Genomic DNA, 55,831 nt, shown 5'->3' with positions numbered 1-55,831 from the left:
GAGGATCAAAGCGGCGGCTCTCGGCGAATGCCGCCCCCATCCGGAGCTCGCTCGGGGCCCCGCGCGCCCGCCAACCGCGAGGCGGGCACGGTACGAGGGATGTCGTCTGGGGCTGCACCTCAGGCCGAAGCTCCTCGACTGGCCGCTCGCGCAGCCTCAGGCGACACGAGACAGTTCAGAGAGCGGTGAGAAAATTCCGGTGCATTCCACACCGAAATCACCTCAGCCCTTCATCTCGTCGAACCGCGGCTTCGATCCGTGGGCGAACTTCGAAGTTTTGAAAAGCTTGATGCCGACACCGTCGGCGTCGGCGTTCCGGAATTCTATGCCGCCGGCCGAAAGCGTGGCAACCAAACGCTCGAGGGTTTCGGGCTTCGGTGTGCTGGTACCGAGTTCCAGTCCGGCGATACTTCTCTTGGCGACGCCGGAGCGGACGGCGAGCTCCTTCTGTGTCCAGCCGAGCATCGCCCTGGCGCCTCGGATCTGCGAAGCTTCCACTTTGGCCGCGGAAGATACTTGACGCGGACGCATCTCTGGTGCAGCCTGCGAATCGCTGGAAGACGGAGCCGGAACGCCAATTGCGGAAGGCGTCTGTCCAGAAGACCTGATCTTTGGCCGACCTGCAAGTCCGTCGAAATGGGTCCACGCCGTTGCTACGGCGATTCCTTCGATGCTTGTCGAAGACGACGCGCTTCCTTGGCGCCGCAGGCGAGAGGAAGCGACGGCACCCCGAAACTTGGCAGCCTTGTTCCTCCGCTCCTTCGGCGGATCGGGAGATTGTGCCATGTCGAAGTCGTACACCGGATCTGGTGACGCCATCGTCGGCGGCATCCATGACAGCCTGTGTCGCAGCATCCGCATCGCGGGCGAGCGCATCCGATTGGCCCGCGAACTCGAGATCGTCGCGAGATCGCGCGACGACGTCCTGTCCGTCCTTCCCAGGGGGTTGGAGGACATCCAATCCTACAGGAAGCTCGCCGACCACGGCTTGGCGCACGCAACAGTCCGGCGCGCCCAAGGAACTGTGATCGTCCTGGCGGCGGCCGGTCGCGTCTGGCGGCGGCCGGATCTGAGACGTCGGCTGATCGCGGTCAAGCGCGACGCCCGCCGTATCGGCCGACGCGTCGTGCTCGTCACGGGAAGGGGCTTGCTCCGCTTGGCCGGGTGCAGACGCGACCCGCGAAGCCTCTCGCCGTCCCGTTCCCTGGACTGACCCTTTCGTCGTCCTTCGAGCGGCTTGCTTCGATCCTGGCGCGCGAACGCTATCGAACCTTTCCGGACCCGACAGGTGCCTCATGCGGAACGAGAACGTCGTCGTGTTCCCGACCGGACGACCGATGCCACGACTCACGAACGACCGAGGAAGAGTCGCGACCATGGCACGGAAGCTGGCGTCCGCACTTCGGCGCCGGCAGTCCGTATCCGGGCGCCAGCCTCTCTCCATCGAACTTCGCGATCTGACCGGCGTGGCCGACGAGACGGTGGACATGTTGTCGGCTCTCGCCCGAAGCCGGGTCCTCACGCCTGCCACGGCGGCGAGACTAGCGATGCGTCATGCTTTCGAGATCGGGCGCCCCTGGTCGGAAGCCGCCGGTGCGCACGACGCGCGGCCTCACGGCCAGCGATTCATTTTCGCCGGTGACGTGTTCGGGCGCTTCGCGATCAGAATCGAGGACCGGGCGAGCTGTGCCTGGGTGGCTCGGAGCGGGTTCGCCGATCTCGACCTGCTGTGCGGTCTGTGCCCTCCAGAAAGCGGTACGCTTCAGCTGGTGCACAGCCTGGATCCGAACGGCCGTCCTACGATCGATGTGAGCATGGCACGACTTCGGCTCGACGATCAGAGGCGCGCAGACCACGGACAGGATCCATCCGAGAAGCGGCAGGTTGTTTGGGTGGGCGGGCTGCCTCTCTCGGCACAGCGCCGGGCCCTGGCCGTCGCCGGCATCGAGGACGCGCTGCGGCACGGCGGAACGCAGGTTCGAACCGCCGCGCCGTGGTCATGCAACTTTCCAGCCGGGGAGGTGGAGCGCGCACGCGAAGCCCGCCGTCACCTCTTTCTCATCGGAATCGCGTGTCCCGGACTCGTCGGAACGACCGGGGGAACGAGATGAGCGGCCAGGGTCCGATCCCGTCCCTCGGCCGTTCGAAGGGCACGCAGCGGCCCGCGGAAGGCGGGCCGACGACAAGCGTCGCCTTCGCGGAAGATCGCCCGTCAGGCATCCTCGCGATGCTTCGGCTTCTCGACTCTAGCCGTCGAGCGGTCGATGTCGACCCGGACGAGGCCGAGCCGGGTGCCTCTTCGTCCCACCTACCCGACGACCCGGCCGAAATCGCAGCGGCGATCCTGTTCGGTCGCGCCATCGAGCGGGACCCCGCGATACTGGATCGGATCCGGGAGCGCTCGCCGGTACTCATCGTGGATTGCCCCGACGACAGCTGGCTCGAACCGATGACGAACGTCCTCGTACGAGGTTTCGGGTCCGGATCCACGCTATGGAAGCGAACGCCCGGCATGCAGCGAAGTGCCGGCCAGGCGGTGGTCGTGAAGGGGCGGTCCGACGACGTTCGGATCAGAGCCGAGACGCCGGGCGTCGACGTCGGACGAGCGTTTCGGAACTTCCAAGCCTTGATCTGCGTCGCGGCCCCCGGCCGATCACGGCTGCCCTTCGAAGTGGAACGATCGTGGGAGGAGCGGATCCCGCTCGGCCCGCTCGAGCCCGACGATTTGACCATGATTGCAGCCCGGATCGTCGGGTCGGATCCGAAGACGACCGTTCCTGCTTCGATCGCGGCGCGGGTCGACGCGACGGATCTCCGGATCGCGCTGCATGCCTCCCGGGGAGCGGACGGGTCCATCGACCGGCTCAGGGCGATCGTGGAACGCAGAGTTTCGAAGCCGCCGGCCGCTCCTACGCCGCGTCTGTCGCATCTATCGGGTTACGGCGCTGCGGCCGAATGGGGGATCGCTGCAGCGGCAGATCTGGCGGCGTTCGGCAGAGGTGAGCTGCCCTGGGCGGATTGCGAGCCCGGTGCGCTACTGAGCGGCCCGCCGGGCGTCGGCAAGACCATTTTCGCATCGGCACTGGCGAGAGAAGCGGATGTACCTTTCATCGCAGGTTCGTTGGCACAGTGGCAGGCGGAAGGCGAAGCGCACCTTGGGACCACGCTAAAGGCGATGATCGGCTTCTTCCGCGAGGCGCGAAAAATGGCGCCTTGCGTCGCGCTCGTCGACGAGCTCGACTCTTTCGGAGATCGCCGCAAACTCGCGGATTACAACCGCAGCTACGGGGTCCAGGTCATCAACGGCTTCCTGGAATGTCTCGACGGCGATGGCGGCCGGGCCGGCGTGCTGATGATCGGCGCGACCAACGACGCCACTCAGATCGATCCCGCGATCCTGAGAGCGGGACGATTCGATCGGGTGATCGCGATCGCCCGGCCCGCCCTCGAGGAACTGCCCGCCATCCTGCGCCACCATCTCGGATCGGATCTCGTCGCCTCCGATCTTCGGCCCATTGCCCGAAAGGCGTTGGGCGGAACCGGCGCCGACTGCGCCGCCTGGGTGCGGCGCGCCAGAGGCCGGGCCCGCCGCGCCGGACGGCCTCTCGTCGAGAACGATATCCTCGTGGAGATCGCAGGCTCAGCCGGACGCGCACGAGTCGAGGACGAGAGACGGGTGGCGATCCACGAATGCGGGCATGCCGTAGCCGCGCGGTCGCTCGGCCTGTCGATCGGCGATCTGGTCCTGCGCTCGCCCGGACACGGGGGGGGCGGCTACATGGGCTTTGCGCCCCCCGGGGTCGTGACCCGACACGTGCTCCGGAACATGCTCATCGTTCTCATGGCGGGACGTGCGGCCGAGATACTCGCGTTCGGCGACCCTTCCGCCGGAGCCGAGGCGGATCTCCTCGCCGCAACGACGCTCGCGCGCGACATGCACGTCCGCTGGGGTTTGGACCGGCGGCTGTCGGCGGATGGCGGACGCATGGTCGACCCTGCGGTGGGGACTCTCGTCGAGAGGGCGCTGCGGTCGGCGGCGAAGTCCGCGCTGGCCCTCCTGGGGACCCGACGTGAACGACTCCTGGAACTGGCCGAGATGCTCGAATCGCGAAGGTCGCTCGCCTCGGTCGAAGTCGAGGAGTTTCTCCGCTGACGTTCCGATGATCGGCGACGCGACCCGCCGGTCCTCGATGCGGTCGACGACCGGAGGTGCGTCGCCGACCGGTCGGTCCTTCCGATCCAAGTAGCGCGATCGTCGCGACGAACCGATCGCGACTCCCAACATGATGTGCAGGAGGAATCGCGATGCTGGAGAAACGTCCGCGTCCGTTCCGAGGAATGATGGCCGGCACACGGGACGAAGGGTACGTCTCACTCGAGTTCGTCTCATCGGGCGTCGCGCTCCATGCATGTCCGATATGGTCGATGGATCGTCTGCTGGACCTTCCTGCAATGCTTGGTCCCGGCTTGTACATCCTGGTCGGGATGCCGGCACCGCAATCGACGAAGCTCAGAGCTGTAGTCGGCGAATCGGGCATGCTTCAAGAGCGTCTCGCCGCACACGCCGCTGACCCGACGCTCGATTTCGTTTGGGACGCGTGCGTCGCGACCGGGCCGCGCATCATGAACGAGACCGTTCGACTGATCCTCCAGCGCGCGTTCGTCGACGAGATCGCCAACCATGGTTTCGCGACGATTGCGAACAGGCAGGACGCGGAGAGGTTCACGGCCACGGAACACGACATCGCCACGGCGGCGCAGGTGACCGAAGATCTACGCCCGCTCCTCGACATGGCGATGCCGGGACTCGTCGCGGCGGTCGAACCGGTGAAGGCGCCGATCGGCGCGCGTGTGGTCATGGCCCCGCGCGGCCTCGATCCCCTCGGTCTCGTCCGAACCACACATACGATGCGTTGGCGGGGCGCGCTGGCGACCGCGACGATGCGCGGCGGTGAAACCGTGCTTCTGCCCGGCTCGCGGATCGTCGCGGACGTATGCGCGAACACGCAGTGGTTGCGGGAGAAGCGGATCGAACTGATCGGATCCGGCGTCCTCGTGCCCGGCGACGACGCGCGGTACCTCACCGTCGCCGCCTTCGTCACTTTCCGCAGCGCACGCGAAGCGACCGCCTTCGTCACCGGCGGGGCGTCCGCGTCCGCGCGTCTCACCTGGATGCCGATCGATGAACTCTGAAGCTCCCGGCCCGGATCCGGACGCGTTCGGAGGCGACCGGCCTCGGGCCGCAGACCGCGGCCAGCGGCATGAGCGTCCAAGCCGCGGCCGGATCGACGACCGTGCGGATCCTCTTCGACGCCTCGTCGGAAGGCCGGCGGTCGATCAATGGGCCGACGACGAGATCGTGACCCTCGAAGAGGCGCGCGCTCTGTTCTTCCCGAACGGCCCGCTGACGGTCAAATCGCTTCGTTCGGCGGTCCGTCTCGGTCAACTCGCATCCGCTTCGATCGCAGGCAGGCTCTACACGACGCCTTCGGCGGTCCGCTCGCTTCTCGAGCCGCAGCTTCGTCGGGATGCGAAGGACACGTGCGGATCGGCCGAAAGCATGGACGACCGAAGGAGCCCGCGATCGGATCGAGAGGCGGAGGTGCCGTCCGTCGCCCGCCGCCGGGGTCGCAAGCCGAAGCTGCTCCATCGATCCTGGTAAGTCGCGCTGAATCTCTACCGCCGGCTTTTAGAAGTGAGACTATGGTCTCATCAACCAGACTCCAAAGCGAGGTCCGGCGGAGGGAATAGAAGATCTTCCCGTTAACATCTCGAGAACGACTGCACCTTGATGTTCCGCTGACCGAAGCAAGGGATCGGGCCATGGCTGGAAGAAGGAAACAGGCGGGTGCGCGGCTCTGGTTGCGCAAGCGCGACGAACAGGATTCTTCAACGTGGATGTGGTATATCATCGACGGAAAAAATCAGCTCAGTCTGGGCCTGTTCTGGGATCCGCATGACCCCGACGGTACGAAGGCTGATCTTCTGCTTTCCGAGTACAAGGTGGACAAAGCGAAAGGGCCGCGAACGGCGGCGGCGCCATCCAATGCGGATGAGATTCCCCTCGACGACATCCTCGACCACATGGAGGCGTCCAACCCTGAAAAGGCGGGCGCGACGGATGCAGAGATCCGCAATCGCACGAACCTCCTGTTCTGCATTTCCGAACTTCGAAAATACTGGAGCGGAAAGTACCTGTCCGATGTCACGGCGCAATCCAGTGTTGAATACCGCAACATCAGAACGGGTGTGCGCTGGAAGAATCAGACGAAGGAGTCCGATTCTTCCAAGATCCGCGTAACCGGAACACAGTCGGCTCGCAGAGAGCTCGAGGTTTTGAACTCGGCGATCCAGCGCTATGCGCGCGAGAAGAACCTAACCGCGATCAGACAGGCCGAGCTTCCGCCGAAAGCTCAGCCTAGGGACGAGTGGTTGACCTACGACGAGGTCGCCCGCCTCCTCCTAGCGTGCCGTGGGCGTCGTTGGGATCCCGAGGCGGACGACTGGATTCGCGACGCTCGCGGCCGTCTCGTCATCAAGGATCCCTACACACGGCGCCGACGTGCCGGGATCGCCCGTTTCATATTGCTGGCAGCTTGGACCGGAACACGGCACGACTCGGTGCTCCGATTGCGCTGGAAGAAAAACGACTCGGCCGGATACGTTTCAGGCGATCTGAGGACATTGTTTCGCAGAGGTGATCGCGAGGCCGATACCTCGAAAAGCCGCAATCCTTGCAGAATCCCAACATCGCTTCAGGCACATATACGTCGTTGGCAGGAGAACGACGACAAGCGCGATCTTCTGAACATCGTCCATCAGCAAAATGGTACAGGTTACAATGCGTACATTCAAATAACCTTCAAGCAGATCGTCAAAGACGCCGGACTGGACCCCGAGCGCATCACCCCTCATACTCTCCGGCACACTTGCGCGCACTGGATGAAAAACGAGGGGGTGCCGATCTGGGTTGCGGCGGACTACCTCTCGATGACGGTGGAAACTCTCGAGAACGTCTACGGTTCGCATACGCTCGACTCCCACGAGTTGGTCGTGGACGCATTCGCTCATCGAAAGCGGCAGGTGTCGCCGGACCGCCGGAGCAATGCATCCGCAGCTCCCGTCACATTACGGGTGCCGAGCGACCCCGGCAGATCCAATGGTCGTGGTGACAGATGGACGCGCGATTGGCGCATGTCCAAGCGACCGAACCGGCGACGTACGCCATGATCCCGTCGTTCGCGGCTCTGCCGTTCGACAGGGCGACCGCTCTGGCGCTGATCGATCCTGTCGTCCATGCACGACCGGACGTTCCTCCCTCAGCGCAACGCTGTCTTGCGGCTGCTCTGGCCGTCTCCATAGGAACAGGGGCAGGACCGGACGAGCTATGCGCCGTCCACCCTCACGATCTCGGGACAGAAGCCGGCATCGCGACGATCGTGGTCGGTGCGCGCCGCTCGATCCACGGCCGGGACGCCGCCAGAACGGTTCCGCTGCTCAAGCCCGTCCGGAACGTTCTGGAAGCGTACATGCGCGACCGCCGGAAATATGCGACCGGCGGGAACGGCCTGTTCATGTTGTCGGCGAAGCAACCACTTGGCGCGGCCGATCTCAGGACTGCGATCGCGCGCTGCGCTCGGGACAGGTCGCTCGGAAAGGGTGCGCAGATCCGGTCGGCGCGGCTCACCTTCGCCGCGGCACTCATGCGGGCCCAGGCGACCGAGGATCTCGTCGCCTACCTGACTGCGCGCGGCGGACGGGCCCGACGCTCGAGAGAGGAGTTCTATCTGCGGCAGAGGTCGCCGCACTTCGTACTGCGCCTGCTCAATCGGCATCACGTCTTCGGCGCCCGTTACGACGAAGTCGCAGGTTCGGCGGCGGCTCGGTCGGTCGGCGAAGCTCCGGTATCTCGGTCCGGGGACGATCCGGATTCCGTTCCGGCTCCCGGGCTGTCGACCTGGAAGGTCGGGACTCAACGATGAAAGGCGATCTCCGGCGAGGCGGTCGGTTTCGAAGCCGCCCGGAAGTCCGTGTCGCCGAAGGCGATCGGCAGTCGCACGCCGGGATCCGGCGCTGGCTTCGGACGGGACCGCTCGGTGACGTCGTTCGAGCCGCGATCAAAGGAATCGCGCCCGTGCGAGTTTCGGGCGCGCGCGGGAGGATCGGGGCCCAGTTGCCGCACGACCCGTCCCGACGACGGCCGACGATGGCCGATGTCGCATCGCCGCGTTCGGAGGCGCGATCCTGCCGACCTCGATGCGCTCTGTCGCCCCCCATCCGACCACGGTGTCGGAACGAAGGACATCGATCATGTCGGTCCTGCACAAGGGTCCTGGCCCTTTTCCCGAACTCGCCCGCATCGCTGCCCGCCATCGTCGGTTGGCGGAGGATCTCGAACGCATCGCCGGCGGCCACCATCCCGGTGCCGACGATTTGAGGGATGCGCCACTCCTGATGGAATGGAGGCTTCGCTTGGCTCCCGCGCCACACCTCGTCGGCATCGTGCTCGGTCATCCTGTCATACCGGACGGAGAACTCTGCAGAACCAGCGAACTGTTCACGCTCGAACCGGACTTGGGTTACGCGCGCACGAGGTCGAGGTTCTACAGGCTGGGAGAAAGGGCCAACTGAACTCCGCTAGGCGGCGCGACGATCGTGGCTGCAGGTCGCTCCTGGCCGGTTCTCCTGCCGGCCTTGCCGGCGGCTTCCGGAAGCCGGCTGTTTGCATCTCGGGTCGGACGCCTGGGGATCCCGATTCCCTTCTCCGTGCGGGCCCACGTCGCCTGCGAACGCGTGGGCAGCCCAGCGTGGTCGGCTCGGCCGAGACCGTTGCCGATCGGAAGCCGGACGGCGCCGCGCCCGGCACCCGCCGCCGAATCGCGAATTGCGCGAACGAGGCTCCGGGCACGACGTCCGACGCGAAGTGGCGATTGCTGCCGCATAGAATGGCCGGCGCTTCATGAGGCTTCGATGGTTCCGTCGCGGATGAGATACGGGGAGGCGGCGCACGCTCAGGTTGGGCGCCCCGTCCGATCGGGCCGCATGGGGCTTAAGTGCCGTCGCCCGTCCGCCCGGCCGCGCCACTCCTTCGGATCGCGCGGCCGGACGTCGATCGGACGCGGGCCGAGGTTGCCGGCCCGCGTACGCACGAACGGGGCATCCAATTGCCAAAACCATTGCCAAAACCCATTTTTCGGCTCGGTTCCGCTCTGCGTGATCGCGATCTACCTCATGGGGCCAACCTCGCTCGACTCCGGCGCCGCACATCGCGGCCCCGCCTGGAGCGGCGGTCGAAGTGCGGCCTCCGCTCCTTCCGGTTCCTTCCGGTGCCCTCCCGTGCCACGGTATCGATTGCCTGGCAATGGATTGCCCTGTTCCTTTTGGCCGTCCAGACCTGATGGAACGGTGCACCAAACCCGCCGGCCTCGGCCCGATGCACGATCGCGCAATAGTCTCGGTCGATCGTTCCTTTGTGACGGCCGCGAAGTCTGCCTCCGAACGTACTACCTCAGATTGCGGAGCGCCCGAATGAGGGCGCGAGGTCGGAAGCGGATCGAGTGCCGGAAGTTCGGCATTTAGCTTCGCGTTCGGCGTACCGTCGTCCGATGAAGTTCTCGTGGAAGGGACATGGTGGCTTCCGAGTAAGGTCGCTCTCCGGCGCGGCTACCGGCCGGAAATCAATGCTTGGTATCCGTAGCGAGGGGCTGCTTCCGACCAGGCTTTCGGATGGTCTGATTGCCGGCAATCTGATTGGCGCCGGGACGACCGAGAATGGCCGAAAGCCGCTGATCCGCTTTGCCGTAAGTACGCCGGAGAAGCGGGCAGTCGGGCGCCTGCACCCGCTTGCACGATCGACAGCGGATCCCCGCGGTATGTGCAGCACAAAGACAACGCACCGACGCGCCTCGATGAGCCGCGCGTCCATGGTGGTCGTCATGTCCGGCTCCTCTCCGCCTGCGCATCGGCCTAACCCACCGGAGGATGATCCAGGCGAATGAAATGGCGGCCGAGCCTGCGTCCAGCCGCCTCAGGACTGGTCATCCGGAGCTCAAGCGTCGGCGAGAACCGGAGCGCGGTCCTCGGTCTCGGGCGCGTTCAGGACGAACGTCACCAGCAGCACCGCCGCGCCATTCGCCCAGTAGTAGATCGCGTCGAGGCCCTCGAAGCCAAGCACGAACGGCGCGACGATGAAGGTGGCGCCGACCAAGCGATCGACCGCCACATGCAGCCAGTAGGGCAGCACGCGGATGACGCCGGTCTTGTGGTCAGTGAGGAAGGTCAGCGCGAAAGCGGCGACGCCAGTCGCGACCGACAGCCACAGCGCCAGCGGGTTGGTCTTGCCCAGTCCCAGCAGGAACGGGGTGATTATCAGGCTCAGCGCCACCGGATAGTCGAGGTAAGCGTGGACGGTCTTGGTGACGAAACGGAAGTTCATGACACTCTCCTGTTGGCTTTGCGAACGCTCGTCATGGCGAGGCCGCAGTTGATGGACGTCGAGGGAGTCGGACGCGGCGGCTAGTAAGACGCCGCGTCCGCCGTGGGTCAGGCCGCCAGCGCGACGTCGACCTTGGGGAAGTCGATGTCGGTCAGCGCGACGTTGTTGGTGAAGTTGGTGAGGACATTGATCGCCACATTGGCGATCACCTCGACGAGCCGGCCATCGTCGAGGCCGGCCGAACGGGCGGCGGCGATGTCGGCGTCGCTCACGTGGCCCTTCGCCTCCGCCACGCGCTGGGCGAAGGCGGCGACCGCGTTGTCGAGCGCGTCCTGCGCCTTGCCGTGGCGGGCGGCATGGACGCCTTCGGGCGTCAGGCCCGCGCCCTTGCCCATCAGCGTGTGGGCGGACAGGCAGTAGTGGCAGCCGTTGGCCTGTGCGACGGCAAGCGCGATGATCTCGCGCTGCTTGGCCGTCAGCGCGCCCTTGGCGAGCGCGTCGGAGAAGCCGAGATAGCCGTTCAGCACGGCGGGCGACTGCGCGAAGGTGGTGAACAGGTTCGGCACCATGCCGATCTTGGCCTTCACGGCCGAGAGCGTCGCCTGGACTTCGGCGGCGGCATGGGCGGTGTCGATGGGAGCGATACGGGGCATCGGCGAGATCCTCGTCTTGGTTTGTGCGGCTTGCACGCCCGCTCTATGCCGAACGACGCGGTAGCGTAGGTCCCGAGAACGTTGCCGATCGTCCCGATGGATCACCTCGCCGCCCTCTTCGCCCACGCCACGCCCACCGCGCGGACCTTCTTCACGGGCAACCTATGCCAGGCGGTAGAATTCGCCGAAGGCGGCCATCTGCACTTCCTCAACGCCGGCACGCTGACGCTCGCGCAACGTGGCGAGCCCGACCTTATGCTCTCAGAGCCGACGCTGCTGTTCTTCCCGCGCAGCCGCACCCACCGCTTTCTCGTCGACCCCGAGCGTGGCGCCGACCTTGCCTGCGCTGCCGTCGACCTCGGCGGCGAAGCGGGTAGCCCGATCGGCGAGGGGCTGCCGGCGTTCGTGGTGCTGCCGCTCGCCAGCCATCCCGCGCTCGGGCCGACCTGCGACCTGATCGTCGACGAGGCCTTCGCGGAGGGCGACGGCCGGCAGACGGCGCTCGACCGGCTGTTCGATTACCTGCTGATACTGATCGTGCGGCACGTGGTGAGGAGCGGTCTCGTCGACGGCGGCGTCCTCGCGGGGCTCGCCGACACCCGGCTGGCGCGTGCGCTCACCGCGCTGCACGAGGCGCCGGGCAAGCCTTGGTCGCTCGAGAACCTCGCCGAGGTGGCCGGCATGTCGCGCACCCGTTTCGCGGAGCGCTTCCGCGTCGTTGTCGGCCGGACACCGATCGACTATCTCACGCTCTGGCGGATGACAGTGGCGCGCCAGCGCCTCGCCAAGGGCAAGTCTGTCAAGAGCGTGGCCGCGGAGGTCGGCTACGACAGCCCCGCTGCGTTTTCGCGGGTGTTCTCCCGCATCGTCGGGCACTCACCGCGCGAACAACAGGACAGCGCATCTCCTGAGTAAGCCTGCTTTGATGCATCCGCCCTCCGGGAGCGGTCGGGCGGAAATCCACCCGTCCAAGGCGTTCAGCTACCCCTTGACGTCAGCAGGAGCTGGCCGATTCGGTCCGCCCGCTTCGGAGAAGGGCCGCCGGAACAGCGAACGCTCCGCTTCCGACCCAAGTCAGGCGAACACGCCGCCGCCCATTGAGCGCCGTTGCGTCTGAGGGTCAGCCCGCCCGCGTGATCGGCCGGGCGAAACGTTGCTCCAGCACCTCTACCCCCCATTGCTGTCCGGGCCGCTCCTCTACAAGCCGGAAGCCGTGCGACTCGTACAGGTGACGGGCGGCATGTAGGCCCTGGAACGTCCAAAGGTGGACGGCGTCGAAGGCCCGCAGCTCGCAGAAGCCCACAGCGGCGGTCAACAGCCTTCTGCCGACGCCGCCACCGCGCAATCCGTCATCGACGATGAACCAGCGCAGATGCGCGATGCCCGCGCCGATGTCCTCGCCGTCGATGGCCACCGTGCCGACGATCTGCCCCCGGCGAACCGCGAGCCAGAGGCCGTTGCAGGGATGATCGAGTCGATCTGCGAAATCGGCCAGACCTGCGGCGATGCGTGCCTCGAACGCGCGTCCGAACCCCGCAATCCTCGCGTAGTGCTGGGCGTGCATCTCCGTGCAGCGCGCGAGAGCACCGCTCTGGTAGCCGGCCACGAGGGTCACTTCGGGCGGATGCGTCGAGACCTCGGGCGCCCCATCCGTCTGTCGCAGATCGTGCGTCATCGTTCAGCTTAGTCCCCCGGGCGGTGCGCCGACATCATGTTATCCAACCCTCGCCATTCCTGGTCTGGAGTCCTCCGCGACCCGACCGATCCGCCTGTCATGGGTGAAGGCATCCGATGAACGAACAACCGCGCCGGCGCTTCTCGGCGGTCTCCCGAGCCTGCGGGCTGGATCGTCCAATAACGCCGTGCTCTTGGCTGTGGCCCAACCAGGCGATCACGGCTTGAGCCGCCGGGCGCCGGCAGATCGATCGAGATTGCGGCGCAAGAAGCGGGATGCGCGACCCCGTGGACGCGGTGCAGACCGGATGGCCTTCCGCGACTGAACCGTCCCGCCAAGTCCACTTCCGTGAACCGCAGCATGACCGCGTCCGAGCAGACGATTCTGCTCGCCCTATCCGTACGTTGGGGCGGATCGTTCTTCCTCACGCGCGTCGCGCTCTCGGTGCTGCCGCCGACGACCCGCTCCGCCCGAGGCGGGAACCTCCGGCCGAGCCGTTGCGGAGAACGGCGGCTGCGCCTTTCTCGTATGCCATCGTGAACCCCGATCGTTGCTGTGGCTGCATTCTCCGGGACCTGGTCGCGCAATGCCGGTGCTGCTCAGCCGCGCGTCCTGGCCTGCTCGCCGAATCGGGGCGATGCCGTCATCCGGGGGAAGGCGCGCTCGACGATGTCACCCACGCGGTCGGGCGCGCAGATCGGTCCGAGCACCTCACGATAGAGCGGATCGGAGATCACCGTGGCCGACCCGACCAGGGTCGCCACGAACTGGAACATCAGGAGGTCGAGGTCCACCTCGACCATCCATCCTGCGGCCTGCGCCTGCCGCAAAGTTGCCCTCTGCTTCTCGGCGAACCGCATCATCTTGGCCTTAAGGCCCGGGCTCGCGCATCGGACGACCTCCGGGTTCCGGACCGCGTTGTAGTGTGCGGGGTGTTCGTTGGCCCATTGCAGATAGGCGCTGGCGAGCGAGCGAAGCTGTTCGACCGGATCACCGCCCGATGCGGCCATCGCCGACTCAGTCGCCGCGATCAGCCTGTCCACGCCGTCCTCCGCCAGCGCGGCGAGGAGGTCCGTCCGGGTCTGGAAGTGTCTGCCGGGTGCAGCGTGCGAGACGCCGAGGTCGCGGGCGAGCGCCCGCAGACTCAGCGCCTCGATTCCCTCCGCACCTATCACCTCGGCCGCCCGTTCGAGCAGCGCATCGCGCAGGTTACCGTGATGGTAACGCCGCGCGCCGGATGGGCAGCAGGATTCGCGATCCAATGTTGACACAGCCTACAAAGGCTCCCAGTTGTGTGTTGTCGCTGACAACATAGCGGGTCGCGGCGCCGTGGCAATGATCCGAGGAGATCATCGTGTCGTCCCTTCCTCAAAGCACCGAAGTCCTTATCTGCGGCGCCGGCCCCGTTGGCCTCACGCTCGCTCTCGGCCTCGCGAAGAGGGGGCGTCAGGAGCATCGTCGTCGATCAGAAGCGGGAGCTGGACACTCACTCCCGCGCAATCGCGCTGTTTCCACGGACGCTGGAAATCTTTCGGTCGCTCGGCGTGGTCGAGGATTTGATCGTCAGCGGCGAGCAGTCGTCCCACCTCCGGCTGCGCCGCGCGTCAGACCGCAAGACCCTCATCGACTTCGACTTCGGAACCTACGACCCGATCACGCAGTGTAACTACTTGCTCGCCATCCCTCAGAACCGCACGGAGCGCGTCCTCTTCGAGCACGCCCAGCGCAACGACAGGATCGAGCTGCGTATGGGATGCTCGTTCGTTCGATTCGAGGACGATGAGGCCGGCGGGTGCGTGCATGTTCGTCTTCGCGAAGGGGAAGGCGTCGAGAGCGTCGTCGAGGCGCGATTCCTCGTGGGGGCGGACGGTTCCCACAGCAGCGTTCGGCAGCAGCTCGGCTGGGAGTTGCAGGGTAAGACCTACGCGACTCGAGCCGTCCTTGCCGATGTCGAGGTGAGCGAGGAGGCGGACACCGCGGACGGGTGGCTCGCCGAGCCCGATCGCCCGTCGCTCCTTATGTCGATCCGGTATGCGCCGCGGATATGGCGCTTGATCGAGCAGGGCATTCCCGACACGCTGACGGACGCCGAGCTCGCCGATCACGCGCGAGAGCTGACAGAGGTTCTGTTCGGCGAGGGGGCCTGGCGGAAGACGGTGTGGACCTCGGCCTACCGCAAGCACGAGCGCGTGGCGCCTCATTTCCGGAGCGGGCGCGTGCTGCTGGCGGGGGACGCCGCGCACCTCAACAGCCCGGCCGGCGGGCAAGGTCTGAACACGGGCATCCGCGATTGGACTTGCTTCAGTTTAGTGGAGAGCGGTGTGGTGGGCGATGCCCCTTTCGAATTGGGTGGGGCTGGTGAAGCCGAGCGCCGAGTGACGGCGTCGGGGATTGTAGAAGCCATCGATGTAACGGGCCAGCGCGTCGATGGCCTCGGCTCGCGTCTGGAAGGCGGTGCGCCAGACCAGTTCGCTCTTCAGCGTCTTGAAGAACGTCTCGACCATCGCGTTGTCAAAGCAATTCCCCTTGCCAGACATCGAAATCACGATGCCATGTCCTCGTAGTTCCGCCTGATACTCATTCGCACAGTACTGACTGCCGCGGTCGGAATGATGCAGCAAACCTGGTCCGGGCTGCCGGACGACGAGGGCACGTCGCAGCGCAGTCAGCGCGAGCTCCTTGTGAAGACGGTCGCCCACCGCCCAGCCCACGACCCGTCGAGAGTACAGGTCGAGGACCACCGCCAGGTACAGCCAGCCCTCCCGCGTCCAGATGTAGGAGATGTCGCTCCCCCACTTCCGATCCGGCCCAGCCGCCGTGAAGTCCTGGTCGAGGTGGTTGGGCGCGATCGGGAAGGCGTGGCCGCTGTCCGTCGTGCGTCGGAAGCGGCGCGGCTGGCGGGCCTTGAGCCCGTTCTCCCGCATCAGCCGGGCCACGCGTCGCCGGCCTGCCGCCAAGCCCTGCTCGCGCAACTCATGCGTCATGCGCGGGCTGCCATACGTCTCGTGCGAGAGCGTGAAGGCGGAGCGAACATGGGCAAGCAGCACGAGGTCCTCGCGCTGCCGTGCCGAAGCCGGACGATTCTTCCAGGCAAAGTAGCCGCTCGGACTGACGTCGAGGACCTTGCACAGGCGCGCGACCGGGAAGTCCTTCTTCGCCGCGTCGACGAGGCGGAACCTCATCGACTTCCCTCTTTGGCGAAAAAAGCCGTGGCCCGCTTCAGGATCTCCCGCTCCTGGCGCAGCACCTCGTTCTCGCGGCGCAGGCGCTTGAGCTCGGCGGCCATGTCCTCCTGCCGTTCCGCCGGCGGGTGGTCCATCTCCCGCTCACGTCGGCCGTCGATCCAGTTGCGCAGCGTCGAGAGCCCGACGCCTAGATCGGCGGCGACTTCCCGGCGGGACCGCCCGCTCGTCTGCGCCAGTCGCACCGCCTCGGCACGAAACTCAGGGGTAAAGGTTTGCTTCCGGTCTGACATCGGAACCCTCCTCCTTCAGGAAAAGAGCTCTCCACTTTTGCGAGGCAAGTCCAATGTCGGGCTTGTTCTGGTGGTCGGCGCCGACGATCCGGATGGCGACCCCGGGCAACAGCGCCGCCGCCTCCTCCGCGGTCATGCGGGCGGCCAGCTCCGAGCCCGCGCCCGACTTGTCCGCGTAGACGCTCGATCGGTCGCCGAGCACACCGATCTTGACGACGCCGTCGGAGAAGGCCTCCGCGGCCGGAGCACCGGTCGGGACGAGGGCCGCCGCGAGCGCGCGGAACGCGGCGGCGCGGCCGCGCGCGCCGAACCGTCCGGTCATGGTCGTCCTCCCCGTGTCGTGACGCTCGGGCTTCGGAAGCGTGGTCGCGGCGCTCAGCCGCCGCGGCGTCCCTGGCCGAACAGGATGGCCTTCGACTCCTCGGTGACGGTCGGAGTCGAGTTGACGGCCTTACCGGCCGCGTAGGCGCGCTGCACGGAGGGGCGCACCGCCAGGGCATCGAGCCAACGGCGGACGTTCGGGTACTCCTCGATCCGCTGACCCTGCCGTTCCCACAGCAGGCATCACGGGTAGGCCGCCATGTCGGCGATGCCGTATGCGTCGCCTACGATGAAGGGGCGATCGGCCAATCGCTCGTCGAGGACCCCGTAGAGGCGCGACGTCTCCTTGACGTAGCGTTCTATCGCATAGGGAATGCGCTCGGGCGCGTAGTGGCTGAAATGGTGATTCTGGCCGAGCATGGGGCCGAGCCCGCCCATCTGCCACATCAGCCATTCCAGCGTGGTCTTGCGGCTGCGCCGGTCGTCGGGCATCAGGCCGCCGAGCTTCTCGGCGAGGTAGATCAGGATCGCGCCGGACTCGAAGACCGGAACGGGCTCGCCGCCGTCGGCCGGCGCGTGATCGACGATGGCCGGCATGCGGCCGTTCGGGGAGATGCGCAGAAAGTCGGGTTCGAACTGCCGGCCCTCGCTGATGTTGACCGGCACGATCCGGTAGGCCGCTCCAGCCTCCTCCAGCGCCAGCAGGATCTTGTAGCCGTTCGGGGTCGTCCAGAAATGCACGTCGATCATGGCGGAGAATCCGATCCTTCGTTGGAGAGGTGGGCGCGAGCCGCCCTCGCAGCCAGGCCGTCGAAGAGGGCGAGCGACCGGTCGCGCCAGGCCGCGACCGGGTCGTCCGCCGCCAGGAGTCCGCGCGGCGACGAGCATCGAGCCCACTGGAACGCGGCGAATACGATGTAGTCGGCAAAGTTCGGGCGCTCGCCCCCCAGGAAGGGTTGCGACCGGATGGTCGCGCGGAGCGGCTCGAGGGAGGCCCGGAAGGCGGGCAGGGCCTGATCGGCGCCCGCCGCGACCGCCTCGAGCGTCGCCCCGAACCGCGCCTCCCGCGTGCGCCTGAAGTATTCTTGGTCGCGCTCGTGCAGGATGGTCCAGACGTCCAGCACGATCTGGCGCCCGATCCCGGGAATCACGACCCCGTCGCACCAGTTCCTGACGAACACGATCCCGGCTCGGGCCTCGCGCGGACCCAGCAGGGACGGCCGGTCGGGATACTTGGCGTCGAGATGACAGGCGATCGACCAGGAATCGACGATCACCGCGCCTTCGTCCACTAGGACGGGAACGCGATCCTGGCCCGAGAAGGCGATGGTCGCCTTGTCGGTGAAGCGCCACGGCACCGTGTCAGCCGAGAGGCCCTTGTGCGCAAGCGCCAGACGCACGCGCCAGACGAACGGACTGAACCGGACGCGCTCGTCGGCCGCCGCGAGATCGTAGAGCTTCAGCGCCATCGGACCCGTTCCACCGCGCCATTCAGGCCGCGTCGGCCTGCTGGACGGGTTCGGGCTTGCTCCACGCGTAGGCCTCGAACGCCGCGTCGAGGGGCGTGGCCGCGACGTGATCGATGTCGTTGCCGAGCACCTCGTACCCGATGGCGACGATCGCCTCGATCAGGTTCTCCCGCGTGTAGCCCGCCGCTTCGAAGCGATCGAGCTCGGCCTGCCCGACTTGGCCGCGAGTCCGGGTCATGGCGGCGGCGAAGCTGCGCAGCGTCTCGAGCTTCGGGTCGGCCAGCGGGTCGCCGTGGCGCAGCGCGGACAGGATTGCCCCGGGAATCCTCTCGCGCGTGGCGATCGGCGAGTGCACCGCCATGCAGTGATGGCACTCGTTCTCGTAGTCGATCGCCCGCAGGACGATCTGGCGTTCGAGCACGGACAGGGTGCGCCTGGCAAAGGTCGCGCCGGTCTGCCGATAGATTTCGTACATAACCGGCGACTCGGCCATGATCCCGTGCAGGTTCGGCAGGAAGCCGTAGCGCTCGAGCGAGTCGGCCGCGATCGGCTTCGACCGCTCGGGCGCGGTCCCGGGGGTGTGGATGGTCAGGTCCATGACGGTGCCTTCCTGCGATCAGTGGACGGGATTGAGGGCTGGCTCGCCGCGCAGCGCCGGGGCCACCTCCTCGGCGGTGCGCCTCTGGAGATCGACCAGCGATTCCTCCGAGTAGAAGGCGAGGTGCGGCGTCACGATGAGGTTGGGAACGGTCCCGATCCAAGTCTCCGCCGTCGGCGGCTCGGTCTCGAGGACATCAAGCGCGGCGCCGCCTAATCGCCCCGATGCCAGCGCCGCGCACACTGCGGGAAGGTCGACGAGGCCGCCGCGGGAGGTGTTGACGAGGAGGGCCCCGGGCTTCAGCCGCGCCAAGCTCTCGGCGTTGACGACGTGGTGCGTCTCGGCCTCCAGCGGCACGTGGAGCGAGAGGATGTCGGCCGCCTCCCAGGCCTCGTCGCGTTCGACGCGGCGGGCCCCCAGCCCCGCGATCGGGTCCTGAGGGACGAACGGGTCGCACACGAGGATGTCCAGGCCCAGGGCGCGCGCGATGCGCCCGAACCCGAGCAGGACGAGCGTGCGTCCGCGGAGGCGGTGGAGAGGCGCGACGGCGGCCACGTTCCACACGCCCGCGCGGGTCTGGTCGATCCCGCGGACCAGCCCGCGGGCGAGCGCCAGCATCAGCGCCAGGGTGTGATCGGCGACTTCTTCGATGCAGTAGTCCGGGACATTGGTCACCCGGATGCCCTTGTCCCGCGTCGTGGGCAGCGGGATCGTGTCCACGCCGATGCCGTAGCGCGCGATGATCGCGCAGCGCTCCAGTTGCTGGACGAGGGTCGGCGGAAGCCTCGCGTAGCAGTTCAGCAGAGCGTCGGCATCGCGGCAGACCTCCAGCAGAGCTTGCGGGTCCGTGGACGGCGCGACGACCAGATCGGCCAAGCCGTCGAGGATTGCGCGTTCGGGCTCCAGGTTCGGGAATACGTGGTCGGTGACGACGACCTTCCGCCTTGTCATGGTCAGCCCCGCCACGGCTCGAGAATGGCAAGGAGTTCCGCGTTGACGCGGTCGGGCCGCTCCTCTGGAGGCAGGTGCCCGCATTGCGGAATGGCGACGCCGCGCACGTCTCCGGCCATGCCCTGCCACACGGCCAGGACGTCGAAGGTCCGGCCCACGAGGTCGAAGTCGGCGCCCCAGATCGCGAGGGTCGGGCACGCGATCAGCCGGTCGGCGTCGGCCTCGTCCTGCGCGAGGTCGACCGGTCCTGCCCGGTAGTCCGCGAAGGCGCCGCGGAAGGCGCCGGGCCGAGAATAGGCGCGGACGTACTCCGCCACCGCCTCCTCGCCGATCGCACCCGGCGCGTAGGACCAGCTATCGAAGAAGTGCCGCAGGAACATCTCCTCGCGCCCTGCGACCAGCGCCTCCGGAAGATGCGGCACCTGCTGGAAGTAGAAGAACCAATAGAGCTTGGCGAGCCGCGCGTCCGTGGCCTGGAAGACCACGCGCGTCGGTATGTTGTCGATCACGACGAGGCGGTCGATGGCCTCCGGGTAGTCCTTGGCGAACCGTGTCGCGACACGGGCGCCGCGGTCGTGACCGACGAGGGCGGCACGCCCGATGCCGCAATGCGCCATCAGGGCCCGGACGTCTCCCGCCATCGACCGCTTGTCGTATCCCGTATCGGGCTTGTCGGTCGCGCCATAGCCGCGCAGATCCGGAGCGATGATTCGATACCGCTCGGCCAGGACGGGCCACTGATGGCGCCGCGCGAAATGCGTCTCCGGATAGCCGTGCAGAAGCAGCACGGCCGGGCCCGCACCCGCGTCGAGGTAGTGCATCCGGATGCCGTTGACCTGGGCCGTATGGTGCCGTGCATCCGGAGTCATGAGGGTCTCCCCTTTGCAACCAGCGTGCGGACAACCGGGAGTCGTGAGAAGAGGTGACGCGGGAATAGGATCTATACGCGACCTGTATGAGTACGTGCTGGAAGATCCTGGGCGCTCGTGGCGACGGGGACCGTGGCGACGGGGACCGTGGCGGCGCGAGCGAGCGGCGCGTGCCGAAGGATGCGTCGGTCTCGCGGGCGTCGTCGCCCGCCGGAATCCACCGCCTCGATCGGCAGTCATCGGTGACCGGTCCGCCGCGGTCGGCTACGGGGTGTCGGAGCTCCGGACGATACGGGGACGGTATGGATGAACGACCTGATCACGGCCATGCGGACCTACGTGCGGGTCGTGGAGGCCGGCAGCTTCACCGCCGTGGCGGCCGAGCTCTGTACCACCCAGCCGACGATCAGCCGGCAAGTGGCTTCGCTGGAACAGCATCTCGGCACGCGGCTCATCACCCGCACGACCCGCGCGCTCGCCGTGACGGAGGACGGTCGCGTCTTCTACGAACACGCCCTGCGGTCGCTCGAGACGCTGGCCGAGGCCGAAGCCGCGGTCGGCAGGCGCAAGGGCCGGCCGTCCGGAACGCTGCGACTCACCGTGCCGGTCGTGTTCGGGCGTCTGCACGTCGTGCCGCGCCTTGCGCTGTTCGCGGAGCGCTACCCGGACATCCGCGTCGATCTCATCATGAACGACGCCTTCTCCGACCTGGTCGAGGAGGCGATCGACCTCGCGATCCGGGTCGGCGAGATCACCGATCCGGGCCTCGTCGCGAAACGGATCGGGATCACGCGGCGCGTCACGGTCGCCGCCCCGGCCTATCTCGCGAAATGCGGCGAACCCACGTGCCCGGGCGACCTCGCCGCCCATGACTGCATCGTCTACACGCGTCTCGTCGCCGGCCACCGCTGGTCGTTCACGAGCCCGGATGGACCCGTCTCAGTCGACGTCGCGGGTCGTTTCCGGGTCAACAATTCGGAAGGGGTGCGCGAGGGCGTCATCGCGGGCCTCGGCATCGGCGTCGTGCCGATCTGGGCGTTCCGCGACGAGATCGAGACGGGACGGGTGAAGATCATCCTCCCCGCTCACCGGCCGATGCCGTTGCCGATGCAGGCCGTCTACCCGTCGCGCCGGTTCGTTCCGCTCAAGGTGCGGGCAGCCATCGACTACCTGAGAAGAGAATTTCTGCAGGACGCACGGATCTCTGGCGCCGGTTGAGAGCGTTCGAAGGGCTTGGCCTTACCTCGGCTCGAAGGGAAAGTTTCCGCAACTGGTCGATCATCGGTCGTTTGAATGAGCGACGAGAGTCGGGATGTCGTACAAGTGCCCGACTCGCGGATCCACGCGTTTGCGGCGGTCCTCGTCGTGTGCACGGTCGGGGACCATGCCGATGGCCGATTCGCGAGGACGTATCCGCGGAAGGCCGATGAGCGGGTCGTCGACCGATCTTTCGACGCCGGCGTCTTCGCGAACCTTCCACCGTCGATCCTACGGAACGGGACCAGGATCGCGGTGGTCGAAGTCTGCGTCGACGGGCGGAGCGAGCGCGCGGACCTTAGCCGATCCGATAAGCCATGACCTGATGCGCTCCCTTCATGGGCGCGTACGGCCCGGTGCGTCCCATCCGGCGTTGCACCGGGTGACGAGCCCACGAGTTTCTTGGCTATCCGGATTGCGGTGTGGAATGCATCAGGTGCTCCTATCGGTCTCCCGGCTGTTTCACCCCCTCAAGCAGCCCACTCGGCCGGGTGACAAGTCCCGGTCGAGGGCGCAGTCCCAGACGACGCGCCGCGTACACTGCCCGCCTCGCCGCAGGCAAGGGCCCGATCATCGCCGCTGCGGATCGGCACGAAACACAGGATCTGGCCCACCCGATAGAAATGGTGCCTCGACAAATGAAACCTTCTCCGACCTATCCTTCTCGCCACGTTCTTGCCGACACGAACGCGGCGTTTGATATTCGTCGGAGATGGAACACACCTTTGCTCAACGTGGAGGGTTTGCATCAGCGGCCCTATGAAGCGTCAACTGCACGAGATCTCACGGTCTCCGAAAATCCTCGTCCTTCAGGGCGGGGAAGATGTTGACTGCCTTCGACTGTGTAACGCGGCGAGCCTTGCAAGCGAAGCGGCCTTTACCGAGAGGATGGCGGAATGATCGACCTGATCGAGTTCGCGGGTGGCGATGCAGGCCCTTGGCGGGTGACGCGCGCGGAGTCGCCGCTTGGGGAGCGTCTGCCCAGCGCAACCCGCCTTTCCGTCAGCCTTCCGATCGGCAACATGGGACAGCGGACCGGTCCTTCGACCGGCACGATCTGGCGCTTGCGCGGGGTGGTGAGCAATCTGCGCTATACAACCAGCAACGAGGCGCAGCGGCTACGCGCCGTGCAGCCACCTCTCGATCGACCTTCGGCGACGCGGGCCGCCCTGATCCCGATCAGGAAGTCGGCGCGCTGGTGGGAGCTGGCTCAGGACGAGCGCCGGGCGATCTTCGAGGAAACCTCGCACCACACGAGCATCGGCCTCGGCTACCTGCCGGCGATCGCACGGCGACTCCACCACAGTCGTGACCTCGGCGAGCCGTTCGATTTCCTGACGTGGTTCGAGTTCCCGCCGGAGCACGAGGTAGCCTTCGAGGCGCTCGTCGCAGCGCTACGCGCTACCCGCGAGTGGACCTTCGTCGAGCGCGAGGTCGACATCAGGTTGACCCGTGATGCGCCAGGCTGATCCGGTGATGACGGCCGATCTGGAACCGAGCGACGACCTGCTGCTTCCGCGGCTTCGGCTCGGCGAGGAGGCCGCTTTCCGGATCCTCGTGCGGCGCTATCACGTGCGGCTCGTGGCGATCGCCCGTGGCGCACACCTGACGCGGGAGGCGGCGGAGGAGGCGGTGCAGGAGGCCTGGATCGCGGTGATGCGCAACATCGCGGGATTCGAGGCGCGCTCGTCGCTGCGCACGTGGCTGACCGGGATCGTCCTGAACATCGCGCGCAAGGCCTCGGTCTCCGCCAGGCGCACCGCGACCTTCGCGGAACTCACGCCACGGCATGACGAGGACGAGGGATCCGGTTTCGACGCCGATGCCTTCCTCGCCGACGGCCACTGGCGTGAGGCGCCCTGGCACTGGAGCGAGATCGACTTGGAGCGCGGGCTCGCGGGGCGGCAGGTCTGGCAAGCGGTCGAGGCGGCCATCGCCGCTCTGCCGCCGGACGAGGCCGCCGTGATCCGGCATCGCGACATCGAGGGTTTCGGCCCGCGCGAGACGGAGGAGTTGCTCGGCCTCGGCGAGGCGCGTCAGCGCGTGCTGCTCGATCGAGCGAGGCTGAAGATCCGACGGGTGTTCGAGGCGTTGACCCGCGACGCGGCGCGAGCGTGACGAGCGGAACGGGCGAGGATGATCGGATGCGGTGTCGAGAGGCGGCGGAGCAGGCAGGCGCGTTCGTGGACGCGGAGGTGTCCGGACGCGTTCGATGGCGCATCCGGCTTCATCTCGCGACCTGCAGGAATTGCCGGCGTTTCGTGCGGCAGATCGCGCTCACGCGCGACGCTCTCGGCCGGCTCCCGCCTCCGCCCCTCGACGCCGCCCGCGAGGACGAACTCGTGGCGGCCCTGCGGGAGGCATCGCGGTGAGCGCCGGTCAGCAACCGGTACAGATCGAGGTCGCGATCAGGTTGTGCAGAGCGCGACTCTTCCGGTCGAGCGCCGCGGTGGTCCCACTGCGCCCGTCGAGGGCCGAGCCCCCCGGCTTCGTCGTACCGTTCGACGTCACTTGGCGGAACAGCGCCTGTGGCATCGTCGATGCCGAGCCGACCGCGGCCGGCAAATGGTCGACCGGCGCGGCACTGACCGGGAACGCAGCGAAGGTGATGAGAGCGATGGCGGCGAAAGCGGGGCGGGTCATGATCTTTGTCCCTACGTGGTTTGGAGCGGGAAGCGTTCAGACGAAGGCGACGACCATCAGGCTGAAGAAGGCCGCGATCGCGCCGACGATCGGAGGAAGGGCGCGGGCTGGATCGAACATCGAGGTTCTCCGCGGCGCGTCGATCGCGCCATGATCCTGAGTGCCTGCAGGAGGCCGGATCCGCGTGCGGCTGCGCACGCCGGATGCCGCGCGGACGGAGCGGGACACCGGGATGCCTGACGCGATACCCCTGCCGGGCGAGGCGTTCGAGTGGCTGGAGGCCGACGGGCTCGGCGGTTTCGCCTCGGGCACCGTTTCGGGCGTCCGGACACGCCGCTACCACGCGCTCCTGCTCACGGCGGCGAATCCGCCGACCGGGCGGACGGTGCTCGTCAACGGCATCGAGGCCTGGATCGAGACCGCGGCCGGACACACCGATCTCAGCGCCCAGCGCTACCTGCCGGACGTGATCCATCCGCGCGGTTTTGAGCGAATTACGAGCTTCACTCACGAGCCCTGGCCGTCATGGACATTCGGCCTGCCGGATGGCACCGAGATCACCCAGGAGATCTTGGTTGATCCCGATGCCTGCGACACGCTGCTGCGATGGCGGCGGATCTCAGGCGCTGGTCCTTGCACGCTCGTCGTCGTCCCGCTGCTCTCGGGACGGGACTATCACAGCCTGCAAACCGCAAATCCCGCTTTCGACTTCAAGCCACAAATCGGCGGCGCGGAGACCGGAACCTGCGTCACGTGGCATCCCTATCCGGATCGACCGGCGATCTCCGCCCTGACCACGGGCACCTATCGACATGAACCGGACTGGTATCGCCAGTTCCTCTACGCGGCGGAGCGGGCGCGGGGACTCGACTGCGTCGAGGATCTCGCCGCGCCCGGCAGCTTTCGCTTCGATCTCGCGGGGCCCGAGCCCGGGCTGATGCTGCTACGCGCTGGCGAGAGCGGGCCGGTCCGCGTCCGAGCCTTGGCTGACCGGATGATCGCCGCGGCGCGCGCGACGCGGGCCGGTCCGGATCTTCGCCGAAGTGCCCTGAGCTACCGGGTTGATCGAGGACGGGGCAGTACCCTGGTGGCAGGCTTCCCCTGGTTTACGGATTGGGGGCGTGACACCTTCATCGCGCTGCGCGGCCTGCTGCTGGCGACCGGCGAACTCGACACCGCGGAGAGCATCCTCAGAGCCTGGGCGGGCGTCGTCAGCGAGGGCATGATGCCCAACCGTTTCCCGGATTCCGGCGAGGTACCGGAATACAATTCCGTCGACGCCTCGCTCTGGTACGTGGTCAGCGTGTACGACTTCTTGGCAGCCTGCAGGCTGGTTGGGCGCTCCGTCCAGTCCGAGCCAGCTCTGCGTACAGCCTGCCTCGCGATCCTCGATGGCTACGCTGCCGGTACCCGTTTCGGCATCCGGGCCGATGCGGATGGTCTGATCGCGGCCGGTCAGCCCGGATGGCAACTCACGTGGATGGACGCCAAGGTCGGCGATTGGGTGGTCACGCCCCGTATCGGCAAGCCGGTCGAGATCCAGGCCCTCTGGATCAACGCCCTCCACATCGCGGCGACGCTGTGGGAGCCGCGCTTCTCCGAGGCCGAGACCGCGGCGCGAGCGAGCTTCGCGCAGAAATTTCCAAACCCGGTGGGTGGCTTATTCGACGTCGTCGATGTCGACCACGTCCCCGGCACGCACGATGCGGCGGTGCGTCCGAACCAGATCTTCTGCGTCGGCGGTCTCCCGTTTCCGCTCCTGACTGGGGAGCTCGCCAAATCCGTCGTCGATGCGGTCGAGCACAGGCTTCTGACGCCGCTCGGCCTGCGCACCCTGTCGCCGGACGATCCCGCCTATGCCGGTCATTACGGGGGCGACGCGCGGACGCGAGACGGTGCGTACCACCAGGGCACGGTCTGGCCCTGGCTGCTCGGTCCCTTCGTCGACGCGTGGCTCTCGGTCCGCGGCCGCAGCGAGGCGGCCCTGACGGAGGGGCGGGCTCGCTTTCTGCCGCCGCTGGAGCAGCACCTCGGCGAGGCCGGCCTCGGTCATGTCAGCGAAGTCGCCGACGGCGATGCGCCCTATCGACCCGGCGGCTGCCCGTTCCAGGCCTGGTCGCTTGGCGAATATATCCGCCTGCGCCGGATGCTCGGCCTCAAAGCGTTCTGAGGGAGACCGCAATGCCTGAGGGCCCGAACGCATCCCACCTGTTCGAGACCGAGGAAGGACGCCGTCTTCGGGCCTGTGCCGCGGACGGGTGGCACCGCTGGGGACCGTATCTCGCCGAGCGGCAATGGGGGACGGTCCGCGAGGATTACAGCCGGGACGGCACCGCCTGGGACTACCTGCCCCATGATCACGCGCGCTCGCGGGCCTACCGCTGGGGCGAGGACGGCATCGCCGGGTTCAGCGACGACAAGCAGCTCTGGTGTCTCGCGCTGGCCCTCTGGAACGGGCGGGACCCAATCCTCAAGGAGCGGATGTTCGGCTTGACCAACGAGGAGGGCAACCACGGCGAAGACATGAAGGAACTCTACTGGCTCCTCGACGGCACGCCGACGCACTCGTACATGCGGATGCTCTACAGGTACCCGCACGCGGCGTTTCCCTACGCCGAGCTCGTGGCCGAGAACCGACGGCGCAAGGGCCGCGACATGCCCGAGTACGAGCTCGCCGACACCGGTGTACTGGCGGAGAACCGCTGCTTCGACGTCACGGTCGAGTACGCCAAGGCCGCCCCCGACGACGTGCTGATGCGGGTCTCGGTCGTCAATCGCGGGCCGGAAGCGGCCGAAATCCACGTCCTGCCCCATCTGTGGTCGCGCAACACGTGGTCGTGGCGCGAGGATCCGAAGCGGCCGCTCCTCCGGCTCGTCGAGGGGCCAAGCGTCGAGGCGACCCGCGCCGCGGGTCCCTGTCGGCTGTTCAGGGCCCTACAGCCGGCCGAGTTCCTGTTCTGCGAGAACGAGACCAACACTGCTCGCCTGTTCGGCGTGAGCGGATCGTACCACCCCAAGGACGCGATCAACGACGATGTGGTGGCGGGAACCCGCACGCGGGTGAACCCGCTCCACGAGGGCACCAAGTGCGCGGCGCTGAGCCGCCACACGCTGATGGCCGGCGAGACGATCGTCTTGCGCTACCGGTTGTCCCCGGCCGACGCGCCGGGTCTCGACGACGCGGGTTTCGAGGCGGTGTTCGCGCGTCGGGTCGCGGAGGCCGACGCCTTCTACGCCGCCCTTCAACGCGACATGACGGACCCCGACGCACGCCTCGTCCAGCGCCAGGCCCTGGCCGGCATGCTCTGGTCGAAGCAATTCTACCACTTCGACGTGCGCCGCTGGCTGATGGGCGATCCGACGCAGCCGGAGCCCCCAGCGGAGCGGCGACACGGACGCGACAGCGAGTGGGCGCACCTCAACAACGCCGACATCGTCTCGATGCCCGACACCTGGGAATACCCCTGGTACGCGGCCTGGGACCTCGCCTTCCACTGCGTGACCTTCGCGCTGATTGACCCAGAATTCGCCAAGGGCCAACTCGTGCTGCTGACGCGCGAGTGGTACATGCACCCCAACGGCCAGCTGCCGGCCTACGAGTGGGCCTTCGGCGACGTGAACCCGCCGGTTCATGCCTGGGCGGCGTTGCGCGTCTACCAGATGGACGCCGCGCTCACCGGGCGACCCGACCGGACATTCCTGGAGCGGGTGTTCCACAAGCTGATGCTGAACTTCACCTGGTGGGTGAACCGGAAGGACGCGGACGGGCGCAACGTCTTCCAGGGCGGCTTCCTCGGACTGGATAACATCGGCATCTTCGACCGCTCGGCGCCGCTGCCCACCGGCGGCACCATCGACCAGGCCGACGGCACCGCCTGGATGGCGATGTACACGCTCAACCTGATGCGGATCGCCCTTGAACTGGCCGCCGAGGACCCGGTCTACGAGGACATCGCGACCAAGTTCTTCGAGCACTTCCTCTACATTGCCGAGGCGATGACCGACATCGGCGGCAGCGGGGTCGGCCTCTGGGATGAGGCGGATGAATTCTTCTACGACGTGCTGAACCTGCCCGACGGCAAGATGCTGCCGTTGCGCGTCCGCTCGCTGGTCGGGTTGATCCCGCTTTGCGCCGTCGAGGTGCTCGACATTTCCTTGCGCGACCGATTCCCCGGCTTCGCGCGCCGGGCCGAGTGGATGCTGCGTAACCGTCCCGACCTCGCCGCCTTGGTCTCGCACTGGAGCCAAGGCGAGGGTGAGGGACCGCCGCCCGGCCCGGGCGGCGACCGGATGCTGCTCTCGCTGCTGCGCCGGCACCGCATGAAGGCGCTTCTGGCGCGGATGCTCGACGAGACCGAGCTCTTCTCCGACCACGGTATTCGCTCTCTGTCGAAGGCGCATGCCGAGCACCCGTTCGTTCTCGATTGGAGCGGTGCCCGCTACTCCGTCGACTACGAACCAGCGGAATCGACGACCGCCACGTTCGGGGGCAACTCGAATTGGCGCGGTCCGGTCTGGATGCCGATTAACATCCTCCTCATCGAGGCGCTCGACCGCTTCGGGACGTTCTATGGCGACGACACCCGCTTCGAGTGCCCGACCGGCTCCGGCCGTTATCTCAGCCTGCCCGAGATCGCCGACGAGTTGAGCGAGCGCCTCTGCAGGCTATTCCTGCGCGGGCCAGATGGACGCCGGCCGGTGCTCGCCTCCTATGGCGCTCTCGCCGACGATCCGCATGTGTGCGACTGCATCCCGTTTCACGAGTACTTCCACGGCGATACCGGCGCAGGGCTCGGCGCGATGCATCAGACGGGCTGGACAGGCCTCGTAGCACTGCTCCTGAGGCCCGGGCGCCTCACCGCACTGCCGATCACCCGCGCCATCCCGTCCTGACGATCGGGCCCCCCGGCTCCGGTGTCTTATCCTGCGGGGGAGACACCGCGTCGCTGAAGTCGTCCATCGCCGGCTGGTTCGGCGCGCAGATGAAGGAGGACCGCTCCCGGCTCCTCGATCCAGACGTAACGACGAGCAGCATCCAGACCGACGCAAGTCCAGAGCTGACGTACCCCGCTCCGCAAGACGACCGCGCTTGGCTCTCGCCATCGTCTCATAACCGTTCGCGCCTGTAGGATCACGCGATCCCCGCTATGGCGATGCCGAGGTGCTGTGGACCGCGGAGGGAAGCGCCCGGTCGGTAAGGCGGCGGGTCGTCCAGGAGCCTCGGTGCGATGAGGCGCCGGCAGAGCGTGACAAGGGCGATCTCGGCCTCGATCCGCGCGAGGGGCGCGCCCACGCAGTAATGGAGGCCACCGCCGAACCCGAAATGCTGGTTGTCCGTCCGGTCCGGATCGAACCGGTCCGGTTGCTCGAACCGCGCCGGGTCGCGGTTTCCGGCCGCAAAGAGCAGCACCACCGACGATCCCGGCGGGATCGTCGTTCCCGCCACCGCGATGGCGCCGAGCGCCTTGCGGGTGCGGAAATGGACGGGGGGCTCGTAGCGCAGCATCTCCTCGATCACGCGGGGTGCCCGCTCGGGGTCGGCCTTCAGCTTTCGCAGCTCCTCCGGATGCCTGAGCAGTGTGAGCATGCTGTTGGTGATGAGATTCACCGTCGTCTCGTGACCCGCGACGAGGAGCAGGATCGCCGTCGAGATCAGGTCTATGTCGCCCATGGCCGCGCTGCCCCGGCCACCGTGGGCGGCGAGCCCGCTGAGCATGTCGTCGGCCGGATGGCGGCGCTTCTCGCGGATCAGCCGACGCATGTAGTCGGAGATCGCGTCGAAGGTTGCGGCGATCTCCCGCCGCCCCGCCTCGTCGTGGCGCACGTCGGGCTCCAGGGCCGTCGCGAGGCGGATCGCCCAGACGTGGAATTGCGCCTCATCGGCCTCGGGCACGCCGAGCAGCTCGCAGATGACGGCCACCGGCAGCGGATAGGACAGGTCCTCCACCAAGCAGACAGTGTCGCGGCCGTGGCACTTGTCGATCAGGGCATCCACGAGCTTCGCAACCTTGGCGTGAGATTCCCGCACCCGGGCGATCGTGAACTCCTTCATCACGAAACCGCGCAGGGTGTCGTGGTCGGGCGGATCGCGGAAGATCAGCGGGCGATGGCCGTTGACCACCCGATTCCGGATCGGGTTGAGGATCCAGTCCTTCAGAGGGTTGCCCGTTCTGGGTCGCCGCGAGGGCGGCAGGTCTTCCGAGCTCAGCCGGGGATCGAAAATCAGGCTCTTCAGCGCGGCATGGGTGCTGACGACGTAGCTGCCGTCCGCCTGCCGGGACACGGGCGTCTCGCGCAAGCGCGCGTAGAGGGGATAGGGGTTCGCCCTGTTTCTCGGATCGAGAACCTGCGCGAACAGCGTCTCGTCAGGCATGGGCCGTCTCCAGAGCCGTAACCGATCGGCCGGAGGATCGCCGCGGGCTGGGAAAGCCGGGCTCCAGGGTCTCGATCCGCGGCTGGTCGGTGGCGCCGAGGATCGGCGGGAAGGCCGCCCCGTCAGCCACGGCCTCGGCATAGGCGGGAAGCCAGCGTGCCTGATCGAAGGAGAGGGCCGCGACGGTTCGCCCGGCCCGGCCATAGACGGCGAGGAACCGGTGCGAGGCCCGCGATCCCTGGACGATCGCGAGCGCCTCCGCCCCCTCGGTCAGGCCGGCGAGCTTGATGTTGAGACCGAACTGGCTCGACCAGAAGGAAGGCACGTGCTGGTATTCGACCTGGCCCGTGGGCGGAGCAAGCATGTTCGCCGCCGCGTGCCGGGCCTGGTCCACCGCGTTGCCCCAATGCTCGACGGTCACCAAGCGGCCGCCGGTGAGTGGGTTCGGCCAGCGCGCGACATCGCCGGCCGCGTAGATGGCGGGATCGGGCTCCCCCGTCGTGGTCAGGGCGCGGCAGGCCGCGTCGCAGGTCAGGCCTCCCGGGTCGGCGACGAGGGCGGCCGCGGCGAGCCAACCCGTGTCGCGCGTCGCGCCGAGGGCGACGATGACGAGATCCGTCGCGATGTCCGCGCCACCCGCCAAGTGGGCGCGGCGGACTTGTCCATCCTCGCCGGAGAAGGCCACCACCTTGACGTTCGGGCGGAGGTCCACTCCGGAAGCCCGCATCCGCCCGGCGAGTGTGGCCCCGATCACCGTCCCGAGGAGGCGGGCGAGCGGCGTCGGGTTGGGATCGACGAGCGTCACCGCCAGGCCGAGATCGCGGCAGCAGGAGGCGGCCTCGCAGCCGATCAGGCCGGCGCCGACGATGAGGACGCGGCTCGGCCGCAGCGCCAGCGCGCTCCGCAGGGAGCGGGCATCCTCCAGGGTCCGGATCGTGAAGATCCCGGCGAGATCGGCGCCTTCTCCGGGCCATGGCCGCGCCCTGGCGCCGGTGGCGATCAGGAGCGTCTCGTAGGGAAGCGTCGCGCCGTCGGCGAGGCGCACCACCCGGCGGTCCCGGTCCAGGGCGACGGCCGGCAGGCCGAGCCGCCACTGCGCGCGCAGACGGGTGAGTTGCGGAAGTGCGGTCGCGTCGGGGTGAAGCTCGCCCGCCAGGACGTGCTTGGACAGAGGCGGCCGGTCGTAGGGCCGGTGCGGCTCGTCCCCGACCAGGGTCAGAGGGCCGTCATAGCCGCCGTCCCGCAACGCCTCCGCGCCCCGCAGGCCGGCGAGGGAGGCGCCTACCACGACGATGCCCGGTCGCTGCCCGTCCGTCACGGCTCGTCACCCTCGGCGAGTCCGGCGGGCTCGATCGCGATGGCCCGGACGGGGCAGGCCTGCTGCGCCCGCTCGACCTGCGACCTCTTCGCCTCGGGCGGCGCCGGATCGTAGAACAGGATCTCGTGACCGCGCACCTCGAAATGCTCAGGGGCGGCGTAGCAGCACTGCGCGTAGCTCTGGCAGCGGTTGAGATCGACCACGACACGCATTCAGGGGCTCCGAAGAGATGTGCGGATGACCGGTCGGTCGGGATCTGCGCCTGCCCGAACATCGGAGCGGCTCATGTCCAGGCTCCCAGGCGGCCCGACTCCAGCGCTTCCCGGGCGCAGCGATAGCCGAGTTCGGCCGTCGTCTCGAAGCTCGACCACGCCCGCAGATCGACCCCGGCCAAGGAGGGCTTGAGCAGGACCGCAGCCCGGGTGACGGCCGCCATGGTCTGGGCGTCGCTCGACACCATCGCGGAGCGCAGGAGCAGGTGCGCGATGCCGGGGAGCTGGTCCGAGATGCCGAGGAGGCGCCGGAACGCCTGCGCGCTCCGGCCCTGCCGCGGCATGACCTGGAAGGCGGCGTCGCTGCCGACATCCACGGCGAGAACCGGCCCGCGGTCGAGATCGGCCATCACGTCGGCAGGCAGGTTGTTCATCATGCCGCCGTCCACGAGGATGCCGTCCGCACTCGCCACCGGGGGCAGCAGGCCGGGAATGGCGATGCTGGCGCGGATCGCCCGGTCGAGGGGGCCCGCCCAGTGGACCATTGCGGTGCCGGTCGTGAGGTTCGAGGACACGCAGAAGAACGGGCGCCAGAGATCCTCGACGCGGGCATCGCCGAACCGCTCGGCCAACCCCGCATCCACCTTGGCCCCGCGCGTCAGGGCGTGGAACGGCAGGGTGTAGTCGTCGAGGGGGTTGCGTCCGACGAAGGAAGCCACCGTGTGGGTCTCGATCGCGTCGAGGCTCCAGTCAAGGGCGACGCTGGCGGCCAGGATCGAGCCCATGCTGGTGCCGCCGACGAGATCGATGTCGAGCCCGGCCTCGCCGAGCGCCCGCAGAACGCCGAGATGGGCGAGGCCGCGGGCGCCGCCGCCGCCGAGGACGAGGGCGCGGGCATGGCCGGACGCGATCCGGGCAAGCCGGGCGAAGTCGCCACCGTGGTTCTCGCGAACCTGGAGCCGCAGGGAGAAGGGCAGCGCGGCGACGTCGGGATGCAGAGGGCGCGGCAGGCGCGCCTCGGCGGGCTGCGCCACGGCGAGGTCCATGCGGATCCAGTCGGAGCGGATCGAAGCGAGATAGTCCGCGGCGCCGGGCCGTGGCGGCGCGCCTGGCTCGGCCAGCAACAGGACGTGGTCGGCGTGGCGCAGGCAGAGCCGGCACCAGGGGCAGTCGATCTGGTGGGCGACGAAGACCGTGCGGTCGTGCGTTTGCTCGTAGCGGTGGAACCACGCCTCGTCGGCCTCGGGGGGCCATTCGGAGAGGCAGCCGGTCCGCCCCGGCAGCGCGGCATCGAGGGCCTGCGCCAGCCGCTCGCCGAAGGCCGTCGCCTTGAGGCCCTCGGTCACCGCCAGGACGGCGAAGCTCCGCGGCGCATGGCTCAGGGTCACGCCCGTATGGGCGGTGCGCAGCCGCGCGGCCAGGATCCGGGCGAAATAGAGCAGCGTCCCGGGATGGGCGGCGATCAGATCCTCGAACGACGCGCGGGAGAGCCGCAGGAGGTGCGTATCGCGCAGGGCCGTTGCCGTGACCGAGCGCGGCTCGCCGGTGAGCAGGGCGAGTTCGCCCACGGTATCCGGAGGGGCGAGTCGGATGAGGCGGCGCACGCTGCCGTCGCGCGGGTCGCGGATCGAGAGGCCGACCGCGCCGCTCACGAGCGTGTAGAGGGCGTCGGCCTCGTCCCCCTCCTCGAACAGCGTCCGCCCTCCGGCGACGGCGACGGAGGTCATCCGCGCCCGGATCGCGACGTCGGCGTCTCCGTCGAGGGGGGCAAGAAACGGAATCTCCGTGCGCCCCGAAGCCCGGGCGGCAGGGACGGGCGCCACGTCGCAGGCGCCGAGGCGTTCGGCCTCCGTGGGTGGTGCGGATAGGCCGCCGAGCCCGGTGAGCCTCGGGGAAGCGGCTGGGGCCGCGCCCGGAGGAACGGAACCGGGGTGCTCGATGCTCCGGTCGCGTCCGATCTCGGCACTCATCGGCCGGCGCGCCGCTGCAGATGATCCCCGAGGATCCCGAGCGCCGCGCCGCTGCCGACGCGACCGAGGCCGAGGCGCAGGCGGTCCGTGGGGACCGGCGCCAGCGCCGAGTGCCACAACGCGGAGGGCAGCACGAGGACGCCGTCCTCGGACGCGAGAGCCTTCGAGAACTCGGTCGCACCCTCTCGCCCACGGAAGCGGGGGCAGGCGAAGGCGAGATTCGTCGGTTCTTCCGGATCGAACAGGTTCGGGTAGCGATCGAGCAGAGCACGCAGACGGTGGTGGTTGCGCCGCCCGATCGCGCGGGCGCGGCCGGTCAGGCGCTGCTCGGCCCGCAGCGCGACCTGCGCCAGGATCTCGCTCGGTCCGGCGAGGCAGCTCGACAGCAGGCTCTTGACCGCGAGGACGCGGTCGAGCGCCCCGCGGTCGCGACAGGCGGCCCAGCCGACGCGCAGGCCCGGAAGCCCGAAGCCCTTCGACAACCCGTTGATGGAGATCCCGCGCTCGTACACGTCGACGACGGGTGGGACGGCTCGGCCCGGGTCGAGGTCCGTCTGGCGATAGACCTCGTCGTTGACGAGCCAGAGCCCGTGTCGGCGACAGAGGTCGACCAGCCTCTCCAGAGTCGTTCGATCCAGCGACGCGCCGGTCGGGCTGTTGGGAAAATTCATCAGCACCAGCCGCGTGTTCGGCCGGATGGCGGCGACCAGCCCGTCGAGATCGAGGGTCCAGGCCGGTTCCGGTCGGAGGGCGACGCCATCGGCCGCGCACAGCCGCGACACGACGAGCTCCGAGGGTTGGTAGATCGGCACCACCACCACCGCGTGATCGGCCGGACCGAGCAGCGCACTCAGCACGCAGGCCACTGCTTCCTGCGCCCCTGCGCTGACCAGCACGTCGTCGGCAGCGAGCCGGCGGTAGCAGCCGGCGATCGTGGCGCGCAGCCAGGAGGCGCCGCGCGGGTCGGCGTAGCCGAGGTCGGCCCTCCGCCAGCGCCGACGATCCTCCGGGCCGGCAAGGCGCAGCAAGGCGGCGAGCGACAGCGGCTCCGAGTCCGAGGCGGCGAGGTCGTGATGCGCGCAGGCCGACCAGCGATCCAGGTACGCCGCCAGCGCGAACGACCCTGCGGGCGCGATCCCGTGGTCCGTATCGGGGCCGGGCGCCTCCGTCCGGGCGCCGGCCCAAAGGCCCGGTGCAGCGTCGTCCTTGAGCGCCATCGCCGGCCTCACGCGCGCCGCTCCGAGCCGGCGGCGACGCGCAGGTAGGTCGCGCCGATCCGAGCGGCGGCCCGCATCGTCCCACCGAGCGAACCCGCGACCTTCGAGGATCCGCCCAACCGGCGCCGGTAGGGCATAGGCACCTCGCGGATGCGCAGGCCGGCTCGCGCGGCCTGCATCTGCATCTCGATGTTCCAGCCGTAGGTCGGCTCGCGCAGGGCGAGGGCCCGCAGCACGGCGCGGTCGATGGCGCGGTAGGCGCACATGTCGGTGTATCGGACGCCGTAGCGTAGGCCGATGCCGAGGCCGGCGAGCCGGCCGGCGAGCACTTGGTGCCAGAGCATCGATCCGGGCTCGCGGCTGCCCAGCGTGCGCGAGGCGAGGACGAGGTCGTGGCGGCCGGCGAGCACCGGCCCGGCGATCCGGTCGATCAGGTCGCCGCGATCCGCGCCGTCGCCGTCGAGATAGACGATCACGCGCGAGGCCGGATCGGCCGCGGCCGCCCCGAGCGCGCAGGCCCGGCCGTAGCCGCGTCCGGCCTCGATCACCCGGGCGCCCGCGGCCCGGGCGACGTCCTGCGTCCCGTCGGTCGAGCCGCTGTCGGCGACGACGACGTCCGCCGCGTAGGCCGGCGGGATCTCGCGGATCACCGCGCCGATCGCTTCGGCCTCGTTCAGGGTCGGGATGACGATGCTGACCGGATGCATCGCTCAGAGACTCCAGCGCAGGCCGCAGTTCCGGCACGGGGCGGGCGGCACGTCGGAGAGGAGCGACGTCCGGAAGTCGCGATAGGCCGCGCCGTTCCAGATCTCCCGGAGCGTGGCCTGCGTGGCGTCGCCCAGCGTGTAGTTGGAATAGCCGCGCACCGAGAACGGCGCGATGCAGCAGGGCAGCGCCCGACCGTGGGCGGTGACGTACATCAGGGACCAGGGTCGCCGACAGGTGGCCCAGGCGCGGTCCTCCTGACGCTTCAGGCTGATTCCGGGCTCGGTCGCGCCCGAGGCGTCGAGCGTCACCCCTAGCGAACGGCCGATGGCCTCGGCCTCGGCGATGGCGGCGGCCTCCGCCGCCTGGGTGCTCTCGAACAGCGACAGGTCGGCGCGGGCCATACCGTACCCGGCCTCGTCGAAGACGAGGCGCTGCAGGTGCACCTCGGTCACGCCCATCTCGGCGGCGAGCCGCACGAAGGTCGGGAGCTGGTCCACGGTCTCCTTGAGGCCCGTGAGCCAGAGCGAGACCCGGGGGGTCGCGGCGCCGGTCGCCTTCTGGAACGCGACGAACTTGCCGACGTCGCGCACGATGCGGTCGAAGAAGTCCTTGCCCCGCACCCGGCGGTACGAGGCCCGGTCGGCGGCATCGAGGGAGACGCGCAGCTCGTCGAGCCCGGTATCGATCAGCTCCTGAAAGCGCCTCGGCTGCATCAGGGTGCCGTTGGTGTTGAACAGGACGTAGGTGCCGCGGTCCTTGAGGTAGCGGACCATCCGCGGCAGGTCCTTCACCAGCATCGGCTCGCCGACCCCGTGGAGCACGACCCGGGCGACGTCCGGAACCTGGTCGACGATCCGGCTGAACAGCGCCCAGCTCATGTCGGCCGGGGGCTCCAGGGTCTCGAAGGTGCGCGGGCAGGTCTCGCACAGCAGGTTGCAGCGGTTCGTGACCTCCAGATAGAGGCAGACCGGCGGCGCCAAGGCCTCGGAGGCGCGGTCGGGGCCGACCGCCTCGAAGTAGCGGCGCGGGTCCTTCACTGCGGCTGAGGCCGTCATGGTGCGGTTCCTTCCGGGAGAGCGGAGAGGGGTGCGGTGCAGGCCTGCCGCAGGGAGCGGGCGGCTAGGAAGAGGGCCGGGACGAAGACCAGCGACGGCCACAGGAAGCGGTCGTCGAACGGGTCGATCAGGAACAGGATCGGCGCCGAGCCGAGCCAGATCAGGGCCGGGGCCGGCGCGACCACCGCGGGCAGCGCCAGCCAGGGATAGTACCAAGCGTAGTGTGGGCTCGCCGCGCAGGTGGTGAGGGCTGCGAGGAGCCCGGCATCGCGGCACAGCGCGACCGCGTCGGGCGCGGTCTGCCGGTTCGGGCCGAAGGCGATCCGGAGCGCGAGGGCGGCGAGCGTCAGTCCGGCGCAGACCAGGTAGGTCCGCAGCAGGCTCGGGGGGCTGAGCCCGAGATGCCCGAGACCGGCGAGCAGCCAGTAGCCCACGCCGGTGTCGTAGCCCTCCTCGGCCCCGTAGCCGCCGGCGAAACCGAACACGTTCGGGCCGGCAGCGAGGTAGGGCAGGTACAGGACGGCGATCACGGCCACCCCGGCGAGCATAGGCCGCCACAGCCGGCCTCCACGGACGAAGGCGGGCGCGACCGCGACAGGCAGAACCTTCACCAGCGTCGCCGCGCCCAGGAGCGCGCCCGCGAGCCCGTACCGACGACGGGTGCGGGCCAGCAACGCGATGCCGAGGAGGCCGATCGCCACGGCATCGACGTGCCCGTCGCGCGCGAAGGACCACAGGGCCAGCGGATTCCAGGCGTAGATCAGGATGCGGGCCGAAGGCAAGCCGGCGCCGCGCAGAACCGCGAGCATGGCCAGCATGCCCAGGGCCTCGAAACCCAACATCGCCAGCTTCATCCCGGTGACGCTGTGCGATACCTGCCCGACGGCGGCGAAGACCAGCTGCGCCGCGGGCGGGTAAATCGTACGAGCGTAGTCCTTGCGGTTGATCAGCGGGTAGACCGCCGGGTCGCGCAGCCGCTCGAGGGCGGGGTCGGCCGGGATGTAGCGGTAGGGGTTGATTCCGGCGGCCTGGACCTGCCCGTCCCAGACGTAGCGGTAGATGTCGGTCGACAGGAACGGCAGCGCCGGCAGCAAAGCGGCCCGCAGCAGCACGGCGATGCCGAGGATCGTCCATAGGGCCGCGCGCGGCAGCCGCTCCCGCAACACGAGGCGCACGGCGAGGAGGTAGACCGCGAGGCCGACCGCGACCACGCCGATGAAGGCGTTGGATTGGGGCGCCGCGCCGACGGTGTCGGCGCCCGGCACCTGGATCGCCAGCGCGCCGACAGTGACGGCCAGAAGCAGGAGGCCGAGGGCCGCGAGCCGATGAGCGGGGCTGGCGAGAAGCCGGATCATGCCGGCACCAACTCCGACGCGCGCGCGAGCCGCGCCAGGACCGAGCGCGTCGCCGGGGCCGCGTAGCCGGTCCTGTCGGCGGCGAGCCGCGCGAGCGAGGCCGCGTCGTCGACGTCGTACCAGGGCTCCAGCTCGACGAGATCGAGGCCGATCTCGCGCGCCCGGGCGCGGGTCGCTTCGGCGACGGTGTCGGTGCTCCAGGCGATGTCGGCGAACAGGCGGGCATGGGCCTGCTTGAGGCCGAGGATGTAGTAGCCGCCGTCGTCGCAGGCGCCGAACACGCCCCGCTCGCCCGGTTCGAGCAGGATCCGGGCCGCCTGGATCAGGAGCCGCGTCGGCAGGGTCGGGATGTCGGAGCTCAGCACGCAGGCCGCCGCGTGACCGTGCGCCAGCATGCCCTGGACGGCCTGCAGCAGGCAACGGCCGAAGCCCTCGACCTGCGCCGCGGTTGTGACGCTTCCATCCGCCAGGACGAGGTCGGTTCCCCGCGCAAGATGGGGGATCACCAGAGCCTCCGCGCCCGGCGGCGCGAAAGCCGCGTAGGCGGCAATCGGCGCGGCGCGGGCCGCCTCTTGGATGTTGGCGGTCGTGTCGCGCAGGAAGGCGGCGCTCAGAGCCGCTGCGTCGTCGAGGGTCAGCGGCGGGCACAGCCGCGTCTTGGAGCGCCCGCTTCGCGGCGCTTTCGCCATCACCCCGATCGCGCAGGTGGGGGCCGGTCCGGAGGTCGGTCCTCGTGCCATGTAGAAGGCTCCCGCGTGGTCAATGGAAGGGGCGGACGATCCCGAGGCGGATCGTCTCGTCCGGCGGTATCTCGGTGGCGGAACCGGGCGTGAAGGTCGGCAGCGCGCGCAGGCGCTCGGGCGTCAGGCCCATGAGGGCGACGTGCTCGCCCAGGAGCGCCACCGCCTCCACCGGCACGGCCACGAGCCGGGACCCGAATCCGCTCCAGGCGACCGCTCGCAGGCCTAGCCAGCCCAGCCCCAACGCACCGTCGAGGCGCACGGCCATCTCGCCCGCGCCGTCGCCGCGGCGCACGAGCCCCGTGACGCGGCCGAGGACGGACTGGGACTCCTCCGGCCGGAGCAGGAGGCGGCCGGCGAGGTCGCCGACGCGCACCGGCTGCGGAAACCGGTCCGCCGCGCGACCCGCCATCTCGGGCGCGGTCATGCCGGGCTTCGGCATGTGGTCGGGGGCCGGGGAGGGGCCCGGCGTCTGCGCCTGCGCCGATGCGGAGAGCGCCAGCGTGAGCAGGCAGGTGCCGACGGCGCACCGGATCGCGCGGACGCTCATAGGCCTGCGAACCAGCCGAAGCCGCGGCTCTCCCAGTATCCGCCGGGGTAGGTGTTGGTGACTTCGATGACCGTGATCCACTTCGGATTCTTGTAGCCGAGCTTGACCGCCATGCGCAGGCGCAGCGGGTATCCATACGGGTCAGGCAATTCTTCGCGGGCGTATCTGGTCGCGAGCAGTGTCTGGGGGTGCAGCGCGGTCGCCATGTCGATGCTGCTCGGGTAGTCGTCCGCCGTCTTGAAGGCGACGTACTTGGCGGTGAGGTCGGCGCCGACGCGCTCCAGGAACGCCCGGAGCGGTACGCCCGACCACTGCCCGATGTAGTCCCAGCCCTCGACGCAGACGTGGCGAATGATGATCTCGCGCTCGGGCAGCTCCGCGATCCGGCGGCGCGTCCAGGGCCGCTTGTCGGAGATCAACCCGGCGAGTTCCAGCCGCCACGCGTCGCCGTCGATCGGCTTGACGTCCTCGACGTCGTAGTAGGCGTTGAAGCGCGGCGGCTTCAGCACCTGGGACCCCGGATACTCGGGCGCGAGCTTTCGGGGATCGAAAAGGGCGGCCTGGACGCCGTCGTTGAAGTCGGACATGGCACGGAGCGCCCGCCCGACCGCGCTCGTGTCCGTCACGTCGCAGCCGGTCAACATCGTGAGCGCGCCGAGCGACAGGCCGCCCCGCAGGAGGCCGCGACGCTCGATCCTCCGGACCAAAGCGCGGTGGTCGTCGAGGATGCCGGGATCCGGCACCTTGAGGGGGCGGAACGGCGACCTCATCGCGTCGCCTCCCGCGCCGTGGCAGGGAGGGCCGGGCGGCGTACGGGGCCGCCGGTCAGCATCGCCCACAGCGTTCGCGGCACGAGCAGGGACAGCACGACGTGAACGACGAGGAAGCCGACCAGCACCGCCATGCCGGCGAAGTGGACGAGGCGCGCGCCCTGGAACCCGCCGAGCAGCGCGACGAGCCCGGAGAACTGGACCGGCTTCCAGATGGCCAGGCCGCTGACGACCTGGCCGATGCCGGCCAGGATGGCGACGATGTAGAGGATCTTCTGGACGGCGTTGTAGGTCGTGAGGTCCTCGTGCGCGAGCTTGAGCCGCAACGTGTCGCGGACGGTCTGCACGATTTCGCGCGGACGGATCGGCAGGAGGCGCTCGCGCAGGCGCCCGGTCGCGACGCCGTAGACGAGATAGGCGGCGCCGTTGGCGACCAGCACCCACATGGCGGCGAAGTGCCAGAGCAGGCTCTCGGCCGCCCAGGATCCGATCCGGGCCGACTTGGGGAAATAGATGCCGTGGATGATGACGGAATCGTCGTAGATGCCCCAGCCGGACCCGATCAGCACCACCATCGCCGCGGCGTTCGTCCAGTGCATGACCCGTACCGGCCAGGGATGCAGCCGGCGAGGCACAGCTGTGGACTGCGTCGGCGCAGTTCCAGGGTTGCCTCTCAACACGGACATGAACCGTGATCGCGTGGAAGGACGTCGAGCATCCCAGCGTGGCTTATGCTGCGTGCGTGCTTCACGGGTGTGGTTTGTTGTATCATGCTACAACTCCTAATTCATTTCGTCTTCCGGCACGATATCGTTTAAATCCGTTGCGCTTTGATTCGGTCGGCACACATGTCAGATCATGTATTAGTCAAATTACTATCGACTTTGACGGTGAGGGTTCATGCCTTCGCATTCTGCGAGATTCAATCGGGGTGGCGATTGCGGAAGCAGGGCATCGCTGACGCCCTGCTCGTCCATTATGTCTTGTCAGGCACCGGGACTATCGTCGTCGGCGACCAGGAGCCCGTGGCCTTCGGGCCGAACAGCATGGTGATTCCGCCGCGCGGCGTTCCTCACTCCCTCGGTTTCGCCGGGGCCATGCACACGGTTACAGCTCGAGATGCGCTCAGGGTGCTTCCCGACGGCCTCGTCGCGCTGACGGCCGGCGACGGCAGTCGCGACATCCTCGTGGCTTGCGGCGCGATCTCGGCCAGTTACGCCGGCGCGCTCGGCCTCTTCGACCGCCTGCAGGGCGCATTGATCGAGGACCTGTCGGGCAACGACCGACTGCGGCACGCCTTCGCCTTCATGATCGAGGAGTTGGTCCAGCCCGGACTCGGCACGCAGGAGGTGACGAGCGCGCTGATGAGGCAGTGCCTCGCCATTCTGCTGCGGGTTCACCTGAAGGAGCGGGGTACCAGTTCGCCAATCTTCGCGGCGCTGCGGGATCCGCGGCTCATGCGCGCCGTCGCGGCGGTCCTCGACGCACCCGGCGCCTCCCACACGGTCGATAGTCTCGCTGCACTCTGCGGGATGAGCCGGTCCGCGTTCGCCGAGCGGTTCTCCGCCATCTTCGGCGAGGGGCCCATCGAGTACCTGCACCGGGTCCGCCTGCGCCTCGCGGCACAGTTGCTGACGACGTCGCCCATGCCCGTGAAGGTCATCGCCGCAAGTGTGGGCTACACCAGTCGAAGCTACTTCTCGCATGCCTTCAAGGCGGCCTACGGCGTCGATCCGAGCGCATACCGCGGTCGATGCGCGGACGCGGCCAAGGCCATCGAACCCGGATCCAACGCGACCTTCGACTCCGCACAGGATGTCACGGGCGAAGATTGAGCGCGCGCTGGCCTGGAGAACCGGCAGCCCATGCGACGACGACATCGAGCCTACCATCTTCGCGATTTCCCGCTCGATTTTGCGGATCGAAGGCAGGCATGGAAGCGGACTGGCGTGCGTTATCGTCCAAAACAGGTGCTGCGCCGCATATCCCGTGTCGACAATTTCAGATCGGTCGCAGTCCTATGGCGAGCGGCACCGTTGCGACGTGCGCGGCGGCCGCACGTGCATGAGGCGCCACATTCGAGGTGATCGCCTGACATGCGATGGAACAAGGCTTGTTTCACGTGCCGTCCGACCAGCGACGGACGCGGTGCGGCTTCCTGGTTCCCCCGCAGGAGCGAGTTCGCATCACCTTGGCCGAACTTCGCAACGCCGATTGCGAAGGCGCCAGCCGATACTTGCGGAACCGCTGGTAACGGACCGAGCGACACACGCGAAATAAATGTGACTAACCCTGATCGAGGATTGCGCCGGATGTCGGCATGAAAGTTTTGATTGCAGCCAGCCCCCTTACGGGCCACGTCAACCCCCTGTTGGCTGTGGGACGACTGCTGGCCAGGCGCGGCGACACCGTCTTGGTGGTGACCGATCCTTCGTTTCGGCAGAAGGTCGAATCTTCGGGTTTGCGCCTCACAGCTTACGAAGACAGGGGTGCGGCGACCTATCTGGAGCCGCACCTGCCGCCTGGACCGGTGCGGTGGACGCACGAATTCGAGCACCGCTTCATCGAACCGATGGCGACGCAAGCCGCGGTTCTGCGCGAGACGATCCGGACGGAGGCTCCGGATGTGATCGTGGCAGGCAGCCTGTTTCTTGGGATCTTGCCGCTTCTTCTCGATGCGACGACGTGCCGGCCTCCGATCATCGTACTCAACATCAGCTTTCTGTTCCTCGACCGTCCCGACGATGCGCCGGTCGGCATGGGGCTGCTCCCGGCCCGGGACGACATCGAGCGTGCTCGCTACGCCGCATTGAAGGTGGGTCTCGATGCCTCATTCGTCCGACCGGTTCGCGCCCTCACCGACGCCCGCCTGGCCCGGCTCGGCGCGCGACCTTTGCCAGCCTCGTTGACCCAATCGCTCGCGATACTGCCCGACGCATTCCTGCAGCCGAGCGTCCGCGAGTTCGAGTACGATTTCGGTACGTTTCCTCCAGGACTGCGTTTTGTCGGGCTGCTGCCGACCACGCCGATGGCGGTCGCGGTACCGGAATGGTGGCCGGATCTGGAGAGCGGCAAGAGCATCATCCTAGTGACACAAGGCACGCTCGCAAACGCTGATTTCAGCGAACTACTTGAGCCGACGCTCCAGGCGCTTGAGGGGCGCGACGATCTTCTCATCGTTGCAACAACTGGCGGGAGATCCGTAGAGGAGATACACTGTGAAATACCGGCTAATGGCCGGGTCGCCACCTTTCTGCCTTTCGACGTGCTTCTCCCCAAAATCGATCTCCTGGTAACCAACGGGGGCTACGGAAGCGTCTCACAAGCTCTCGCCGCTGGCGTTCCGATTGTCTCCGCCGGCTTGACCGAGGACAAGGCCGAGGTCGGAGCCCGGATCGAGTGGTCGGGCGTCGGCTTGAATCTTGCGACGAACCGCCCGACCGTGGACGCCTTGCGTTGGGCCGTCGAGAGGGTGCTCACGGAGCAGCGGTTTCGCGAACGTGCTCGTGTGATGGCACGGGCCTTCGCCGATCTGGACCCAGGGCGCGAGATCCTAGCTGCCATCGACGCTCTCACCCACGTGTCGGGGTAGAGTTTCGACTTTCGCTCTTAGCGGAACGCGCGCCAATCCCTCTTCTTTCAGGGAGAGGTTGTAGGCGCGCTCGCGGCGACAGCCGCGATCAGCGACCTTGGTTCTCGATGTACTGCTTCAGGATCGAGAGCGGGGCGCCGCCCACCGACCCGGCGAAGTAGCTCGGTGTCCACAGCACGCCTCGGCTCTTCCTGACAGACCAGAACGAGGCGATCTCGGGGAACTCCTTCTTCAGCAGGCGGCTCGACACTCCCTTCAAGCTGTTGACCAGTTCCGAGAGCCGAACCTTCGGCGGATAGAACACCAGCAGGTGAACGTGGTCCCGCTCGCCGTTGAACTCGCGCAACTCGACCTCGAAGTCCGCACACACGCTGGCGAAGATCGCTTGGAGCCGGTCGAGGTGCGCACGGGTCAGCACCTTGCCCCGCCGCTTCGTCGTGAACACTAGGTGGGCGTGCAGGGTGAAGACGACGTGCCGCCCGGTGCGAAGCTCCATAGACCAAACCGTCTCGATGCCCTATGTCAAGGGCGTGACCACCCTTACAGACCAAACGGTTCTGAAGACCTTCAGCTTCCGCGTCAAGGACGCGACGAGCGGCTGATCGCGCTCGGCGATGCGGTCAATACGGTCTGGAACTACTTTAACGAGATCAGCATGCGCTCGGCACAGCGTGGTCCGATCTGGGCGGCCAAGAAGCAGCTTCGCGTTCTGACCAAGGGCAGTGGCAAGCTGCTCGGCCTTCCGTCGCAGGTCGTGCAAGAGATGATCAACCAGTACGTCATAAAACGGAAGGCTGCGCGCCGTCCGAAGCTTCGCTGGCGTGCGAGCCGTGGGCCCAGGCGGGCGCTCGGGTGGGTGCCGTTCACGAACCAAGACATCGCCCTCGACGGAACAACCGTGCTCCTGCGTGGCCAGCGCTTCCGCCTGTGGCTGCACCGCGCCGTCGAGGGGCGGATCAAGTCGGGCAACTTCAGCCAAGACGCGCGCGGCCGTTGGTACTGCAACCTCGTGTGCGAGGTGCCCCGTTCGCAGGGGCGCGGGCGCGATGACATCGGCGTCGATCTCGGGCTCAAGTCCGTCGCCAAGTGCTCGGACGGCACAGGACTTGAGCAGGCGCAGTTCTATCGCTGCCTCGAACCCAAGCTCGCCGAAGCGCAGCGCAAGAGGCGCAAGCGGCAGGTCAAATCGATTCACGCCAAGATCGCCAATCGGCGGAAGGATGTGCTTCACAAATTCTCTCGGGCGCTCGTGGATCGCGCCCGCAAGATCACGGTCGGCGACGTGTCGGCCTCGGCTATGACGAAGACCCGGATGGCGAAGAGCGTGCTCGACGCCGGATGGTCTACGCTACGCGGCATGCTCCGGTACAAATGCGATCACGCAGGGGTCGCCTACGCCGAGGTGAACGAAGCCAACACGACACGGACCTGTTCGTTCTGTGGGCGCCTCAGTGGACCCACGGGGCTGGCCGGTCTCAGCATCAGGCGGTGGACGTGCGGCGAGTGCGGATCAGAACATGAGCGCGACCAGAATGCCGCGCGGAATATCGCTCGTCTCGGATGTGAGACGCCGTGCCCGTCCGGGCATGGAAGCCCCGGCTTTTAAGTCGGGGAGACATCACGAAGGTGCATCATGACAGCGCGATGACGCCTTCACATAACGTCATGCAGGTGATCGAGAGCCCGTTCGATTCCTCGCACCGGTCGAAAAGCGCCGTCGGTTGGATCTGCAGCCCCGAATGTGGCGTGCACGATCGATGCACCTTCCACGCCTGACGTCGACGAACGGAAATCGGGACGGCCGCGCTGTCCCGATCCGGGCGGGCGAGCGGGAAAGAGCTTTCGGACGCTGTGAAGGCCGGGCAAGGACTGCACGGCTATCCAGAGTGTAAATCATCAAGATTCATGTTCCGCGTTCCGGTTTCAAACGTCGAATGTCTGTAACAGACCCGTGTTCAGGAGCTCCAGGTGCGGATTTTCGCACGCACGCATGACTTGAGAGATATCGCTAGCCGGCTTATCGCTGCGGTTTTTGTCACCGATCCAATCGGTTATTCAGAAATATTTAGCGAATTCGGCCAACGGTCATTCGCCCGCATCCGCCAGAACGCTCTTCGCGCCATGTCGCCTCAGACCAAGCAACGACCGCCTGGACTCGCGGGCAGTGCTGCCCACATCCTGAGCCAACGTTGGCATGCCGCTCGGAAGCCGGGTATGGCGTTGCCGCCTTACGAAGAGATCGCTCTCGGCTCGCTCGGTCGTTTCGCCGATGGCACGGTGCTGGTGCGCCTCGACGGGCCAGATCTCGTCCACCTGCAAACGGCATCAGCCGTCGCTACATGGCTCGAAGGGACGCCCCGTCATGCCGCCGGACACCAGCGGAGCGACTGCGCGCGGCTCTTGGATCAAATCGTGCGACGCGCCCTCCGGACCGGCCAGCCAGAGCGGCAGGTTGCAAGCCGCGTCGAGAACGGCATCGTCGAGGTTCACGAGATCCTCGCGTTGCCCCTGCACACGCACTGGGGCTTCCCGGTCGCCCTCGTCCACGTCAGCGAACCCCAGACCCGATCCAGTCTCATCGAACAAGTCTACCAGTCGACCCGGGAAGGGGTTCTCGCCCTCGCGCCCGTGCGCGACGCGGACGGACAGCTGTGTGATCTGCAGATCGTCACCCTGAACGCCGGCGCCGCGCAGCTGATGCGCCGGTCGTTGGACAGCCTGTTGTGGCAGCATCTTTCCGAAGTCTACATGGGTCATCACGCGCAGGAGATCACAGCTCGCCTGTTCCGTGTCGTCGAGAACGGCGGAAGCGACAATTTCGAGCTGGAATTCATCGGGGACGATGCGGAATCCTACCTCAAGATCGCCGTAGCCCCACTCGGCGACCTGCTCGTAGTCACCCTCGTCGACATCACGGAGCTGCGCACCCGCGAAGCCTCCTTCCGGATGTTGTTCGAGGCCAACCCGGTTCCGATGTGGGTCTTGGACGCCGGATCCTTGCGCTTCCTCGACGTCAACACCGCCGCCGTCGAGCACTACGGCTACAGCCGCGACCGCTTCCTGGCGATGACAGCCCACGACATCCGACCGGAGGCGGACCGTGCCGAACTGCAGATCGTCTTCGCGAACCGGACGAAGCCCTACGATGGCGAGCGGATCTGGCGTCATTGCAAGGCGGATGGATCGGTGATCCAGATCCTGCCTTACGTGCGTCCGCTCATGCTGCGGGGCCGGCCGGCCGTGCTCGCTGCGAGCATCGACGTCACCGAGCGCCAGCTCGCCGAGGCGGAACTGCGCCGCACGCGCAGCTTCCTCGACACGGTGATCGAGAACATCCCCGCGATGCTCTACGTGCAGGATGCGGTTGATCACCGCCTCCTGCTCGTCAACCGTGCCTGCGAGGCCCTGCTCGGCGTGCCGCGCGACGAACTGATCGGAGGGCCGTCGCATGCTCTGTTTCAGCACACGACGGCCCGGGCCGTGCTGGATCAGGACGCGGCGCTGTTTCGCGCCAGCGGTCGGGACGCGATCGTCGAGGAGCGTCAATTCGAGACGCGCGGCAACGGTACGCGCCTCCTGCACGTCAAGAAGCTCGCCGTGAGCGACGAGGAAGGGCGACCGCAGTACCTGCTCGGGATCGCCGAGGACGTGACGGAGCGCCGCGCCGTTGAGGCGCGGATCGCTCACATGGCACACCACGACCCGCTCACCGACCTGCCGAACCGTGCCTGCTTCCGCGAACGTCTGAGCGACGCGCTCGAGCGACAGCATCGTCATGCCGAGCCGGCGGCCGTGCTCTGCCTCGATCTCGACGGGTTCAAGGCAGTCAACGACACGCTGGGACACGCAGCCGGCGACGCGCTGCTGCGCGCGGTGGCGGATCGCCTCCGGCACTGCGTGCGCGAGGAGGACTTGGTCGCCCGCTTCGGCGGTGACGAGTTCGCCATCCTGCAGGCGAGCGCGCCGTCGCCTGAAGCTGCGGGCCAGCTCGCCGCGCGCCTGGTCGAGTGCTTGGCGCAGCCGTTCTCCATCATCGGTCAGAAGGTGGTGATCGGAGCGAGCCTCGGTATCGCGATGCTGCCGGGCGACGGGACCACGCCGGACCTTCTGCTCAACAACGCCGACCTCGCGCTGTATCAGGCCAAAGCGGAGCGACGCGGCACGTTCCGGTTCTTCGAGCCGGAGATGAACGCCCGCATCCAGGCGCGTCGTACGCTGGAGCGCGAGCTGCGCGAGGCGCTGAACACCGGCGCCTTGGAGCTGTTCTACCAGCCGCTCCTGAACCTGCGGGAGAACCGCATCAACGCCTGCGAGGCGCTGCTGCGCTGGCGCCATCCCGAGCGTGGCTTCGTCTCGCCGGCCGAGTTCATCCCGATCGCCGAGGAGACCGGCCTGATCGCGCCGATCGGCGAATGGGTCCTGCGCGAAGCGTGCCGGGAGGCGGCAACCTGGCCGGGCGAGATCAAGGTCGCGGTCAATCTCTCGCCCGTGCAGTTCCGTCAGCAGAGCCTCGTCCCGGCCGTCGTGTCGGCCCTGGCGAACGCCGGGCTCGATCCCAGCCGACTGGAGCTGGAGATCACGGAGTCGGTGCTGCTCGCCGACAGCGACGCCAACCTGGCGGTCCTACACCGGCTGCGCAACCTCGGCGTGCGCATCGCCATGGACGATTTCGGGACGGGCTACTCCTCCTTGAGCTATCTCCGGACGTTTCCCTTCGACAAGATCAAGATCGATCAGTCCTTTGTGCGCGAGCTCGGTGTCAACCGCCACTGCGCGGCGATCGTGCGGGCGGTGGCCGGACTCGGTGCCGATCTGGGCATCACGACAGTGGCCGAAGGTGTCGAGACCGCGGCGCAGCGCGATCACCTGCAGCATGAGGGTTGCGACGAGATGCAGGGCTACCTGTTCAGCCGTCCGCTGCCGGTCGCCGATCTGCGGCAGCTGATCGCGGCGACTGAACAGGCCGCGCGAGCCGCCTGACGATCGCGCGCGCAACCCGGTTCGGACGAGGGCCGCATATGAACCTGCAGCCTCGTCGCACGTCGCTCAGGCTGTGCGCACGCGTTCAGGAAAGGCTGGTATCGCGCTCCGCGGGATGTGAGAGCCCTGATTCGCTGCCCGGCGTCCGCTCGCACCGCGCCCGCTCGGACCCCCGTTGGAGGCGGCCGCCGCTCGCATCGTCCCGATGCGCCCGGCGATGGTCTGCTCGGCCGCACTCGCGATGGCACGGGCGATCTCCTGGCCGACCTGATCCTGGTCGTCGGCGGCAGCGGCGACGGCGCGCGCCGTGCCACTCGACTGCGCGATCGTCGCCGCGATACCGCCGACCGCGTCCGTTGTGCTTTGCGCTGCGGCATGGATCGCGTCGACCTGACCCATGCTCCGGATCGTGAACGTCGCCTCTTTTTCGTGAACGCAATCGCGCGTCGGCGCGGGCACCCTTACGCGTCGCCTGCGAACCGGGCGTGATCTTGCAGAGGGCTGGTCGTGTGCCTCATATCTCGGGCTGGCCCGGCAACCGGCCAGGAACACGCGCGCGTGCCGAACCGTCGAGCTTCGCCCTGACGCGCCGTTCGGGCCATGCCGCAATCCGGAGGATCCGAAAATGTTCTTCATGTCTCGTCATCGCTGGACGCTGCTTCGGACGGCCGGGGCTGTCGCCCTGATGGTCGGCTGTGGCGGGATCCAGAGCTCCGAGGCGCAGACCACGCCGCCGCCCGCGGCCGGTACGGCGCGGTCGGGGCAAGTACCGCCGCCCCAGCCGAGCGGCGAACCGCAGCCCCGACAGACCCAGTCGCAGGAGCGCACCCCGGAGCAGCTTAGGCAGACGCCACCCCCGCAGCAAAGCGGCGCAGCCCGGCAGAACCAGCCGCAGGAGCGGGCTGCGGCCGCGGCCGAATCCGGTCGTCCGCCGGCCCAGCCGTACACGGTCGACGGCAGGCGGACCCCGTACGTCGCCGAGTACCTGCCGGACGGCCGGCTGGTGCGCCCGATCGGCTGGCGCGAGTGGCCGTTCATCGGCACGCCGCTGACGCCGAACCGGCTCAACCTACCGGAGGCGCCATTCCCGGAGTTTCACATCGTCTATGTCGAGCCGACTGCTTGGGAGCACTTCAAACGGACGGGAGAGTTCCGCGAAGGTACTGTGATCGTCAAGGAGCTCGTGCGCCAGCAGATCAACAGCACGACGGACCCGGCAAACGGCGCGATCACGGAATCGAGCGGCAAAGGCTATTTCATGGCAGAGTATGCCGGTCTCGAGGCGGCTGTGAAGGACTCGCGTCGCTTCGCGAACGAACCGGGTCAATGGGCCTACTTCTCCTTCGGTCACGTGCCCGAGGCACAATACGCCTCGGCGACCGAGGTAAAGGCCGTCGAGACCTGCAATGCCTGCCATGCTGCAAACGCCGGCCGGGATTTCGTATTCATTCAGCACTACCCGGTGCTGCGTGGCTTGCTGGAGCGCGTCGGCAAGAACTAGGGGCCCAAGCGCTCGGCGTTGTCAGTGGAGGATCATATGTTCCGTCGCCGTCTTCCCTCGGCTACTCTTCTTCTAACCTGCGGAGCGACGCTCGCCGCGGCGACAGGCTTGCTCGCCCAACAGGTACGGTCCGCGAACGTTGCAGAAACCCCGAGGGCGTCGGTTGGGCTGGTCGACGTCGCCGGCACCATGCGTCTACCTCTCGACTATCGAGCGGCTTACCAGTTCCTCGGCACCTGGGCTGTCGCCTCCGATACCGTGCCAGGCTCGAAGGAGATGCATACGGTCTACGTCTCTCCGGGCGCGATCGACGAGTATCGAGCCAACGGCCGGTTCAAAAATGGCACCGTCTTGGTGAAGGAGGTGTTCAACGCCGAGAGCGAGGACATGACCACCGGCCGGGTGAGTCGGGCCGCCGGTCTAGCCGGTTGGTTCATGATGGTGAAAGACGATCGCGGCAGCTACCCGGGCAATCCGCTTTGGGGTGACGGGTGGGGCTGGGCATGGTTCGACAAAGGGAGCCCGGACAAGACCAAGACGCTCGACTATCGCCAGGAATGTCTGGGCTGCCACACCCCGGCGCAAGCCACCGACTGGCTGTACGTCAAAGGTTACCCAGTCCTTGCCCGCTGAGGCCACGCTGCTGCTCGATCAAGCTGGATGGCACATCACGACGAAGCTCGCGGTTGTTGTCATCATCCTAGCGCCATTGCCCTCGACCTCTGCTGCGACGCCTGCAACGGGCTCGTCGACTGATCCCCGCGCATCACCTCCATCAGCCTGAGCGAATGGGCCAGGCGCTCTGTTCACTAAGAGGTCCGAACAACCTGCCGCCGCGTGATCTCGTAAGTTTCATCTTTCTTATTTATTGGCAGGGGGCATTTATTGTCTTCGATTGATAAAACAAAAAATATCTAGTTAATGTATATCATAATTACAATATCGATATATCACGGGACAAAAGTAATTATTTAATGTATCAAATTAACTAAAGCAATATGCAATACTCGTTGCTGGAATTTATCCAGACGTGCATGCAAAGTCCTCTCCGAAAAAATTGAGAATCCTGCTGCAGCCGTCGCTTCGGTGTGGAGTGTCAGAAAAATTCACGAGAGCCGCTCCCGTCGATATGCACTCGGCGTACAACCAATCTGCTTGCGAAACCTGGTCGCGAAGTGCTGCGAGGAGTGGAATCCGCACGCAAAGGCGACCTCGGTGATCGAGCGGCGCGGATCGAGCAGCATTTCGCACGCGCGTTCGATACGACGGCGCATGAGCCAACGGTGGGGAGGCAAACCCGTTGCCTTGGCAACAAGAGTCGTGAGCTTGCGTGGAGATAGCTGCGCCGCGCGAGCCACGTCCACCAGCCTGATATCGTCGGCCCAACGCGATTCCATGTACTCGATCGCCCTTCCGACGGCGGGATCGAAACGGCTACGGCGCGGACCGAGGGATTCCCAACGGACTGCGCCGTTCATGGACGAGTGCTGCCGAAGAAGATGGACCGCAACCTCCAGTCCCAACGTATCGATGCGAAGACGCGATAAAGGTCGAGCCATGCGCATTTCAGCCAGCATCTCGACTTCAAGGCGACGAAGTTGCCAGTCAGGAACGGCTCTGGGGTCAATCGATCCTGTTGGCGCAGCAGACGAAACTGAATCCCCGGACTCGACTATATCGCCAAGCGACGGTTCAGGTACGTAGATATTCAGGGTGCGAAATCCGCCGATCGGAAGCCGCGGGTGTTCATCTAGACACACCAAGTAAATGCTACTTAGTGATTTTTGAGTATGAAATTGATAATTATCGTCTTGCAAAATGTCGCAGTCGAATGTGCAGAACCGAAGTGTCAAGTCATGGTGCTCGCGGTTCGGCTCGGCCCAAGGCTTCCAAGCCTCATCGTCGTTGCGCGTCTGGAACGCCACGGATTCGGTGTACTCTGCTCGTCCCTTCGGCCGCTTGACTGGTTGGCTATCCCGGCCTTGTGCCAAAAGGGCGATGATCGCCGGCGTGTTCACGAGCAGTCCCCCCTCCGATCCGGGCGCCCATAGTTCAGCGCACGCGGCACGAAGCCGAGCGCCTGTTCGACGTCGGCGAGCACCACCTTCGAAGCTCCGGAGCAGAGGTCGGTAGTATGGACGGTGAACTGGATCATAACGGGGTCTTCCGGCGATCTTGGGCGGGGGCGTGGATCGCCCGGAACGGCCGCTAGTGCACAGACGCCAACGAACGCACCACGTGCCTGTCCGTTAACTTGCTGCTATCGATGCGAAAACGGCGCTGCCTTGTGTACGCTTTGTCGGCGTCAGAGCACTAGCTGGACCTCGTCATACGATCGGAGAACGCAGCGCGTCGGGCTGGAGCGCTCTCCGCCGAAATGAATGACGGTCCGGTTAAAGAGAGTGCGTCGAAACGGAGCTCATGCGCCCCACGGCGGTGATCCGCACTCCCACGACGGAGCCAGAGCCCATGTGCCGAGGCTCCGGCTCCGCTCGACGTCAGCCCGCGATGCGCGTGGCAGGCCCGATATGCGGGAAGTCGACCTCGGTCTTGAACACCTCGTTGACGTAGTTGGTCAGCACGTTGACCGCGACATGAAGCACGATCTCGACGATCTGCGCGTCCGTGTAACCGACCCTGCGCAAAGCCGCGAGGTCGTCCTCAGCGACATCGGCGCGGGTGACCGCGATCTTGCGGGCGAAGTTGACCGCCACATCCGCGCGGGCGTCGGTCGAGCGGCCTGTGCGGTTGGCCGCGATCTCCGCCTCATCCAGCTTGCGGTGCTTGGCGAGCGCCGTGTGGGCGGCGTTGCAGTAGTCGCAGCCGTTGACGTTCGCAATGGCCAGCGCGATGCGCTCGCGCGTCGCGGGATCGAGCGTACCCCGTGCGAGAGCACCGGAGAAGGCCAGCACGCCTTCCAGGCCGGCCGAGCTCTGCGCGAGGACCTTGTGAAGGTTCGGTACGACACCGAGCTGCGTTCTCACACCCTCAAGCAGATCTTTGACGCTACCGGTCGCCGTGACCGGGTCGATGGAAGCGATGCGTTGCATGGTGGGTCTCCTCATTAATGGTCGGTATCCGAGGCCGGCGACAAATCAGTCGCGACGGTGACGGATCGCCTTGAGCGAGTCGGCGGCAATCCAAAGCGAAATGGCGAGCAGGCCGACATCCTTGAGGAGGAACTGACCGATCGACACCGAGATGGCGGGGAAGCCGAGCTCCGGCGCGGCGACACCGGGCGTCGACGCCATAAAGCTCAGGGTCGTGACGAAGAGGCCGGCCGACAGGAGACCGCCGAGCGCGGAGAGCTTGGGGTTGACGAGCCGCGCGGCGACGAGGGCGCCGATGCTGAGTTCGAGCACGCCGAGGAAAGCCGAGAAGCCACGCACGCTGAAGATGCTGTAGAACCAGCTCAACAGCGGGCTGTTGCCGACCAGCGGAACCAGTCCTTCCGCTTCATAGGCTGTAAACTTCATTCCCCCGAACCAAGCGTAGATGACGGCGAGCGAACCGTAGAGCGCCGCTCGGGTCAGGTGATCCCCGTACCGCTCGATCGCAGTCAAAGCCGGACCGACTTCGACAAAGGCGCCGCTTCGGCCGGAAACAAGAGAGTGATTGGACATGGGAATCGAGCTTTCTATTGCGAAGTTGTGCCGGCGGAGACGAGATGCACCTTCGCCGTCCAGGAGAGGGTACGACGCATCACCGCGCCGGAACTTCAAAGCGGGCGCCCCGGACGTCGATGGCTCGCGTCGGGTTCCGAGCCGTCGATGCCGTGGTCGCAGGCTGTCCGGAAGAGGCGGTGTAGGCGGTGGTCCGACCGTTGCTGCGCAACGGGGCAGGGCCCGCGCCGTTCGGGGCGGCGGGCGTGATCTCCCGGGGGTCGATCTCCGGCGCGACGAATTCGTGGCCCCAGGCGGTGAAGGTGCGGCTCTGCTGGGCCGCGGCCGGCAGCGTGGTGGCGGTCAAGGCAAACGCGACCGTGAACGCTGACATCGTGCGCATGAACATCTTGGATCTCCGTCGAGCCTGAGCGGGTCTCTGCCGCGATTGATTCGAGGCGGCGAATGGCGCCGCTCGTTGAACAAGTTTTATATAAAACCATTTTCGTCCGCGGCACGTGCGCCGGCGCACATGATGTGATATCAAACTTCTTGGAGGTCCGGCTCGGCGGCTCGCATGAGCGCTCGCTCGATCTATATCCTAGAACCAGCTTCCGTTTGGAACCACGACGTGCCCTCGTCCTTCAAGCTGACCCCCGTCGCGGCTGCAGCCATCGAGCAGGCATGCATCTGCGTCGCCGTCCAGCGCGCCGCCCGCGTGATCGGGCGCGAGTTCGACGCGGCGTTCCGAGCCGTCGGTCTTTCGAACTGGCAGTTCACACTTCTCACCGTGCTCGCCTGTGCTGACGGACCGACGATGCGTGAATTGGCCGATGAGCTTGCCCTCGATAAAAGCACGCTCACGGCCAACATCAAGCTGCTCGAGCGGCGTGGGTTGATCACGATCGAACCCGATCCGGACGATCGGCGTGCCCGGCGCGTTCACCTAACAGAGGTGGGCCGTGCCCGTCTCGACGAAACCGTTCCACTGTGGGAGCACATGCAGGCGGAGTGTTTGGCTCGTCTCGGCGAGGCAAATGCGGGCTCGCTTCGCCGAGCATTGGCGAAGTTGGCGGACCGTGATCAAGTCTGAACCCAAGTAGGCCGTCCGTATGGTCGTTGTCGATACTTGCATGAGTCGGGCTGTACGCGTCGAGAAGCTGACACGCTTGTCCCGCGGCGATGGCTGCGACCAGCTCCCCGAAGCGTGTCCGTCGTCAGATGATTTGAGACGAGTCGGGAAGCTCAGGAACGGAGGCTCTGGTCCATCTGGATTGAGAGGTTAGGCAGCCTGCGCGTGATGGCGCAAGCGGCGGTCCATGAGGGTCTGGCGTTTGATCTGCGCCCGTTCACGCAAGATGGCCTCTCCGCGACCGAAGTAGACGTCGGCAGGGGTGAGGTTGCCCAGGCTCTCGTGAGCCCGAACATGGTTGTAGTGCTCCACGAAGGCGGCCACACGCGCCTCGAGTTCGCCGGGCAGGTAGGCATGTTCGAGCAGGATGCGGTTCTTGAGCGTCTGGTGCCAGCGCTCGATCTTGCCCT

Annotated in this window: 54 protein-coding genes and 2 pseudogenes; 22 read left to right on the top strand and 34 right to left on the bottom strand. The window is 67.3% G+C overall.

What is annotated here, in order from left to right; all coding sequences use genetic code 11:
- Window positions 1-222: 222 nt before the first annotated feature.
- On the bottom strand, window positions 223-531 hold the full coding sequence (locus BM396_RS32625) for a helix-turn-helix domain-containing protein (protein WP_081948539.1): 309 nt from the start codon (window positions 529-531) through the stop codon (window positions 223-225).
- 139 nt (window positions 532-670) lie between these two features.
- Here BM396_RS32625 and BM396_RS32620 point away from each other — a divergent pair, with 139 nt between their 5' ends.
- The 8 genes from BM396_RS32620 (at window position 671) to BM396_RS03880 (ending at window position 8,631) form a co-directional block, all read left to right on the top strand.
- Window positions 671-1,213, top strand: coding sequence for a hypothetical protein (locus tag BM396_RS32620; RefSeq protein ID WP_158713261.1), 543 nt, complete (start codon window positions 671-673; stop codon window positions 1,211-1,213).
- A gap of 163 nt (window positions 1,214-1,376) precedes the next feature.
- Window positions 1,377-2,111: a hypothetical protein gene (locus tag BM396_RS32085; protein WP_043378406.1), complete on the top strand. Its 735-nt coding sequence runs from the start codon at window positions 1,377-1,379 to the stop codon at window positions 2,109-2,111.
- A complete protein-coding gene (locus BM396_RS03905) occupies window positions 2,108-4,153 on the top strand; it encodes an AAA family ATPase (protein ID WP_051975897.1) in 2,046 nt (681 codons plus the stop codon). The genes BM396_RS32085 and BM396_RS03905 overlap by 4 nt, the downstream gene beginning before the upstream one ends.
- A gap of 272 nt (window positions 4,154-4,425) precedes the next feature.
- Window positions 4,426-5,193 carry a GIY-YIG nuclease family protein gene (locus BM396_RS03900; protein WP_139239451.1) on the top strand — a complete coding sequence of 256 codons (768 nt, stop codon included), beginning with the start codon at window positions 4,426-4,428 and terminating at the stop codon, window positions 5,191-5,193.
- A gap of 166 nt (window positions 5,194-5,359) precedes the next feature.
- Complete coding sequence (locus BM396_RS32080; RefSeq protein WP_139239450.1) at window positions 5,360-5,662, top strand: hypothetical protein; 303 nt, start codon at window positions 5,360-5,362, stop codon at window positions 5,660-5,662.
- Between the two features lie 161 nt (window positions 5,663-5,823).
- A complete protein-coding gene (locus BM396_RS03890) occupies window positions 5,824-7,230 on the top strand; it encodes a tyrosine-type recombinase/integrase (RefSeq protein ID WP_081948537.1) in 1,407 nt (468 codons plus the stop codon).
- Complete coding sequence (locus tag BM396_RS03885; protein WP_158713260.1) at window positions 7,227-7,982, top strand: tyrosine-type recombinase/integrase; 756 nt, start codon at window positions 7,227-7,229, stop codon at window positions 7,980-7,982. Before BM396_RS03890 ends, BM396_RS03885 begins: the two co-directional genes overlap by 4 nt.
- A 328-nt stretch (window positions 7,983-8,310) precedes the next feature.
- Entirely contained in the window at window positions 8,311-8,631 is a 321-nt protein-coding gene (locus BM396_RS03880; RefSeq protein WP_081948535.1) for a DUF6634 family protein, read from the top strand.
- Window positions 8,632-10,048: 1,417 nt separating this feature from the next.
- Here the strand turns inward: BM396_RS03880 and BM396_RS03875 are convergent.
- A complete protein-coding gene (locus BM396_RS03875; protein WP_043378397.1) occupies window positions 10,049-10,435 on the bottom strand; it encodes an SPW repeat domain-containing protein in 387 nt (128 codons plus the stop codon).
- A 107-nt stretch (window positions 10,436-10,542) separates the two neighbouring features.
- Window positions 10,543-11,088, bottom strand: coding sequence for a carboxymuconolactone decarboxylase family protein (locus BM396_RS03870; protein ID WP_043378394.1), 546 nt, complete (start codon window positions 11,086-11,088; stop codon window positions 10,543-10,545).
- A 96-nt stretch (window positions 11,089-11,184) separates the two neighbouring features.
- Here BM396_RS03870 and BM396_RS03865 point away from each other — a divergent pair, with 96 nt between their 5' ends.
- Window positions 11,185-12,003 (top strand): helix-turn-helix transcriptional regulator, encoded by an 819-nt coding sequence (locus tag BM396_RS03865; protein ID WP_043378391.1) that lies wholly within the window; start codon window positions 11,185-11,187, stop codon window positions 12,001-12,003.
- A 205-nt stretch (window positions 12,004-12,208) separates the two neighbouring features.
- Here the strand turns inward: BM396_RS03865 and BM396_RS03860 are convergent, their stop codons facing one another.
- From BM396_RS03860 to BM396_RS03810, 10 genes and pseudogenes are all read right to left on the bottom strand, one after another.
- Window positions 12,209-12,763, bottom strand: a complete 555-nt coding sequence (locus BM396_RS03860) for a GNAT family N-acetyltransferase (protein ID WP_051975895.1) — start codon at window positions 12,761-12,763, stop codon at window positions 12,209-12,211.
- Between the two features lie 599 nt (window positions 12,764-13,362).
- On the bottom strand, window positions 13,363-14,034 hold the full coding sequence (locus BM396_RS03850; RefSeq protein WP_081948533.1) for a TetR/AcrR family transcriptional regulator: 672 nt from the start codon (window positions 14,032-14,034) through the stop codon (window positions 13,363-13,365).
- A gap of 333 nt (window positions 14,035-14,367) precedes the next feature.
- Window positions 14,368-14,868 carry a hypothetical protein gene (locus BM396_RS32615; RefSeq protein WP_043378388.1) on the bottom strand — a complete coding sequence of 167 codons (501 nt, stop codon included), beginning with the start codon at window positions 14,866-14,868 and terminating at the stop codon, window positions 14,368-14,370.
- A gap of 201 nt (window positions 14,869-15,069) precedes the next feature.
- A protein-coding gene (locus tag BM396_RS03840) for an IS3 family transposase (RefSeq protein ID WP_089231281.1) occupies window positions 15,070-16,238 on the bottom strand; the annotation gives its coding sequence in 2 pieces (ribosomal slippage) (window positions 15,070-15,971 and window positions 15,971-16,238; 1,170 coding nt in all).
- Window positions 16,207-16,560, bottom strand: a complete 354-nt coding sequence (locus tag BM396_RS03835; RefSeq protein ID WP_043378379.1) for an ABC transporter substrate-binding protein — start codon at window positions 16,558-16,560, stop codon at window positions 16,207-16,209. The genes BM396_RS03840 and BM396_RS03835 overlap by 32 nt, the downstream gene beginning before the upstream one ends.
- Before the next feature lie 53 nt (window positions 16,561-16,613).
- Window positions 16,614-17,309, bottom strand: a pseudogene (locus tag BM396_RS03830) (glutathione binding-like protein).
- Entirely contained in the window at window positions 17,306-18,028 is a 723-nt protein-coding gene (locus BM396_RS03825) for a glutathione S-transferase family protein (protein ID WP_051975893.1), read from the bottom strand. The pseudogene BM396_RS03830 and the gene BM396_RS03825 overlap by 4 nt, the downstream one beginning before the upstream one ends.
- A 22-nt stretch (window positions 18,029-18,050) precedes the next feature.
- Window positions 18,051-18,626: a carboxymuconolactone decarboxylase family protein gene (locus BM396_RS03820; protein WP_043378376.1), complete on the bottom strand. Its 576-nt coding sequence runs from the start codon at window positions 18,624-18,626 to the stop codon at window positions 18,051-18,053.
- 18 nt (window positions 18,627-18,644) lie between these two features.
- Window positions 18,645-19,577, bottom strand: coding sequence for a C-terminal binding protein (locus BM396_RS03815; protein ID WP_043378923.1), 933 nt, complete (start codon window positions 19,575-19,577; stop codon window positions 18,645-18,647).
- A 2-nt stretch (window positions 19,578-19,579) separates the two neighbouring features.
- Window positions 19,580-20,446 (bottom strand): alpha/beta fold hydrolase, encoded by an 867-nt coding sequence (locus tag BM396_RS03810; RefSeq protein WP_043378372.1) that lies wholly within the window; start codon window positions 20,444-20,446, stop codon window positions 19,580-19,582.
- Between the two features lie 306 nt (window positions 20,447-20,752).
- Between BM396_RS03810 and BM396_RS03805 the strand changes: the two genes are divergently transcribed.
- The 4 genes and pseudogenes from BM396_RS03805 to BM396_RS33615 form a co-directional block, all read left to right on the top strand.
- Window positions 20,753-21,664, top strand: a complete 912-nt coding sequence (locus tag BM396_RS03805) for a LysR family transcriptional regulator (protein WP_043378370.1) — start codon at window positions 20,753-20,755, stop codon at window positions 21,662-21,664.
- A gap of 1,061 nt (window positions 21,665-22,725) precedes the next feature.
- Complete coding sequence (locus BM396_RS03795; RefSeq protein WP_230365928.1) at window positions 22,726-23,172, top strand: chlorite dismutase family protein; 447 nt, start codon at window positions 22,726-22,728, stop codon at window positions 23,170-23,172.
- Complete coding sequence (locus BM396_RS03790; RefSeq protein WP_230365905.1) at window positions 23,159-23,821, top strand: sigma-70 family RNA polymerase sigma factor; 663 nt, start codon at window positions 23,159-23,161, stop codon at window positions 23,819-23,821. Before BM396_RS03795 ends, BM396_RS03790 begins: the two co-directional genes overlap by 14 nt.
- Before the next feature lie 26 nt (window positions 23,822-23,847).
- A pseudogene (locus BM396_RS33615) lies at window positions 23,848-23,946 on the top strand (zf-HC2 domain-containing protein); the annotation flags it as partial.
- A gap of 136 nt (window positions 23,947-24,082) precedes the next feature.
- On the opposite strand, the gene BM396_RS03780 reads toward BM396_RS33615, so the two are convergent.
- Window positions 24,083-24,346: a hypothetical protein gene (locus BM396_RS03780; protein ID WP_043378358.1), complete on the bottom strand. Its 264-nt coding sequence runs from the start codon at window positions 24,344-24,346 to the stop codon at window positions 24,083-24,085.
- Between the two features lie 232 nt (window positions 24,347-24,578).
- Between BM396_RS03780 and BM396_RS03775 the strand changes: the two genes are divergently transcribed.
- Together BM396_RS03775 and BM396_RS03770 are read left to right on the top strand one after the other, a co-directional pair.
- The gene (locus tag BM396_RS03775; RefSeq protein ID WP_051975920.1) at window positions 24,579-26,516 is read left to right on the top strand and encodes an amylo-alpha-1,6-glucosidase; all 1,938 of its coding nucleotides are present in this window, start codon (window positions 24,579-24,581) and stop codon (window positions 26,514-26,516) included.
- A gap of 11 nt (window positions 26,517-26,527) precedes the next feature.
- Complete coding sequence (locus BM396_RS03770; RefSeq protein WP_043378355.1) at window positions 26,528-29,239, top strand: MGH1-like glycoside hydrolase domain-containing protein; 2,712 nt, start codon at window positions 26,528-26,530, stop codon at window positions 29,237-29,239.
- Between the two features lie 238 nt (window positions 29,240-29,477).
- Here the strand turns inward: BM396_RS03770 and BM396_RS03765 are convergent, their stop codons facing one another.
- From BM396_RS03765 to BM396_RS03710, 12 genes are all read right to left on the bottom strand, one after another.
- The gene (locus tag BM396_RS03765; protein ID WP_043378352.1) at window positions 29,478-30,719 is read right to left on the bottom strand and encodes a cytochrome P450; all 1,242 of its coding nucleotides are present in this window, start codon (window positions 30,717-30,719) and stop codon (window positions 29,478-29,480) included.
- A complete protein-coding gene (locus BM396_RS03760) occupies window positions 30,712-32,037 on the bottom strand; it encodes an NAD(P)/FAD-dependent oxidoreductase (RefSeq protein ID WP_043378349.1) in 1,326 nt (441 codons plus the stop codon). Before BM396_RS03760 ends, BM396_RS03765 begins: the two co-directional genes overlap by 8 nt.
- A complete protein-coding gene (locus tag BM396_RS03755; protein WP_043378346.1) occupies window positions 32,034-32,249 on the bottom strand; it encodes a ferredoxin in 216 nt (71 codons plus the stop codon). The genes BM396_RS03760 and BM396_RS03755 overlap by 4 nt, the downstream gene beginning before the upstream one ends.
- A 71-nt stretch (window positions 32,250-32,320) precedes the next feature.
- Window positions 32,321-33,976, bottom strand: coding sequence for a patatin-like phospholipase family protein (locus tag BM396_RS03750; protein ID WP_210274612.1), 1,656 nt, complete (start codon window positions 33,974-33,976; stop codon window positions 32,321-32,323).
- Between the two features lie 239 nt (window positions 33,977-34,215).
- Window positions 34,216-35,448, bottom strand: coding sequence for a pyridoxal phosphate-dependent aminotransferase (locus tag BM396_RS03745; RefSeq protein WP_230365906.1), 1,233 nt, complete (start codon window positions 35,446-35,448; stop codon window positions 34,216-34,218).
- Entirely contained in the window at window positions 35,445-36,143 is a 699-nt protein-coding gene (locus BM396_RS03740) for a glycosyltransferase family 2 protein (protein ID WP_043378343.1), read from the bottom strand. The genes BM396_RS03745 and BM396_RS03740 overlap by 4 nt, the downstream gene beginning before the upstream one ends.
- A 3-nt stretch (window positions 36,144-36,146) precedes the next feature.
- Window positions 36,147-37,199 (bottom strand): radical SAM protein, encoded by a 1,053-nt coding sequence (locus tag BM396_RS03735; protein ID WP_043378338.1) that lies wholly within the window; start codon window positions 37,197-37,199, stop codon window positions 36,147-36,149.
- Window positions 37,196-38,554 carry an MptA/MptB family glycosyltransferase gene (locus BM396_RS03730; RefSeq protein WP_043378335.1) on the bottom strand — a complete coding sequence of 453 codons (1,359 nt, stop codon included), beginning with the start codon at window positions 38,552-38,554 and terminating at the stop codon, window positions 37,196-37,198. Before BM396_RS03730 ends, BM396_RS03735 begins: the two co-directional genes overlap by 4 nt.
- Complete coding sequence (locus BM396_RS03725) at window positions 38,551-39,294, bottom strand: TIGR04282 family arsenosugar biosynthesis glycosyltransferase (RefSeq protein WP_043378332.1); 744 nt, start codon at window positions 39,292-39,294, stop codon at window positions 38,551-38,553. The genes BM396_RS03730 and BM396_RS03725 overlap by 4 nt, the downstream gene beginning before the upstream one ends.
- Window positions 39,295-39,313: 19 nt before the next feature.
- Window positions 39,314-39,844 carry a hypothetical protein gene (locus BM396_RS03720; protein ID WP_043378331.1) on the bottom strand — a complete coding sequence of 177 codons (531 nt, stop codon included), beginning with the start codon at window positions 39,842-39,844 and terminating at the stop codon, window positions 39,314-39,316.
- Window positions 39,841-40,614: a molybdopterin-dependent oxidoreductase gene (locus BM396_RS03715; protein WP_043378328.1), complete on the bottom strand. Its 774-nt coding sequence runs from the start codon at window positions 40,612-40,614 to the stop codon at window positions 39,841-39,843. Before BM396_RS03715 ends, BM396_RS03720 begins: the two co-directional genes overlap by 4 nt.
- Window positions 40,611-41,300 (bottom strand): cytochrome b/b6 domain-containing protein, encoded by a 690-nt coding sequence (locus tag BM396_RS03710; RefSeq protein ID WP_051975891.1) that lies wholly within the window; start codon window positions 41,298-41,300, stop codon window positions 40,611-40,613. The genes BM396_RS03715 and BM396_RS03710 overlap by 4 nt, the downstream gene beginning before the upstream one ends.
- 162 nt (window positions 41,301-41,462) lie before the next feature.
- On the opposite strand from BM396_RS03710, the gene BM396_RS03705 reads away from it, so the two are divergent.
- Entirely contained in the window at window positions 41,463-42,449 is a 987-nt protein-coding gene (locus tag BM396_RS03705) for an AraC family transcriptional regulator (RefSeq protein WP_043378325.1), read from the top strand.
- 485 nt (window positions 42,450-42,934) lie between these two features.
- On the top strand, window positions 42,935-44,206 hold the full coding sequence (locus BM396_RS03700; RefSeq protein WP_043378323.1) for a glycosyltransferase: 1,272 nt from the start codon (window positions 42,935-42,937) through the stop codon (window positions 44,204-44,206).
- An 88-nt stretch (window positions 44,207-44,294) separates the two neighbouring features.
- On the opposite strand, the gene tnpA is transcribed toward BM396_RS03700, so the two are convergent.
- Entirely contained in the window at window positions 44,295-44,702 is a 408-nt protein-coding gene (gene tnpA / locus BM396_RS03695; RefSeq protein WP_043378321.1) for an IS200/IS605 family transposase, read from the bottom strand.
- Between tnpA and BM396_RS03690 the strand changes: the two genes are divergently transcribed.
- The gene (locus tag BM396_RS03690) at window positions 44,655-45,812 is read left to right on the top strand and encodes an RNA-guided endonuclease InsQ/TnpB family protein (RefSeq protein ID WP_308445284.1); all 1,158 of its coding nucleotides are present in this window, start codon (window positions 44,655-44,657) and stop codon (window positions 45,810-45,812) included. The two genes, tnpA and BM396_RS03690, sit on opposite strands and share 48 nt — an antisense overlap.
- Window positions 45,813-46,618: 806 nt before the next feature.
- Window positions 46,619-49,186: a sensor domain-containing protein gene (locus tag BM396_RS03685; RefSeq protein WP_059408426.1), complete on the top strand. Its 2,568-nt coding sequence runs from the start codon at window positions 46,619-46,621 to the stop codon at window positions 49,184-49,186.
- Between the two features lie 66 nt (window positions 49,187-49,252).
- Here the strand turns inward: BM396_RS03685 and BM396_RS03680 are convergent, their stop codons facing one another.
- Entirely contained in the window at window positions 49,253-49,585 is a 333-nt protein-coding gene (locus BM396_RS03680; RefSeq protein WP_043378319.1) for a hypothetical protein, read from the bottom strand.
- Window positions 49,586-49,811: 226 nt separating this feature from the next.
- On the opposite strand from BM396_RS03680, the gene BM396_RS03675 reads away from it, so the two are divergent.
- A complete protein-coding gene (locus tag BM396_RS03675; protein ID WP_051975888.1) occupies window positions 49,812-50,687 on the top strand; it encodes a cytochrome P460 family protein in 876 nt (291 codons plus the stop codon).
- A 36-nt stretch (window positions 50,688-50,723) separates the two neighbouring features.
- The gene (locus tag BM396_RS03670) at window positions 50,724-51,320 is read left to right on the top strand and encodes a cytochrome P460 family protein (protein ID WP_051975887.1); all 597 of its coding nucleotides are present in this window, start codon (window positions 50,724-50,726) and stop codon (window positions 51,318-51,320) included.
- A 473-nt stretch (window positions 51,321-51,793) separates the two neighbouring features.
- On the opposite strand, the gene BM396_RS32075 is transcribed toward BM396_RS03670, so the two are convergent.
- From BM396_RS32075 to BM396_RS03650, 5 genes are all read right to left on the bottom strand, one after another.
- Window positions 51,794-52,705 (bottom strand): helix-turn-helix domain-containing protein, encoded by a 912-nt coding sequence (locus BM396_RS32075; protein ID WP_139239449.1) that lies wholly within the window; start codon window positions 52,703-52,705, stop codon window positions 51,794-51,796.
- Window positions 52,702-52,842, bottom strand: coding sequence for a hypothetical protein (locus tag BM396_RS32610; RefSeq protein WP_158713259.1), 141 nt, complete (start codon window positions 52,840-52,842; stop codon window positions 52,702-52,704). The genes BM396_RS32075 and BM396_RS32610 overlap by 4 nt, the downstream gene beginning before the upstream one ends.
- A 343-nt stretch (window positions 52,843-53,185) precedes the next feature.
- Window positions 53,186-53,737, bottom strand: coding sequence for a carboxymuconolactone decarboxylase family protein (locus tag BM396_RS03660; RefSeq protein WP_043378316.1), 552 nt, complete (start codon window positions 53,735-53,737; stop codon window positions 53,186-53,188).
- Between the two features lie 45 nt (window positions 53,738-53,782).
- Window positions 53,783-54,310, bottom strand: coding sequence for a YkgB family protein (locus BM396_RS03655; protein WP_043378313.1), 528 nt, complete (start codon window positions 54,308-54,310; stop codon window positions 53,783-53,785).
- Between the two features lie 79 nt (window positions 54,311-54,389).
- Window positions 54,390-54,698: a hypothetical protein gene (locus tag BM396_RS03650; RefSeq protein ID WP_043378310.1), complete on the bottom strand. Its 309-nt coding sequence runs from the start codon at window positions 54,696-54,698 to the stop codon at window positions 54,390-54,392.
- A gap of 168 nt (window positions 54,699-54,866) precedes the next feature.
- On the opposite strand from BM396_RS03650, the gene BM396_RS03645 reads away from it, so the two are divergent.
- Window positions 54,867-55,382, top strand: coding sequence for a MarR family winged helix-turn-helix transcriptional regulator (locus tag BM396_RS03645; RefSeq protein WP_081948528.1), 516 nt, complete (start codon window positions 54,867-54,869; stop codon window positions 55,380-55,382).
- 189 nt (window positions 55,383-55,571) lie between these two features.
- Here BM396_RS03645 and BM396_RS03640 read toward each other — a convergent pair.
- Window positions 55,572-55,831 (bottom strand): integrase core domain-containing protein (locus BM396_RS03640; RefSeq protein WP_139239448.1); only part of this gene is annotated, 260 nt, incomplete at its 5' end.

The sequence above is a fragment of the Methylobacterium sp. UNCCL125 genome, from assembly GCF_900116795.1.
GTDB lineage: Bacteria > Pseudomonadota > Alphaproteobacteria > Rhizobiales > Beijerinckiaceae > Methylobacterium > Methylobacterium fujisawaense.
The sequence above is the reverse complement of the archived record's forward strand: the minus strand, read 5'-3'. Positions and strand labels throughout refer to the sequence as shown.

Excerpts from the sequence above, each read along its gene's own strand:
- BM396_RS03715 (WP_043378328.1), bottom strand. The coding sequence starts at position 40,614 with ATGAGGTCGCCGTTCCGCCCCCTCAAGGTGCCGGATCCCGGCATCCTC.
- BM396_RS03720 (WP_043378331.1), bottom strand. The coding sequence starts at position 39,844 with ATGAGCGTCCGCGCGATCCGGTGCGCCGTCGGCACCTGCCTGCTCACG.
- BM396_RS03795 (WP_230365928.1), top strand. The coding sequence starts at position 22,726 with ATGGGACAGCGGACCGGTCCTTCGACCGGCACGATCTGGCGCTTGCGC.
- BM396_RS03810 (WP_043378372.1), bottom strand. The coding sequence starts at position 20,446 with ATGACTCCGGATGCACGGCACCATACGGCCCAGGTCAACGGCATCCGG.
- BM396_RS03815 (WP_043378923.1), bottom strand. The coding sequence starts at position 19,577 with ATGACAAGGCGGAAGGTCGTCGTCACCGACCACGTATTCCCGAACCTG.
- BM396_RS03670 (WP_051975887.1), top strand. The coding sequence starts at position 50,724 with ATGTTCCGTCGCCGTCTTCCCTCGGCTACTCTTCTTCTAACCTGCGGA.
- BM396_RS03820 (WP_043378376.1), bottom strand. The coding sequence starts at position 18,626 with ATGGACCTGACCATCCACACCCCCGGGACCGCGCCCGAGCGGTCGAAG.
- BM396_RS32085 (WP_043378406.1), top strand. The coding sequence starts at position 1,377 with ATGGCACGGAAGCTGGCGTCCGCACTTCGGCGCCGGCAGTCCGTATCC.
- BM396_RS03865 (WP_043378391.1), top strand. The coding sequence starts at position 11,185 with ATGGATCACCTCGCCGCCCTCTTCGCCCACGCCACGCCCACCGCGCGG.
- BM396_RS03755 (WP_043378346.1), bottom strand. The coding sequence starts at position 32,249 with ATGCGTGTCGTGGTCGATCTCAACCGCTGCCAGAGCTACGCGCAGTGC.
- BM396_RS03905 (WP_051975897.1), top strand. The coding sequence starts at position 2,108 with ATGAGCGGCCAGGGTCCGATCCCGTCCCTCGGCCGTTCGAAGGGCACG.
- BM396_RS03735 (WP_043378338.1), bottom strand. The coding sequence starts at position 37,199 with ATGACGGCCTCAGCCGCAGTGAAGGACCCGCGCCGCTACTTCGAGGCG.
- BM396_RS03660 (WP_043378316.1), bottom strand. The coding sequence starts at position 53,737 with ATGCAACGCATCGCTTCCATCGACCCGGTCACGGCGACCGGTAGCGTC.
- BM396_RS03825 (WP_051975893.1), bottom strand. The coding sequence starts at position 18,028 with ATGGCGCTGAAGCTCTACGATCTCGCGGCGGCCGACGAGCGCGTCCGG.
- BM396_RS03770 (WP_043378355.1), top strand. The coding sequence starts at position 26,528 with ATGCCTGAGGGCCCGAACGCATCCCACCTGTTCGAGACCGAGGAAGGA.
- BM396_RS03740 (WP_043378343.1), bottom strand. The coding sequence starts at position 36,143 with ATGCATCCGGTCAGCATCGTCATCCCGACCCTGAACGAGGCCGAAGCG.
- BM396_RS03880 (WP_081948535.1), top strand. The coding sequence starts at position 8,311 with ATGTCGGTCCTGCACAAGGGTCCTGGCCCTTTTCCCGAACTCGCCCGC.
- BM396_RS03680 (WP_043378319.1), bottom strand. The coding sequence starts at position 49,585 with ATGGGTCAGGTCGACGCGATCCATGCCGCAGCGCAAAGCACAACGGAC.
- BM396_RS03705 (WP_043378325.1), top strand. The coding sequence starts at position 41,463 with ATGTCAGATCATGTATTAGTCAAATTACTATCGACTTTGACGGTGAGG.
- BM396_RS03900 (WP_139239451.1), top strand. The coding sequence starts at position 4,426 with ATGGATCGTCTGCTGGACCTTCCTGCAATGCTTGGTCCCGGCTTGTAC.
- BM396_RS03890 (WP_081948537.1), top strand. The coding sequence starts at position 5,824 with ATGGCTGGAAGAAGGAAACAGGCGGGTGCGCGGCTCTGGTTGCGCAAG.
- BM396_RS03860 (WP_051975895.1), bottom strand. The coding sequence starts at position 12,763 with ATGACGCACGATCTGCGACAGACGGATGGGGCGCCCGAGGTCTCGACG.
- BM396_RS03750 (WP_210274612.1), bottom strand. The coding sequence starts at position 33,976 with ATGACCTCCGTCGCCGTCGCCGGAGGGCGGACGCTGTTCGAGGAGGGG.
- BM396_RS03730 (WP_043378335.1), bottom strand. The coding sequence starts at position 38,554 with ATGATCCGGCTTCTCGCCAGCCCCGCTCATCGGCTCGCGGCCCTCGGC.
- BM396_RS03870 (WP_043378394.1), bottom strand. The coding sequence starts at position 11,088 with ATGCCCCGTATCGCTCCCATCGACACCGCCCATGCCGCCGCCGAAGTC.
- BM396_RS03780 (WP_043378358.1), bottom strand. The coding sequence starts at position 24,346 with ATGACCCGCCCCGCTTTCGCCGCCATCGCTCTCATCACCTTCGCTGCG.
- BM396_RS03775 (WP_051975920.1), top strand. The coding sequence starts at position 24,579 with ATGCCTGACGCGATACCCCTGCCGGGCGAGGCGTTCGAGTGGCTGGAG.
- BM396_RS03675 (WP_051975888.1), top strand. The coding sequence starts at position 49,812 with ATGTTCTTCATGTCTCGTCATCGCTGGACGCTGCTTCGGACGGCCGGG.
- BM396_RS03805 (WP_043378370.1), top strand. The coding sequence starts at position 20,753 with ATGAACGACCTGATCACGGCCATGCGGACCTACGTGCGGGTCGTGGAG.
- BM396_RS03645 (WP_081948528.1), top strand. The coding sequence starts at position 54,867 with ATGAGCGCTCGCTCGATCTATATCCTAGAACCAGCTTCCGTTTGGAAC.
- BM396_RS03765 (WP_043378352.1), bottom strand. The coding sequence starts at position 30,719 with ATGCCTGACGAGACGCTGTTCGCGCAGGTTCTCGATCCGAGAAACAGG.
- BM396_RS03885 (WP_158713260.1), top strand. The coding sequence starts at position 7,227 with ATGATCCCGTCGTTCGCGGCTCTGCCGTTCGACAGGGCGACCGCTCTG.
- tnpA (WP_043378321.1), bottom strand. The coding sequence starts at position 44,702 with ATGGAGCTTCGCACCGGGCGGCACGTCGTCTTCACCCTGCACGCCCAC.
- BM396_RS32620 (WP_158713261.1), top strand. The coding sequence starts at position 671 with ATGCTTGTCGAAGACGACGCGCTTCCTTGGCGCCGCAGGCGAGAGGAA.
- BM396_RS03655 (WP_043378313.1), bottom strand. The coding sequence starts at position 54,310 with ATGTCCAATCACTCTCTTGTTTCCGGCCGAAGCGGCGCCTTTGTCGAA.
- BM396_RS32625 (WP_081948539.1), bottom strand. The coding sequence starts at position 531 with ATGCGTCCGCGTCAAGTATCTTCCGCGGCCAAAGTGGAAGCTTCGCAG.
- BM396_RS03835 (WP_043378379.1), bottom strand. The coding sequence starts at position 16,560 with ATGACCGGACGGTTCGGCGCGCGCGGCCGCGCCGCCGCGTTCCGCGCG.
- BM396_RS32610 (WP_158713259.1), bottom strand. The coding sequence starts at position 52,842 with ATGATCCAGTTCACCGTCCATACTACCGACCTCTGCTCCGGAGCTTCG.
- BM396_RS03875 (WP_043378397.1), bottom strand. The coding sequence starts at position 10,435 with ATGAACTTCCGTTTCGTCACCAAGACCGTCCACGCTTACCTCGACTAT.
- BM396_RS03790 (WP_230365905.1), top strand. The coding sequence starts at position 23,159 with ATGCGCCAGGCTGATCCGGTGATGACGGCCGATCTGGAACCGAGCGAC.
- BM396_RS03650 (WP_043378310.1), bottom strand. The coding sequence starts at position 54,698 with ATGTTCATGCGCACGATGTCAGCGTTCACGGTCGCGTTTGCCTTGACC.
- BM396_RS03710 (WP_051975891.1), bottom strand. The coding sequence starts at position 41,300 with ATGTCCGTGTTGAGAGGCAACCCTGGAACTGCGCCGACGCAGTCCACA.
- BM396_RS03725 (WP_043378332.1), bottom strand. The coding sequence starts at position 39,294 with ATGGCACGAGGACCGACCTCCGGACCGGCCCCCACCTGCGCGATCGGG.
- BM396_RS03700 (WP_043378323.1), top strand. The coding sequence starts at position 42,935 with ATGAAAGTTTTGATTGCAGCCAGCCCCCTTACGGGCCACGTCAACCCC.